This is a genomic window from Mucilaginibacter glaciei, assembly GCF_014773245.1.
GTDB lineage: Bacteria > Bacteroidota > Bacteroidia > Sphingobacteriales > Sphingobacteriaceae > Mucilaginibacter > Mucilaginibacter glaciei.
This window is the reverse complement of record NZ_JACWMX010000001.1, coordinates 57672-115342: the sequence shown is the minus strand read 5'-3', so window position 1 is coordinate 115342 and position 57671 is coordinate 57672. Positions and strand designations below refer to the sequence as shown.

Below are 57671 nucleotides of genomic sequence, written 5' to 3'. Positions count from 1 at the left end.
GATAGCACTGCCGCAAAAGTTCACCTTTCCGTTTTTTTACGAGCCACACCCTTTAACAATATTAGCGGCCAGCCAACTGCAGAAATACCTGGAAACCCAAACAGAACTTGATCATAACTTTGGCCTAAGCGATGACTTACCCGGGCCACCCATAGGTAAGATGTTTGGCGTGTTGGTCGTTCAGGACGATGAGGGAAAACTGGGGTATCTTTCAGCCTTTTCGGGCAAGTTGGCCGGATCTAATAATCACCCTAATTTTGTACCCCCGGTTTTTGATATGCTTGTTGAGGATAGTTTCTTCGTGAAGGAACAGGAGGTGATCAACTCCATTAACACACAAGTAAAGGCTATAACGGGGAATGAAAGTTATCAAACACTCAAACAGCAACTAGCAAAGCGTACGGAACAATTTGCTGAAGAAATAGCCGCAGCAAAAAAACAATTAAAGATAAATAAGGATAACCGTAAAATACTCCGTGCCCAACAAAAAGAATTGCTAAACGATGTTGATTATGCAATATTTGAAGCCGATCTGATTAAACAGAGCCTGCACGACAAGCACCAGTTTAACGTGCTTTTAAACAACCGCGCACAGCAATTAGAAGATATAAAGGCAGGTATAGCGCAATTTGAAGTAGAAATTGAAGCGTTAAAAAACGAGCGCCGGGAACGGTCTGCCACGTTGCAGCAGCAACTTTTTGAACAGTATGTATTCCTGAACAAATACGGGCAAGAGAAAAATTTAGAGGCCATTTTTAAAGATACCATTTTTGGCAAACCACCCGCCGCTGCCGGCGAATGCGCCACGCCAAAACTTTTACAATATGCATTTTTAAACCAATACAAACCGCTGGCAATGGCCGAATTTTGGTGGGGAGCTGCACCAAAATCAGAAGTAAGGCAGCACAAACAATATTATCCCGCCTGCACCGGCAAATGCAAACCCATTTTAGGGCACATGCTGCACGAAATGGTACTGGACGATAACCCACTTTTGAACAATCCCGGCGAGCATGTACAGATCGAGATTCTTTATGAGGATGATGAATTTGTTGTAGTCAATAAGCCCTACGATGTATTGTCCGTTCCGGGGGCAAATATTCATGATTCGGTTTACACCCGCCTTAAAGCAGCCTTTGTTAATATCGAACCGCTTATTATCCACCGGCTGGATATGGCTACATCAGGTTTAATAGTCGTAGCCAAAACCAAAGATGCCCACAAGCGCATCCAGGCACAGTTTTTAAAACGCACGGTTGTTAAACGCTACACGGCATTACTTTCTAAAAAAATAGTAGATGACGGGGGTGAAATAACGCTGCCACTGCGTGGCGATCTGGAAAACAGGCCACGGCAATTGGTTTGTTTTGAAAGCGGCAAAAAAGCAGTTACCCGCTGGCAGGTCATCGGCAGGGACGAAACAACTACCAAAGTACATTTTTGGCCGCTAACCGGCCGCACCCATCAATTGCGGATGCATGCCGCGCACGAACTGGGCCTAAACGCACCAATTGTTGGCGATGATCTTTACGGCTCAGCTGCGGGCAGGCTGTACTTACAGGCAACTTACCTGGAGTTTATACATCCCGTAACCAAACTCACACTAACCTTTGAAGTGGCCGAAGAGTTTTAACTTTAAAACGCCACAGGGCTTTTATTAAACAGCATTGTTTCCGAAAGTCGATGTTAGTTTGTAGGTTTATGATCTAAATTATTACCATGAGAAGAATAGCAATTTTAGCAAACCTTAACCTGTCGCGGTCTATTGCCTTGCAGGTCATCATTTTATTATTTGCTTTTTCAGGCATTAAAGCGGCATCGCTTGGCGCAGAACCCAAAGACCCGGCAGTAATTGGCCGATGGGACCTGACTGTTAGCCAGGGCGGCAAAAACCTGCCTTCGTGGTTGGAAGTTCAAAAATCGGGCACACATACACTTATCGGCCGTTACGTATATGCATTTGGCAGCGCAAGGCCCATCTCTGAAGTTAAGGTGGCCGATGGCAAATACAGCTTTTCTATTCCACCGCAGTGGGAACCGGGCAACCGCAATATGGATTTTGAATTTGAAGTAAATGGTGACCAGCTAAAGGGCACCATGGTATATACCGACGGGCAATCCTATTCATTCACCGGTGTGCGTGCACCCGCGCTGATCAGATCGTCAGAACCTGTTTGGGGCAAGCCCATCCGTTTGTTTAACGGCAAAGACACTAAGGGCTGGCATACCGAAGGTAAAAACCAATGGACCGTTGAAAATGGCGTTTTACGGAGCTTGAAATCAGGATCGAACCTAATCACCGATAAAACCTTTACTGATTTTAAATTGCATATCGAATTCAGATACAAACAAGGCAGTAACAGCGGCGTATACTTGCGCGGCCGTTACGAGATCCAGGTAATAGACACCAAAAGCGGCGAACCGGAGCCGATAAATAACCAATTCAGTTCTGTATACGGTTTTTTACCGCCAAACAAAATGATGGCTAAAAACCCCGGCGAGTGGCAATCTTATGATATTACTTTGAAAGGCCGGATGATCACACTTGTTGCTAACGGCAAAATGGTTATTTGCGATCAGATTATTCCGGGCATTACAGGCGGTGCTATAAATAGTGCGGAAGGTGAGCCGGGGCCACTTTTGATCCAGGGCGATCATGGCCCTATCGACTACAGGAATATTATTATAACACCCGTTAAATAATTAAATACTACTTAACAAAACAACAACAAACGCCCCGACCATTTGATCGGGGCGTTTGTTATTACCGTAGTTTCAATTATTTTTTTTCGCCAAGTTTTAAACAGAATTCCGTCGTAAATTCAACCCGTTAACATAGCTGTTAAAGTATTTAACCCGCGGTCATTTAATTTTATGGGTTACCCTATTGATCCTTTATGAAACAACTATTCTGTTTTTTATTTCTTCTAACCACGTTAACCGCCGGGTTTGCGCAGCAAAAGTCACTACCCGATTTTTTAGACCAGGCCATAAAAAACAGTCCGCTTATTAAAGACCTTAACAACCAAATTCTATCGGCACAATTGGATAGCGTAAGAATAAGGGCAGGGTTTAAACCACAGGTTACCGCAAGCAGTGCCGCGCTATATGCGCCGGTTATTAACGGTTACGGTTATGCCAATGCTATTACCAACGGGCAATCGGTAAATGGTTTGGTAACGGTAAGTAAGGCATTCATCGGCAAAAGTTATTTAAACAGCCAGTTCGCTTCCATCGGTCTGCAGCGCGATTCATTACGCAACTCCGTCAAATTATCAGAGCAGGATTTAAAACGCACTATCATAGGGCAGTACATCACCGCCTACGGCAGCCTGCAGCAGCGAGCCTTTAATCAGGAAATTGTAACCTTACTGAGTAAAGAAGAGGATCTTTTAAAACGGCTTACCCGCAGTAACGTTTACAGGCAAAGTGATTATCTTACCTTTCTGGTTACGCTTAAACAGGCACGTTTGCAACTATCACAGGCACGCTTACAATATAAAACAGAATATGCCACACTCAACTATTTATCGGGCATTGCAGACACGACTATTGTACCAATTACCAGGCCTGATATTGAAAGTTATATGGTACATGACAGGACCACCAGCATTTTTTTTAAGCAGTTTAAACTCGATAGCATCCGCCTCATCAACAATAAAAAACTTATCGATTACAGTTACCGGCCTAAATTGAACGCTTTTTTAGATGGCGGTTATAACTCCGACCTAACCGGGCAGTATTATAAAAACTTTGGCAGTAGTGCGGGGCTTACGCTAAGCGTACCTTTATATGATGGCGGCCAGCGTAAGATCCTTTACAAAAAACTGGCATTAGAGCGCGAAACCCAACAAAACTACAAAGCGTTCTTTAACACCCAATATACGCAACAGATCAACCAGCTAAACCAGCAAATAAGCGAATATGACAAGGTGATTGCCGAGATAAACGACCAGTTTAAATATTCAGAAAGCCTGATCAAAGTTGATACCCAACTCTTACAAACCGGCGACTTAAGAATTGCTGATCTAATACTGGCGATAAACAGTTACCTGAGCACAAAAAATTTACTTACCCAAAACATCGTCAGCCGGTTACAGCTCATAAACCAATTAAACTATTGGAACAGATAAGATGAAACATAAAATACTTCCCTTGATTTTTGCCTGTTTGGCTTTGCTGATACTTTCATCATCGTGCGGGCAGGGTGCTGCAGATACAGCCGAAGAAGACGCGCAGGTTACCGCACAAACACCTGTTACCGTTACCACGATAAGCAACAGCTCATTGGCTGATACCATTGTGCTGAACGCCACATCAACGTTTTTGCAAAAAAACTATGTGAGCGCCAATGCCATAGGTTACATCAAACAGGTTAATATATCACCAGGGCATTACGTTGAAAAAGGCCAGCTCATGTTTACTATAAAAACCAAGGAGGCGCAAAGCATTGGCAATACCATTAACGTTTTAGATACCACCTTTAAATTCTCGGGTATTAACTATATCCGCGCATCCCGAAGCGGTTATGTGAGCCAACTACTACACCAGGTGGGCGATTACGTGCAGGATGGCGCGCAACTGGCCATCATAAGTGACAGGGAAAGCTTTGCCTTTGTATTACAGTTACCGTATGAATTGCGCAGCGTGATTGCTAACAACCAAAACCTTACCCTCACCTTGCCCGACGGCGAAAAACTGGCCGGTCATATCGCATCGCAAATGCCATCAGTCGATACCCTTTCGCAAACGCAGGGAGTGGTTATAAAGGTGAATAGCCCCCACCCTATCCCGGAAAACCTGGTTGCCAAAGCATTGATCATAAAAACAGCCAAAAGCAATGTACCCTCAATGCCCAAATCTGCAGTGTTATCAAACGAAACTCAAAACCAGTTTTGGGTAATGAAACTTATCAACGATTCTACTGCGGTTAAAACGCCTGTAAAAACGGGTATCAGCTCGGGCGGACGAATAGAAATCTTAGCGCCTGTATTTAAACCTACCGACCGCGTAGCTGTAACTGGTAATTATGGTTTGGCCGATACCGCAAAAATTAAGATCGTAGCAAATGAATAATATCAACAGTTTTTTTATCAACTATAAAAAGCCGGTAAGCCTGTTGCTGTTTATTATGCTGCTTGGCGGTGCCTTTTCTTATTCGCGCCTGCAAACGTCCCTTTTCCCCGAGATAACCTTCCCCAAGATCAAGATCATTGCCGACGCAGGTTTACAGCCGGTAAATAAAATGATGGTTACGGTAACCAAACCTCTGGAGAACGCGGTAAAGCAAGTGCCCGATCTGCATTATGTGCGCAGCACCACCAGCCGCGGCAGCTGCGAAATATCTGCCTATATGAACTGGGATGCCGATGTAGACCTGAGCCAGCAACGCATTGAATCGCGCATTGCACAGATCAAAAACGCGCTCCCGCCAGAGGTGAATGTAACGGTCGAAAAAATGAACCCGTCTATACTACCTGTAAGTGGCTACACGCTCGAAAGTCACAGTCTATCGCCTATCGAACTAAAGCAACTCGCTACTTACACAGTAAAACCATTCCTGTCGCAGGTGGAGGGGGTGTCAGACATACGCGTTATCGGCGGTAAAACAAAAGAGTACTGGCTGGTTTTAAACCGCCAAAAAATGAGTTCGCTAGGCCTCACGCCGGATATGATCGCCAACACACTTACACAAACGGCTTTTATCAAATCGAACGGGTACCTGTCAGATTATAAGCTACTCTACCTTACCGTCACCGATGCGAGTGTCAACACCAGCGAGCAATTGGATAACCTGATTATCAGCAATAACCGCAAGCGAATTATATTTTTAAAGGATGTAGCCGATATACAGGTAAACCCGGCTATAGAATACACCAAGATAAACGCCAACGGGCATGACGGGGTATTGATAGCCGTAATTAAACAGCCTAACGCCAACCTGGTGTCGCTCTCTGCAGCGATGACAGCCAAAATAGCCTCGCTGCAAAAGATCCTGCCTAAAAATGTAACCATAAAACCTTACTATGTGCAAGCCGACTTTGTAAACGAATCGGTAAAAAGCGTGAGCGATAGTTTGTGGATAGGTTTGGCGCTCGCCATTATTGTAGCTATTATCTTCCTCCGGTCGCTTAAGGCCAGTGCTACCATCCTCATTACTATCCCCGTAACGCTGGGCCTTACGCTTATTGTGGTATACGCAATAGGTTATACCTTAAATATTATGACGCTGGGGGCTATAGCCGCCGCTATAGGTCTAATTATCGATGATGCCATTGTAGTGGTAGAGCAAATTCACCGCACGCATGAGGAGCACCCGGAAGAGCCTACATTAACCCTGCTGCAAAAAGCTATTAACTACCTGTTGCCAGCTATGGTCGGCTCGTCGGTGAGTACCATAGTTATTTTTATTCCCTTTTTACTGATGACAGGCGTAGCAGGTGCCTATTTCAAAGTAATGACCAATACCATGATCATTACGCTGGTGTGTTCATTTTTTGTAACCTGGATAGGCCTGCCGGTCATTTATCTGCTGCTCACCAAAAATTCGGCAATCAATACCCTGCAGAAAAAAAAGGAGGCCCATGAAGTAAAACGGCAGGCATGGGTATCGTACTTTATTATGCGCCCGGTTTTAAGCATCATTATTATGCTGGCATTGGTGGTTGTTGTGGTTTTTATACCGGGTAAACTGGCCACAGGTTTCCTGCCGGATATGGACGAGGGGAGCATTGTGCTTGATTATACATCGCCCCCGGGCACCTCTCTTGAAGAAACAGACCGCATGCTGCGCGAAATTGAAAAACTAATTATCAAAGAACCGGATGTAGCCGCATATTCGAGGCGCACAGGTACCCAAATGGGGTTTTTTATCACCGAGCCTAATACCGGCGATTACCTGATCCAGCTTAAGAAAAAGCATGGTAAAACTTCTGAAGAGGTTATAAGCGACCTGCGCACCCAGATAGAGGCCTCGCAACCGGCATTGCGGGTAGATTTTGGGCAGGTAATTGGCGATATGCTGGGCGACCTGATGACATCCACCCAGCCTATAGAAATTAAGATCTTTGGCGATAACCAGCTAAAGCTCCAGGAGCTATCAAAGCAAATGGCTGCTATTGTTACCGCAACAAAGGGTACCGCCGATGTTTTTGACGGCATTGTAATAGCGGGCCCATCGGTAAACATATTGCCCGATTATACTAAACTGGCCCAATTTAATTTAACACCCGCCGCCTTACAAACCCAGGTGCAGGCTGCCTTAGATGGCACCGTCGTCGGCAATTTATTTGAGAAAGAACAGCAATCGGCTATCCGGATGGTTTATCCGGGCAACCGCACCCAAAATGTAAACGGTATTAAAAATTTAAACCTGTTTTTACCCGATGGGAAATTAGTACCCATAACCCAACTGGCCAATGTGGAGATCAAAACAGGCGATGCCGAAATACAGCGCGAAAACTTACAGGCCATGGGTGTAGTGAGCGCCCGGCTGGACAACGGTGACCTGGGCAGCGTAATCCCTGCCATTCAGAAAACGGTAGCACAGAAAATGAACCTGCCTGCCGGCTACCATATAGAATACGGCGGTGCTTATGCCGAGCAGCAGCAATCATTTAAAGAGTTGTTAATGATCCTCATTACATCAAGCTTATTGGTGTTCGGCGTTATGCTCTTTCTATTCAGGCAATTTAGGATAGCACTTTTGATATTAGTGGTTGCGGTATTAGGTATTGGCGGCAGTTTACTGGCTTTATTTATTACCAATACGCCCTTAAACGTCGGTAGCTATACCGGCTTGATCATGATAGTGGGCATCATCGGCGAAAATGCCATCTTCACTTTTTGGCAGTTTAAGGAGAGCGCACGCGTAAGTTCTACCGATGATGCTATCGTTTATTCCATATCGACCAGGTTACGCCCTAAGCTGATGACGGCCCTTGGGGCGATAATTGCTTTGATGCCGCTGGCATTGGGCATTGGGGCGGGTGCGCAACTACACCAGCCACTGGCAATTGCAGTTATCGGCGGCTTTTTATCAGCCCTTCCCCTTTTACTGATCGTGCTGCCATCTATGATGCGGTTGCTTTATAAAAATCATTCTTTTAAAGAGGTAAGCGAGTCGCACCACATCATTTAACGTTAATTTATTTTATAAGTTATTGAATCGTAAATATTTGGTTTGCAATGCTTTGAAGCAGATGGTTTTCGGTCTTGAAAACTATTCCACCGCCGGCCCATAAAATGACTAAACTCTTATTGTAAAACAAGCATAGCTTTATATTTTTGCGGCCCCATATAAAGCTATGTATAACGAATTGAACCTGGTTGATATCGCTTCCAAACACGTATTGTTGCAACAAAGCCGCAAAGCCCTTAAAGGCCGCTGCCCCTTTCACACAGATGAAACCACGTCATTAATGATTATCCCGCACAGCAACCAGTTTAAATGCTTTGGTTGCGGTGCTGAGGGCAGCTCTATTGAGTTTTTAATGTTGATAGAGAACAAGAACCGCCAACAGGTTATCGAGGATCTGGCTAAAAAGACTTTTGTCTATTAAAAACTATACCCGTAGCTTTGAGTACACCACCGGTGATAAACTTAATACAAGAGCATGGAACATAAGGCTATATCTATCCGGCCATTTATTGGCGCCAAGGATTTTGACACTTCCCGCCGGTTTTACCACGATATGGGTTTTGATGAAACCACTTTAGGCCCGGGCATGTCGGTTTTTAAAACGGGAAACATCTCGTTTTACCTGCAGGACGCTTATGTAAAAGACTGGGTGGACAATACCATGGTCTTTTTAGAGGTTGACGATGTTGATCGCTACTGGAAGGAACTATCCGAGTTAAATCTCCCTGCTAAATATGATGGAGCAAGGCTCACCCCTGTTAAAACATACGATTGGGGCCGCGAATGTTTTGTGCATGATCCATCAGGCATCCTATGGCACTTTGGCGAGTTTAGCAAATAGAATATCAGCTTTTCAGCGTTAAATCAGTAAGATTCTGATAGAAAAACCTATTTTTAAGGTTAATGAACTACACAGACCTGCTACTGATAGCTATATTATTTTTTTGCGTTTGGGATAGCTGCCGGCATGGATTTGTACTGGCAGCTTTAGGGCTTATAGCATGGTGCGGTACATTATTCTTCGCCTTTACCACTAACAGTTTTTTTAGCGGTTTGCTTACCCGCTTTGCACCGGCTACAGGAATTTGGGCGGCACCACTGTCGGTCCTTTTTGCTATACTGCTGTTTAAACTGTTATTTGATCTGTTAAGTTCAGCAATTTTACGGCAAGTGTCAGAAAGGGTACATGATTCTTTGCTGAACAAGATTGCCGGCATATTGCCAGGGTTAGTGAAGGGTTTGATCTGGATGGCGCTTATTGGTGGATTATTATTGCTGATGCCTTTCAACAACGAACTATCAAAAGAAACCCGCGACAGCGAAATAGCCGAACGGTTAAAACCCAAAATAGGCTGGCTGGAGGATAAGCTCTCGCCCATTTTAAGTAAACCGTTAACGAGGCTACTGCCTAAAACAGATGCAGAAGTTAGTGAAACACCTGCCGAACTTCCCTTTAGGGTATTGAACCCAAAGGTGCGTACCGACCTGGAAGCTGAAATGCTGGTGAAGGTGAACAGGGAGCGCACTAAAAGAGAGCTAAAGACACTTAAAGCCGACCCGGAAATAGCCGTAGTTGCGCGCGCCCATTCGGTAGATATGTTTGCAAGGAGCTACTTTTCGCACTACACGCCTGAAGGGATAGACCCTTTTGAACGAATAAGAACTGGGGGCATCCACTTTTTTACTGCAGGCGAAAACCTGGCACTGGCGCAAACACTTAATATAGCCCATAGAGGCCTCATGGAATCGCCGGGGCATAGGGCAAATATTCTCAATCCTGCATTTGGCAGGCTGGGCATAGGTATTGTTGACGGCGGCATTTATGGGCTGATGATTACACAAAACTTTCGGGACTGATAGCTTATGGCTCTCAATTTTAACTTCATAAAATGGCAGTATTAGGTTATCTTGCCAATCATTTAATCCATCCAATTATGAAACGCAGAAAATTTGTTCAAAGCTGGGCATTTGCAGGCGCATCGTTACTTACAGGTAGTATGCTAAAGGCACGCGCGGCTGAAACTTCTTTATCTGCCGCAGGCAAACCTTTTAACCTCAACTATGGCGTACACGATGGTATGTTTAAAAACCATGCCGGCGACGACTTTGTAGAGCAGATCAAATTTGCTTACGACCAGGGTTTCCGTGCTATTGAGGATAACGGGATGGCTTCCCGAACTTCTGATCAACAAAAAAAGATTGCTGATACACTTGCCAAATTGGGTATGGCAATGGGCGTATTTGTACAGCCTGGTCTAAGCAATGACGGCAACATGCTGGCATCGGGCAAGGCCGATATTGTTGAAAAATTTATAGCATCGTGCCAGCAGGCTGTCGAGGTGGCTAAACGCATTAACAGCAAACTGGTAACTGTTGTACCTGGCGATTTTGACCGTAAGCTTCCTATAGGTGTACAAACCGGTAATGTAATTGAGGCGATTAAAAAAGGGACAGCCGTCTTAGAGCCCCATGGTATTGTGATGGTTTTAGAGCCGCTAAGTGATAACCCCGACCTGTTCCTGCGAACGCCTGACCAGGCTTACTCGATCTGTAAAGCGGTAGGCAGCCCCTCCTGCAAAATACTATATGATATGTATCACGTGCAGCGCAACCAGGGTAATATTATCCCTACACTAAACCTGGTGATTGATGAAATAGGTTACTACCAGATAGGCGACAACCCCGGCCGCAACGAACCCGGCACCGGCGAAGTCAATTATAAAAACATCTTTAAACACATTTACGCTAAAGGTTACAAAGGCGTAATAGGCATGGAGCATGGCAACGCCGGCAAAGGCAAAGAGGGCGAACTGGCCCTGATAAAGGCTTATCACGAAGCAGATAGTTTTATGTAAAATTAGAGCTGATCGGTAGAAGAATGGCAAATTTAGATATCAGCTAAACAAAGTATCTTTGTGTTAGTTAATGCAGTATTAAACAGGAAATTAACATTTCTTAAAATTGCCCCAACATTATTTATACATGAAGCTCCTAACTGCCCTGTTTATCCTGACACTGATTTTAACCGGGGTACGTGCTACAGCGCAAACTGTTAAAAACGACAGTATTACAATAGCTATTGAACCGCAATACAATAAGGTAAGTAAGCTGCACCGCACCCTCTTTGGCGAAAATTACCGTAAGCTTTGGGCTGTACCTGTTAAGTTGCGCGTTTTTCATTTGCAAAAGGAAAAGGGAGGCTTAACCATTTTACAAACCGGGGGCGGCATGCAAACCAGGTCTTTACGGCTGCGCGATCCCTCGGGCCAGGAATGGGTATTGCGTACTGTACAAAAATATCCCGAACGGAAACTCCCGGCCAACCTGCGCAAAACAGTAGCCAAAGATATTTTGCAGGACCAGGTATCAACAGCCAATCCTTTTGCCTCATTAACGGTACCGCCGCTGGCCGATGCGGTAGGTATCCTGCACTCAAACCCCGAGATCGTTTACATTCCGGACGACCCTGCTTTGGGTGAATACCGGAAGGATTACGCAAACAATGTTTTTCTTTTTGAAGAACGCGAACCTCTGGAATCTGACAAAACTGATAACACCAAAAAAGTACAGGAGAAGCTGCGCGGTGATAACGATGTTAAGGTTGATGAAAAGGTAATTCTACGCGCCCGGCTGCTGGATATGATATTAGGCGACTGGGACCGCCACGACGATCAGTGGCGTTGGGATAAGGATAAGGACAAAAAGAACAAGAGCACTTTGTATTCCCCCATCCCCCGCGACCGCGACCAGGTTTACTACAAAACATCCGGGATTTTTCCTTATATCGTTTCGCATCAGTGGTTAAAAGCCCGCTTCCAGCCCTATGAAGCTAAAATACGTGACATAAACGCATGGAATATTGGCGGCCAGTATTTTGACCGTTACTTCTTGAATAGGTTGGATGAGAATGACTGGAAAGAGCAGATTGTTTATGTACAGGCTCACCTGACAAACCAGGTTATCGAAGATGCCTTTAAGCGCCTGCCGGTAGATATTTACGAGCTTTCGGCCAGGAAACTTATCCAAACCATGGAGGCCCGCCGGGACAATATGACTACCCAGGCCATTGAATATTACCGCTTCCTGGCGCAGATTGTAGAGGTACCCATGACTGATAAGAAGGAAAATTTTGATATTAAAGAAGATGAGGGCGGACATATAGCCATCACGATCAATAAGATCTCAAAAAATGACAGTCTGGAACAGGTGCTCTACCATCGCGTGTTTGACCCTGCTGTTACGCAGGAAGTGAGGCTATACGGTTTTGACGGCAAGGATATTTTTAAGGTTTATGGCGATGGAAAATCAAAAATAAAAGTGCGGATGATCGGCGGCGACGGCGTAGATTCGTTTTCAGTAGCACCAACCGTAAACAATAAAGCAAATCTTTACATCTACGACCGATCTGATAAAAAGAACATCCTGCCGGCACGCTCCGAAGCGAAATTGAGGTTATCAACAGATACAACTGTTAACGATTACGATAAGAACAGTTACCGTTTTGACCGCTTCGAACCAATTGTATCGGGCGGGTATAACAATGATTACGGCGTATCGGTCATCGGCGGGTTTTCATACACCAAACACGGTTTCCGCAAAGAACCGTTTGATTACCGCCACGAATTTTTGGTTGATTATTCACTGGCCCGCCACTCGTTCCTGATCACCTATGCCGGTGAGTATAAAAAAGCCGTTGGTAATAACGATCTGAAGATAAACCTGCTTTCGCGCGGGCCTAACAACGTGATTAACTTTTTCGGCCTCGGTAACGAAAGTGAATTTATAGACAAGGGTAACCGCGAAATAGAATATTACCGGAACCGGTATGACCTTGTAACAGCCGACGTAAGGATATCGCATACGTACAGCAACCTTAAATTAAATGCGGGTATAGTGGCCCAGTATTATCACAGCAGCCAGGGTAATAACGATACTAAATTTTTGAACGCTTACAATATTGCCAACCCACAACAAGATGTATTTTCGACCAATGGATTTGCAGGGATAGTGGCCGGGGCAGATTATGACACTCGTAACCATTCGGCCCGAACCGTTAAAGGTGTTTATTGGCATACCACCTTAACAACGCTGCAGCAACTAAACAAAGGCGATGACCGTTTTGGGCAATTACTATCTGAATTCACCTTTTACCTGAACCCCGATCGCGATTCGGTATTCACCATTGCTAATCGTACCGGCCTGGCTACCACCGTTGGCGGTGCGGCTTACTACCAGCAATTAAAATTAGGCGGTATTAATAACTTGCGCGGTTTTCATACAGGCCGGTTTACCGGTAAAACAATGGCCTATAACGACATCGAACTGCGTTTAAAGATACTCGATTTTAACTCCTACCTTTTCCCGGGATCTTTCGGTGTTTTGGGCTTTAACGATATCGGCCGCGTTTGGGTGCCCAATGAGTCGTCGTCCCAATGGCATGATGGCTATGGTTTTGGTGTGTATCTCATCCCCGCTAACCTGGTTTCTATCCAGTTTTCTAAAGGTTACTCCAAAGAAGGATCAATCAGCTACCTATCATTAGGTTATAAATTCTAATAGGTTTATTGGCATCTGTTTTTAACATTTATTGTGCATAACAATGCGTCTGCTACGTAAGTTATTCAGGCCGACGTGTCTCTGTTCCCCGACAACCGATAGTCGTTTTGCCTACATTTTAGAATACATAAAAATATATCTGACCGAAAAACTGAACATCGACGCGCTTTGCTGCATGGGCTTTATGAGCAATGCCAGTTTTTCCGTGCCTTTAAACAAGAGTAAGGGATCTCGCCTGTTGATTATTTTACTAAAGAGCGGATCGCTCTGGCTAAACGGCTGATAAACAACCCATACTACAGCATTTACGAAACTTATTTTAAAGCTGGTTTTAACAACTTAAATTAATTTAGCCGTGCGTTTAAAAGGATAGAAGAGATGACTCCGAGCCTTTATAAACACAGCGTTAACGTCAGATCAAAAAACTAAGCTAACAAATCCTTTGGCACGGTATTGGTAATAACGTTAATATGAAAATAGTACACATCAACATCAACCAGCCAATCAAAAAGATCGAAACATCTATCAAAGCGATGTTGCGTGTAGAGTACAATAATTTGAAAGCTAATGTGCGCTTTTTAAGCAATCATCCGGCAAATCAGCAATTTCCAGGCTTCATCGCCTGATCTATATATACCATTTACCTATGGGAAAAAGCTTCTTTTTTTAAAGAAGCTTTTTTTTTGCCCAAGTTTTTGAATAAACAAAAAAATCACGCGCTTTACGCGCGCGATCTTTTTAATTTTTCCTTATTAAACTAACGGACTTGCGTAGTCCATTACCTTATCCATAGTGATGGGTAAATCGTTCACCCTTTTGCCTGTCGCGTGGAAAACGGCGTTAGCAATAGCAGGCGGAACAGCCACTAATCCAATTTCACCCAGCCCCTTGATGCCTAAATCATTCACTATTTTATCGTCCTCCTCTACAAATATCACTTCCAGATCGTTAATGTCTGCATTTACAGGCAGGTGATATTCGGCAAGGCTGTCGTTCATAAACTTGCCGAAACGATGATCCATTACCGATTCTTCACGCAAGGCTTTGCTGATACCCCAAACCATTCCGCCTAAGATCTGGCTGCGGGCGGTCTTCGGGTTCAAGATCTTACCTGCGGCTACAGCGGTAACCATACGGGTTACCTTTACTATGCCAAAATCTTCATCCACCTCCACTTCAACAAATACGGCGCTATGCGTGGCACGGGTGAATTTGCGTTGCTTCATGGCATTAGGCCAGCCCATATTTTTGCTCTTCAGTGTCTTTTCTTTGGTAGCTGCTACTATTTCCCGGTAAGATAAGGGCGGTCCGCTATTGTTTTTGAGATGTAGACCGCTATCTGTAAAATCAATATCGTCAAATTCGGCTTCGGTAAAGGCTGCGACCATCTTTTGGGCCTTTTTAAGCAGCTTTTTGCGTAAGCCCAAACATGCGGCCTGTACCGCAGTGCCAGTGCTTGCAGCGGTGAATGACCCCCCGGATATGGGCGCGAAGGGCATATCAGAATCACCCAATTTAAAGCTCACATCGGCCAGGTCCATACCCATACAATCGGCCGCAATTTGCGCCATTACGGTGTAAGTACCCGTACCAAAATCAGATGTGGCACTGCTTACGGTAAGTTTGCCGTCGGCAGTTAAAACAGCCTCGGCACGGGTGGGTAACTGCATAGCCTCCCAAATGCCTGTTGCGATACCCCAGCCTATTAATTTATGATTCCGGCGCATGGAGCGCGGCTCGGGGTTGCGGTTTTTCCAGCCAAATTTGTCGGCCGCCTGCTTAAAGCATTCCTTCAGCTCTTTACTGGAATAAGGCTTTTCGGTAGTTTGATCCATGTCGGTATAATTCAGCAATCTGAAATCTACCGGGTCCATTTTAGCCTGATAGGCCAGCTCATCTATGGTAACCTCGACAGCATGTAAGCCGGTTGCGCCCCCGGGTGCGCGCATATCCATCGGACTCGCTACATCAAGCGGCTTTAATTTATATTGCAGTTTGGTATTGGGCGATGGATAAAGCATGTTCGCCCAATTCACCACTATCTCTGTATAATCTTCAAACTGCGATGTTTCGCCGATGCTTTCATGATTAATGGCCTGGATCTTACCGACATCGTTAGCACCGAATTTCGTTTTTTGTACCGTAGCTGGCCGATGACCGAACGTGAACATTTGGTGCCTGTTCATGCTTAAACGTACCGATTTTTTCAAGTCGAGCGATGCCATTACCGCTAAAAAAAGCTGGTATTGCGGCCTCAGCCCCGAGCCGAAAGCACCGCCTACATAATGCGATATCACCCTTACATTTTTAAATGGTAGGCCAAAAACATTGGCTACATATAGCTGACAGTTAATTGTGCCCTGTGTCTTGTCAAAAATGGTCAGCTTTTTTTCGCCTTCATACACTACGGTAGATGCAAACATTTCCATCGGGTTATGGTGCTCTATGCCATGTACAAACGTACCTGCCGCCTTTACAGGCGATGCTTCGTAGATCTTTTCCGCTTCCCCCTTTGGTTTAGGCGGGCCAGGTTTAAGCAGTGTTGCTAAACCCTTTTTTGGCAAACGCGCTTCGGTAAGGTGTGCGTGCAGATCGCTTTCATGCTCCTCTTTATCGTACTCAACGGTTACTAACGATGCCGCATACCGTGCCTGTTCAAACGTTTCTGCTACGATCATGGCAATAGGCTGCCCGTTATAAACTATTTTATTGTTGTGCATGGGCACAAACGGCTTGCCGGGCGGGGCATCCATATCCGCGTAATTGAAGCTTAACCACGCCGTCGAAGGCCTGTTTTCATGCGTATAGATCTTAATAACCCCCTGTACCGCCATTGCACGTTCCAGGTTGATCTTAATTATTTTGCCTTTGGCGATGGTGCTGTTCACGACATAGCCGTAACGAAGCTTGGGTACATTAAACTCTGCCGCATATTTTGCACTGCCGGTAACCTTAGCCTCTCCATCTACCCTGCTAACGGGCTGCCCTATATATTTTTGTTGCATGATATTAATTATTGAGGTTTGCCGCGGTTAAACAATTGCGTACAATGGCCCGTTTGGCCAACTCTATTTTAAAAGCATTATCCTTATAACCCATCGCGCCGTTCAAGATAATATCGGCAGCAGCTTCAAAGTTCTCTTTTATGGGGACTTTATCTATCAGATAATCTTCAGCCTCTGGTTTGCGCCAGGGTTTGTGTGCCAAACCACCGCAGGCAATACGCGCATTTTTTATTAAGCCATCTTGTAACTCCAAACCTGTCGCTATGGCTACCAAAGCAAATGCATATGATGTACGGTCGCGCAGTTTCAAATACGCATAGTTCTTTTCAAACCCGTTTTTAGGCAGGTCAATTGAAGTTATAAGTTCGCCGTGCTTTAGTATATTATCCAACTGTGGCTCATCGCCTGGCAGGCGATGAAAATCCGTAAACGCAATTACCCTGTCACCCTCCGGGCCGGTCACGTTTATTGTAGCATCCAAAGCTGCCAGTGCATTACACATATCACTCGGGAATGTTGCGATACAGCTGTCGCTCGCGCCCAATATGGCGTGGATACGGTTATACCCGCCAATTGCCGAGCAGCCGGTACCTGGTTCGCGTTTATTGCAGGGGGTGCTGGTGTCATAAAAATAATAACAGCGGGTGCGCTGCATCATGTTACCACCATTAGTAGCCATATTACGCAGTTGTGCAGATGCCCCGGATAAAATAGCCTTAGCTAATAAAGGATATTTCTGTTCAACCAACGGGTGGTAGGCAGTATCAGCATTGTGGGCCAGTGCGCCTAAACGCAACCCACCATTATCCAGTGTTGTGATGCCGTCCAAGCCGTCAATATTATTTATATCAATCAGTGCAGCGGGTTGGGCAACATTCTCTTTCATCAGATCGAGCAGGTTGGTGCCGCCTGCAATTAACTGCGCATGCTTATCGGCTGTTAACAGCGCGGCTGCTGTATTTGCATCAGGCGCTGCGGTGTAGGTAAAGCTATTCATATTGCCCACCCTCCTTTACATCCATTATAGCTTCAACAATATTTGAATAGGCCCCACAACGGCAAATATTACCGCTCATCAGTTCTTTAACTTCTTCGCGATTGGTAGCATGCCCTTCCTGCAGCATCCCAATGGCCGAGCAGATCTGCCCCGGCGTACAATACCCGCACTGGAAAGCATCGTATTTAATAAATGCCTGCTGCATAGGGTGCATCTCGCCGTTAGCGATACCCTCAATTGTGGTTATCTCTTTACCGTTTTGCATCACCGCAAGGGTAAGGCAGCTATTAATACGTTTGCCATTCACCAACACAGTGCAGGCACCACACTGACCATGGTCACAACCTTTTTTGGTACCCGTCAGGTCCAGCTTTTCGCGCAGCGCATCAAGCAGCGTAACCCACGGTTGTACCAGCAACTGATGCTGCTGGCCATTTATGTTTATGGTTACGGGATGGCTTTTCGGCTCAGCAACCGGCGCATCTTTTACAGCCGTAATATTTTCATCCATAATGGTAAAATTTTCCTAATAAGAAAATAACCCAAAGGCTGTAGAGATGTTTTACTAAACAGATAATATTAAAAAAACGGCAAAAAACCCGGCTCCTAAAAGGAAACCGGGTCGCGTTATATAGTTAATTATTTTGGAAAGACTTAATGAATGGCCTGCGACTTTACAAAAATGCCCGCCGCCGTAAACTTAACCACATAGCGTGTGCTATTGGCGGTGATGAACACATCGTACGAGTCTACCACCGTGCCGGTAGTATGTGCAAAGGCCTTATCAAACACATAACCAGGATAGGTAGTTGTCAAATAATTGGTAGCAACAGCCGGCAAGTTAGCGGCCAGTACTACAGTATGTTTAGCGCCTTTTTCAAGCTGTACACGATTAAGAAATATGCCTGCCTTTGTGAATGTTGTTGCAAACAAACCTGCATTTTTACTGATCACCAAATAGGCCGAATCGCGGGTTACGGCGGCGTGCAATAATGTATCGGTTTTATAATTAGCAGCATAATAGCTTTTAATTGCTGCCGGCAACCCTGTTACAGCTATGGTATCGGCATGCTTTCCGTCGCGGTTGTTAAAAGGGCCACCATCATGAAAGCCGGGGCCTCCGTGCAGGTCACGTGCCCCGCGTTGTTCCAATACCTTAACAAAGGTACCGTCGGCAGCAAATTTTAAACCAATAGGGCTATTGTTATATTTTATAGCTACCACATAACCAGTTAACACCTTTACGCTATCAGTAATTTTGTAAGCCTTCAAAAAGGTATAGCCCGAATAGTTGGTGGTTAAATAGATGCCAACAGCCGAAGGCAGTGTACTAAACGTTACAGAATCTTTGCGGCTATTTTTACTGAAACAACCTACCAGGTAAAGGCTGTCTGTTGTAGTGCCTAAAGAGGTGGAAGCCAGTGTGCCGATGGCAATTGTGCCAGAAAGATCTGAACTGGCTATTTTGGTTACCGATGCCGAGTCTTTTTTACAAGACGAGAACAGCGTTAAGGCCAAAACAATAACAAGAGCGGGGTAATAGATGAAATTTCTCATTTTGTTTGATTGTTAAATTGATAACTATTAGTAATCTATGTTGGTACTAAAGTATCGCCCTTGCGGCTTGTTGTTACAACAGTGCCGATGAATAGCAGAATTGTATCGACTAACAAAATGAGAAACTTATAAGGCGTTATTAATTATTTTTAAGGCCTATCTGGTGGTTGGTATAGTCCATCATGTATTGGTTATTGATAAAGAAATCAATACTGATGATGCTGCGGTAATCGTTGGTATTGTTGGGGTTTTGAACAGTGGTTAAGTTAGTTGTACTGGTGGTTACATAGCTATATTTGAAGCCCCTGTTTGTTGTTATGGTGACGGTAGAATTTGCCGGAAGTGCCCCAATGGCGTTAGTTTCCTTCGTATTTTCAATAATAGTTTGGGTGGGGTTACCCGTATCAAATAAAAACTGGGCGGCTGTGCTGGTACCGTTATAAACCACAGTGCCCGGTATATTGCCCGAATAACCGCCAGAGCTTGAAAAAGTAAGCGGATGCAAAATAAACCCGGTTGAGGTGGCCAGATCCGTCGGTGTTAAACCTATTGATACCAAACCGGCCACATAATTGCCGGCTGTTGTGAAATTGGCGGCGTTAAAAGCAGCCAGTCTGTAACCCTGCTTCAGATCGGTGCCCACATCAAAATAACTCAGTGGACTTTGTATCAGAGTACTTGCAAAACTGTAGCCGGGGCCAACGCCCATTATATCTACCGAGTGCGCAGGCAATTGTGTATTGGTTACCGAGTTCATGACCTTATAGTACAAAAAGAAAGGTATGCGTTTAGTGGCGATATTGCCGTTTGCATCGCCTAAAGTAAAGGTGGCGTAAGCTACATTACCGTACTCTTTGGTCAGATTGGTGGCATCACCGTAACTCATGATGGATGTTTTTGAGGTGATGGTGATACCGTTAACTACCACAGAATCGCCCGTAAACTGGAATCCGTTAGTCGTGATCATTGAAGCGGGGATAATGCCACTGGCATCTAACGTCAGCCCTGATGAACCTGTATCAAAAACAGTGTAATAATTAACCGTTTGCGTCCCCACTTTTGTTACCGGCATAAAAACACGTTTTGAAGTGCCTGATGTATACTCATACAAACCCAACGTTGCCAGGCTTTTTATAACAGGTGCGGTTGTAGTACCCGACGATTCCTTTTTACATGAGGCAATAACCATTATCATGGCCACACCGCATAATATGGTGGAGAGTTTTTTCATTTATTGTTTATTATACCTCATATACGTTAAAAAGTAAAGTTAGGTAACCTGCAGATGAATAAACTGAAGTATCGACAAAATACGGTTATGTCCCGACAATGGTAAAAGACGTTGAATTTATTTTTATTTGCTGCGACTTAGTCCATCTGTACTTGACTCATCTGCAGGTTTTATAAGCAGCGCCTTTTCAAAATAAACCTTTGCTTCGGCCTTTTTACCGGCCATTAAATTAGCCCATGCCAGCATGTGATTGCCGTCATAATCAAATGGATACAGGGTAACAACTGCTTTAAAACGGGCAATGGCAGGTGTGAATTGTTTACGGTTATAATAAATTATCCCTGCCCAATAATTAGCTTGGGGGTTTTGCGGGTCTAATTTTAAGATCTCCTGGTACTGATCTAAAACCTTGTCCCAGCTTTGAAGAAATGATAATGGTTTAATATAGCCAAACTTAGCCTCGACGGCACCCGGCCTTAACGCAGCGGCCTTGCTATAATAGCTCTGTGACGATGGATAGTTTTTATTGAGATAGTAGAGCCAGCCTAAGCGCAGATTCATTTCGTAGCTGTTATCAGAATAGTATGGGTTAATATCACTAATAGCAGCCGAATAGCTTTTCGCAGCCTCATTAACGTAACTGTTATGAAAAGCCTTTTGCAGTACGGTATTACTTTGCGCAAAAGCGGTGCCCGCGCAAAGGATTATGCCTAAAACAAAAAATATCTTTCTCAAAACTTCCATAATAATCCGGCGGTGAGTGAATGTTGATTATAATTTACAGCTCGCAAAGCTTCTTCCTTTCTTTCATATATGAAATTGAACTGCAATTGCACGTGGCTGTTTAACTGGTAAAAAAAAGTTTGGCCTAACTTTAATTTTGAGTTATCTACGGCGTTATAAATATACAACCCGTCGGCCTCAATATAGTTATTTAAGTCGCCAAATGTAGCAAATGATTCCATCCACAATTTATTGGAAACCTTGTAACCGATCGTTTGATGAAATACAAAATTATCTGTACTGCCCCTGTCCATCCACGAACCACGCTCTACAAAGTAAAGGTTCAGGTTTCCCAACGGATATATGCTTAGTTTGGTATTGTATTGCGACAAATGTTCGTCAATAATATTACCAACGTTAACGTCGGCCTGCAAGTCAAACCCCTTCCCATTATAAAGGATGCCGCCTATACCCACATTGCTATGATAGGTGTTACCCAGATATTTTGTATTTAGATAATGGTAACCACCTATTAAAGTCAAGTCGTTAAACAAGGCAAAACTCAGCTTGCCAAAGTATTCGGTCTGCACGTCCTTATTCTCGAACCGGTAGTAGCCATATCTGCTGTAAATATATTGCCCAAAATAAAACACCGACTGATCTAACTGCAACTTGTTGCCAAGCCTGTTACTCAGCCCAACGCGGGTAAAGGATGCGTTGCCCCTGTCCCTGTTCTGCGCTATTTTATATCCGCTCTCTATCCCGGCGCTGATCAAACTGAAGGGAGCTCGCTTTATTTGCCGGTAGGTAACAGCATCAAGGTGGCGCTCCTGCCCGGCTGCCATTAAATCATTATTCAAATACCGGTAGCAAAGACAGCTGTAATACCTGGCGGTTTGGTTAAAGGAATCGTGCTCCAGCACCTTCTCATATTCGGTAATGGCACCGGTGTAGTTTTTTGTAAGATAATAGGCAAACCCCATCCGCAGGTGCAGGTTAGGAAAACTGAGCCCCGCTCCTTCGGCTTGTTTACCGGCAGTAATTAGCTGTTTCCAATCCGAAGAAAGGTACAAAGCCATCGTCGTGCTATCTGCCGACAGGAAAGTAGCCGTTTGCGCATTAGCTGCAAAGGCACACCAAACCAGCAACAGGCTTAGTAGATATTTCCTGTGGTCCATTGTGCCGATGTTGTTGACTTGTTATTATTAACCATAAAACCACAAATTCCCTGTGCATCAATAGTGATAACCGCTTCCATCAATTGCTTACCGCTATTAGGTAAGTTTTTACGTTGTATACCCGTAATCTTTATTTTGCTGCCATCGGCTGTGTTATTGCTTTGATAACTTAATTTAATGTACCTGTAAAATGGGGCGATTAAATCTTGCAGCCAACCCGCCAGGTTAAACCCGTTACCTGGCAAGGGGTAAGTGTCGTTGGCAGAACCATTGTCTGTAAAAACCACTTTGTAAGCAGCCAGGTAAAACGCATAAAGTAACGAAGTTTCGTCGCCGTAAAACCCGGTAAAGTAAAAGGTGGTACCATCATTAACAAAATAAGCTATGGCACCTGTTTGCTTACTGTAAAGGTAGCTTTGTTTAAAACTGTCGGTATACACTTCAAACGTTTCGGCCGCTCCGCTTTCAGTGGCCACATTAACTACATAACCCGGCCTAAAATCAAAGGCATTCTTTAACATGGGATTGATAGCGACTGGTTTGATTAAACTACCCTCGGCAGGTGTATCATAGTTTTTTAACGAAACCCGCCCCCCATCCTGTGCTGTGTAATAAGAAAAAGGATAGGCGATGGTTTTCGATCCGATGTACGGCGTGGCCTGCAACTGAAAATGTAAATGAGGCTCGGGCGACCGGCCCGAATTACCGCAGAGTGCAATTATATCACCTTGTTTTACATGATGGCCAATGCTTACTTTGGTCGATCCCTTTTTTAAATGCGATACCTTTGAGTACAAACCATCTGTGTGTTTTATCACAATGGTGTTGCCCCAGTTTTCTTTGATATTGATTGCGCCTATTTCGTTATCCTCTATATGATCCACCAGCTCTACTACAACGCCGTCGCCACAGGCTAAAACCGGCTTGTTATAACAATAAAAATTCTCGGGCAGGGTACCGGGCAGCAGGTAGGTTTTATTATCCTCATCGGCAATAACAAAATCAAGCGCCTGGCCCCATTCGTGTTTATGAGTAATATCCCCATTGTAGCCTTGCGATACCAGCCAGCTCCCCATAAATGGTAGTTTGATGTCGAAGTATTTAAAATTACAAAGTCGCTCATCGCAATTTAAAGATTGGTAAAGGTTTTTCTCCGGCGAGTAATGCTGTAAAACAACCAACTTGGTTTTGCCCTTTTGAGATCTAAAAAGTACAAGAAGCAAGATGGATATAACGCAGAACGGTAACGATAATACCGGTAAATCAAACACCCCTATCAGCCTGGTGAAGGCATTGACAAACAAAAATGTAAACAACACTGCTACTACCGACCATACATATGATCGCCACGACGGCACCAGAAAGAAACTACCTATGGCCATGGCCGTTATCATAAAATTACTCCCAAGGTGATAATGGCTGATACCTTCGGGATAAATACCGGTGAGCTGGTTAAATACAAGTACTGCTGTAAAGCAAAGTATTAAAACACTCATGGCAATACGCGACCAAACCAAAATTCCGATAGCGATCAGTAAACCTGCTATGGCACTGTTTTGGAAAAATACGGCACTTAATGCCTTAAAAAAAAGATCGGGGTAATAATAAAAGTGAACATATCCGGATAACCCGAACAGCCCCGTGTTATGCATATTATTTGCATCATTCAGTTCGTTTAAAATGGCACTGCTGTTTTGGTGAAGCCCCATCTGGAAAATGCTGTTAGCGGCCGATAGCATCACCCAAAAAGTAATGATAAACGGTAGCGATAAAAACGGAAGCTTGAATTTACCCAACAACGCCCAAAGGTTGATGGTTACAAATGTACAGAGCAAGCAACCTACTACAAGCCATATTAAAAAGGCGGGGTTAACATGATAAAAAGTGCCGAACCCAATCCCAAACAACAGGCTGTTAAAGCAAAAAAAGCCCTTTTCGACGTCCTGTCTGTCATATTTGGCAAAACCTACATAAGCTAAAGATACCAATACACAAAATAGTCCTGACGCGCCCGCTGCCGGGTTAAAGAATGATACTAAAATCAGCAGCAAACCAAGCACCCTGTTCTGCGAAAAGAACACAATGGCATAGCTGTTCACAATGGCCTTTAGATAATATGTGTAATTATTGCTCAAGCGATAGGTTTATTTTGAATACTGCACCTGGTTCTCCATGGCCTCTACATATTCCAGCGTTTCGGGCGAGCGTATAAGCTCAACCCGGCCTGTCTCTGCTATCATGACAACCCCGGGCCGGTATGTAATAAATTGCATCCACTGGGTCATGTTATAGGCTCCAACTTTATGCACAACTACCTGGTCGCCTGCGTTTAATAAGGGCAGGTTTACATTCTCGCGAATGGTATCTATATTCATGCAAAGCGGCCCATACAAGGTCATCGGTTCCAGGTGGGGGTTAAATTCCTGTGCCGGGCTCACCTGGTGGTCGTACCAAAACGAGGTAAACAATGTATTCACCCCAAAATCCATCACCAGCGCGCGGCGGCCATCACTTAAACGTTTATTGGCTATAACGGTGCCTAAAAGGTAGCCTGCATCATCTATCAGCAGGCGGCCGCTTTCCAATATCAGCAAGGGCAGTTCAGTTTGTTTAAAACCAAAATTTAAAATGGTGGTGGTAATCGCTTCTGCAAAGTCGTCAATAGATGGTACAGTATCTATCCCCGGCAAATAAGCGCCTTTTAAAGTATTGGTAGACGGGAAGCCTCCGCCCATGTCGAGATATTGAATGGGATTATTTAAATCCGTTTTACAGCGCATCGCCAAATCGCACATTTTGGTGGTTGCCTTTTCGTAAGCCGACACATTTAAAATAAACGTGCCGATATGGCAATGTAAGCCAACCAACTGCAGTTTACCCGAGGCGATGATCTTGCCGATAGCGCTCCAGGCCTCGCCGTTCTCGTAATTAAAGCCAAACCTGTCCCACAGCGGGTAGGTTCCGGTATCCATATTTACGCGGATAGCGACACGGGGCTTTTGGCTAAGTCCTGCACAAATGGCTATCAGCGTATATAACTCGTTAAAATGATCTATGTGGATAAGCGAATCGTTTTGTACGGCCAATAGCAATTCCTCCGGCTTTTTACCGGGGCCGTTAAAGATGATCTGATTGCCCGGCACCCCGTTTTTGATGGCCTTTTGATATTCAAAGCCCGATACTACTTCGCCCCAGCTACCCTCCTGGTGAAAAACATTGCAAACCGCATTCAGATAATTGGTTTTGTAACTCCAGGCAAACTGTACTTTGGGGTAGCGGGTGTCAAAGGCGCGCAAAGCCGCCCGGTAATTGCGGCGGATCTTTTTCTCGGACAATACAAATAACGGTGAACCGTGCTCTGTAATCAGCTTTTTAACCGGCACACCATCAATCTCTGTAACCGGGTTGCTTTGGTTGCCGGTGGCAAACTTGTTCATCACACCTGCATTAAGTTTTTTGATAAACGGCCGTTCGTATTTTAATTTTTGCATTACGCCTGTCCCTTATTATTATTTGTATTTGCCATCCGGCCAAATGCCGAAAATTGCTGAAAACTGCCGATATCAACCACCTCGTCCCACGAGTAGCGGATAAACATTTTACCCGCCTGGTAATTTTTAAACGGCTTAACCTCGTTGCCCAAAGCCAGCTGTACTAAAGCTGCGGGTTGGTTTTGCCCGGCAGCAACAGTTAAATAAACCCATGCCGGGAACCTGGGGTTTACCTCTAAAACATACAGATCGCCATTAGCATCCTTCATTATTTCTAATTCAAAGCCGCCTTTCCATTGCGAGGCAGCGGCAAATTGCCTGCCCAGTGCTATCAAGTCGTTATCTTCTATAGTGATGCCTGCCCAGGCCTTGCCTTTATCTGTAATATACAGCTTGCGCATGGGCACCACACTTACGGCATTACCTTTACCATCGCCAAGGCCGGCAACGTTAATTTCGGTACCGCTAATGTATTGCTGTGCAATTACGGGCAGCCCCCATTTAGCACTCAGATCGTAAAAAGCCTTTTGAGCAGTTTCGCGATTGTTAACTATTTGCGCCTCATAAAATTTGCCTTTTATCACCAGAGGGTAATTCAACCCCTCGGCAGCGGTATCAATATCGTGTACACTATTCAACATATAAAAGGCGGGCACTTTAAAATGATACCTGGTGCCAAAATCGCCCAAGTTTATCTTATCCCGCGCTGCCAGTTGCGCATGTGTAGGCAAACATGTTTTGATACCCATTTTAGCCATCTGCGCAGATATTTTTATAAAATTAAACAGCTCCGAATCAAAGTTTGGGATGATCACGTCCAGCTGCTCCTGCCCGTTAATCTCGGCCAAACGCTCCAATAAAGCCGCAGACCCGGTAGAGGGGTATGGCACCTGGTAAGCTACATCAACCATGTCGCCCATGTAAATACCGGGCTCTAACGACTCATAAGCCAGGCCAACTATCCGCAGTCCATCTCTATAAAATTCCCTTAACGACCTGATAACTGCGACACCGGGGCCGGGGTTATCGTGGGCGTTTAAACCCGTTACACCAATTGTTAAAAGCTTGGGTGGCGCACTCATAAAAATCAGGCTTCCAGTAAATTTGCGGCCCGTAGCTGTACCAGCCAGTCCTCCCAATCCTGCTCCAACTGGTCGGGCCTAACATCATACTTGTCCAGGATATCCGCTTTGATGTGTTCGTCTGTCTCGCCTCTGTTCATGGCAGCCAGGATCTCTGAAGCTATCGCATTGCCTGAGAAGGAATCACCGGTGGCCGGGTTAAAAATAAACCCGTTGCCACTGGTTGCTATATTACTTTTAATTTTCATTGGGTGCTGAAAATGTATTGGTTTAAACTAAAGGTATTAAATATCAGGTTTAATTATGATGCCAGCAAATAATCCATTCGGCCGGCCAGCACCTGCATATCTAAAGGCTTCACAAACAAGGCATCGCAGTTGTAAGATTGTGCGCTCACCTTTTTAGATTTATAGGCCGTAACAATAATAATGGGTACCGAACGCAGCGCAGGGTCGTTCTTAAAATCCTCGCAAATCATCTGGCAATCTGTATCAACCAATACATAATCCAGTATCACCAGGTCGGGTTTGTAAGTTTTAGCCTTATCGTAAACCGCGTTAGGGTCAAATAAAATAGATACATCCCAGTTACCTGTGGTCAGTATTTCGTCAACGGCGTTCAATACGCGGGTATCTTTGTCTAAAACAAGGATGCGTTTTTTTAAGATCAGTGTTTCCATAATGTGCTGTTTAATATTGCTATATTAAAGATGAGCACATTACAAGCGCGATGTATTGAAGTATCGGTTAATGAGGTTTATGTGTCGATAAAATGAGGGGGGGGGGGGCAGACAACTCACCCCGCGACACCACGTGCGCGACCCTCTCTTCGCCTGCGGCGGAAAGAGAGTGTGGCTGCTTTCATTTTTTAATTCCATACCCTCTTTCGCTTTAGCGAAGAGAGGGTCGGATAGCGGCAGCGAATCTGGGGTGAGTTGAATTTACCAGCAGACAACACAGCTCGCAGCTATTTAGACCACTGCCCAATTACCTCGCTGTAACTGTTACCCACCGGTATCTCGGCATTTTTTAGCTGGATCTTTTTATTGTGGATAGATTTGATCTTGCCCAATGCCACTATATAACTGCGGTGTACCCGCTTAAACTTATCTTCGGGCAGTTTTTCTAAGATTTTTTTAAGCGGCATCAGGGTAAGTACCGGTTTGGGCTGGCTTTGCAGGTGGATCTTGATATAGTCTTCCATACTCTCTATATATTCCACTTCGTTAAATTCTATCTTGATCATCCGGTACTCGGAGTATACATACATACTGCCCTGCTCCTGCTCTTTATGAATGGCATTTTTGTACCGGTAATAATCTACAGCTTTTTCTATTGCCTTGTTAAAGCGATCAAAGTCTATGGGTTTCAACAAATAATCTAAGGCCTGTAGCTCATAACCCTCATAAGCAAAATTCTTGTAAGCTGTGGTAAAAATCACCATCGGCTTCTTCTCTAACGAGCGTACCAGCTCTATCCCGGTAATATCGGGCATATTGATATCCACAAACAGTATATCTACCGGGTTAGCCTTAATATACTCCGACCCGGAAACGGCATCGTCAAAGGTTTTCAATAGTTTTAAAGATGGCAGCCTTGATATATACTCTTCTATCAGGTTAAGCGCCAAGGGCTCGTCGTCTATCGCTACACAGGTTAATTGTTTCATTTTATCCATCTTTTAAAACCAGGTCTACCCTGAAAAACTCATCGGCTTCGCGGATGTTCAGCATATATTTACCGGCGTAAAGGTGTTGCAGGCGCTGCTTGGTATTGGCTATACCTATTCCCGACCGCTCGGTTATCTGGCGGTTAAAGATCTTATTTTGGCAAAAGAAAATGATACTCCCCACCTCTGCTTTTATATCTATCACTATCTCGCTTTGCTCTTTCTTGCTAATGCCGTATTTAAACGTATTCTCTACAAACGACATCAGGATAAGCGGCACTATCTGGCGGCCCGCGGTATCACCGGTAATATTAAAGGTGACTATGGTTTTAGGACCAAGGCGTAGTTTCTGCAGGTCGATGTAATCTTTAATACATTTCAGATCGTCGTTCAGCGGTACAAAATCGCGGGTAACATCGTCTGTTACGTATCGCATAATATTGCTCAGTTTCATGATACTTTCAGACGTGTGCTTGCTGTTCATGACCGATAACGTGTAGATATTATTAAGTGTATTGAACAAAAAATGCGGGTTGATCTGCGCTTTTAAGAAAGACAGTTCGGCGGTTACTTTTTCAGACTCTGTTTTGATCACCTTCTGCTCGGTAGTACGCCACTGCTCAACGGTCCGGACCGACAAGGCTAACGCCGTAATTATAAAGAACAGCACCAGGCTCACTATATCTACCGGTTTAGAATGTTCCCACAAGGGGTTAAGCTTAAACTGCTTTTTTATAGGCTCCTGCATCCGTAGGTCCTGGTTTGGCAACGGGCCAAAGGGTAATGATACGGTATCAAAACCCTTTAAGGCAATTCTGGGTCTTGACTGTGCAGCTGCCTGCATCACAGAATCTTGCCGGGTTGCTGCGGCCTCCATTTGCTGCTGAAAGCGCGGGTTATGCACCAACAATTTATCAAAGGGTTGCAAAAAGAATACACCGCCAAACGTTATCAAAACCAGCACACCATAGATCAAATACCTGCCTTTAAGAAAGAAAGCCGGTATGGCATACCAGATATTAAAGTAAAACAGCGCCAGATAGGTGATAGCGAACAGCCAGTAAAACGGCGATGAGAACAGCAGCAACGCACTGCCCGACTTGTTGCCACTATTTAAAAATAACACAGGCAACAGCAAAAAAAGCAGCCAGCCGGTAATATGGATTATAGTGGTACTTAATTTAAATTTGAACATTTTGCGTGCTAAACGCCTTTTGCATAATGCAACAACCGGCTGTATAATATCGAGTAAATATAATATACGCTGCCGTAAATCTATTTAGCACCACAAATTTATTTGGCTACGGCGCGCAGCATAGAAATGTATCGGTAGATAACGGCTTTGTGTCGATGAATAGCCAATGCCAAGAAGAGCCGTTATTTTTTTGCAGATCAAGAGAAACTAAAAAAGGCCCGGCTTATATAGCCGGACCTTTAGATTAGCAGGGCTTAACACTTATTGAAAAATAAAAAAGGATTTTTTTCCATCCTCGTTATAAACATGGATCTGCTTTTTAACAACCTGATTTTTTGTAGCTACCTCAATTGTGTAGTTACCGTCTTCCAGATCTTTTAATATGTACGCTTTTGCAGCCGTGCCTTTTTTGGCCAGCTGATCAATAAATTGAATTGTGTTATCGGCGTTATAAATCCTAACGACAGAGCGGCTCGCATCGTTGGCATTTACGCTGATACCTACACCCAGTGCAGTACGCAAAGGGTTGATGGTGATCAGTTCATCAGCAGGTGTTGTTTTAGCGAATAATGCTGAACTTAATGTTAAAATTAAGGCTAATAGAGTGATTGACTTTTTCATGATTGTAATTCTTTATTTGTTAATTATTATTTCCGTTTGATTTGTTAAACAAAAGAACAACAATCGTTTACACCCTTAAAATGCGATAGACGGAGCGCGCAAACAAATAGACCGCGGGCTCTTTAAACCCGACGAGCCCCCTTTTCGCATCCGGTCGGTTGTTTTTAAATGCCCATCGGTTACAGGTGGCTATTCGTCGGGCGGTTATAGCTGTTGGTGTTTTTTGATGACCGGGCTTGGTTAAGTTTAAACCGGTAATATTGCACGGATATTAGTTTTCTTTATTATCTTTAAAAGTGGCCACTAAACCTGCTGCATAAATTATTGGAACCCGAGTTTTACAGGCAACTGCACGAGCAAGGCATCATTAGCGATGCTTCTTTTGAAAAGGTTAAGCACAAACATCAAAATGTATTATTTTCCCTGCATTGGGAACTTAAAACTATCCTGTACCTGGGGGTTACGCTCCTGTCTGGCGGGTTGGGTACGCTCATCTATAAAAATATCGACACCATTGGCCACCAGGTAATTTTAGCTTTGATAGCCTTGGTGAGTGCAAGCAGCTTTTTTTATTGCAGTAAACATGTGTTGCCATTTAGTAAAGACAAGGTCGCATCGCCAAACACTTCATTTGATTACGTATTGCTGCTGGGCGCTATTACCATGGTATCTTTTGCGGGCTACATTCAATATCAATACAATATCTTCGGCAATAACTATGGGTTAGCAACGCTGTTCCCTATGCTGGCGTTGTTTTATATCGCTCATCGGTTTGATCATCTGGGCATTTTGAGCATGGCAATAGTAAGCCTTGGCTTATGGATGGGGCTTACCGTTACCCCAAAAAAGCTATTGAGTTATGGCACCTTTAACAGCCAAACCATTATAGGCACTTACCTTACCTTTGGTGTATTATTATTAATAGCTGGCTTTTTAACCCAGCGGTACGACTTTAAAAAGCATTTTAAGTTCAGCTACCACCATTATGGTGTGCATGTGACCTACATCGCGCTTTACGCAGGTTATTTTTATAACTACCAAAAGGGCACCGACCTGCTGTTTTTGGCCGGGGTAATTGCCTTAACGGCTTATTTATACTTCGACAGCCTTAAAACACTTTCTTACTATTTTATGGTAATCACCGTTTTGTATGGTTATTTTGGCGTTTGCTGCCTGATTGTAAGGCTTTGTATGTTATTCCAAAGTGGCGAAGCCTTTTCCGTCGGTATACTGGCATTCCTGCTCTCGGGAGTTGGACTGATACTTCTGTTAATAGAATTAAGTAAAAAAATGCGGGGACATGATCGTTTTTAACAAAGAATGGATTGACAACCTACGGATTGTCAAGCAAGCAGAAAAAGACCAACGCTCCGGTTGTATCACTGTCGATGAATTGTGGCTGATCCGGCGACAATATCCCGTTGGCCTTTATACGCCCGGTGTTTTCACAACCATTGGCTTGTTCATCCTTACGTTGTTTACCATAAGTATGGGTGCGGGTTTTGTTACACTATTGATCGCGGGCGCGGGTGTGCTTGATACTTTTGTGTGGCCACTTGTATTGGGCATTCTGGTATACATCGGCCTGGAGTTGTTAATGCGCGAGAAAAGCCTGTTCCACTCTGGTTCTGATAATGCGTTGCTTTACACCTCCGGAGGTTTAGTGGCAGGCGGTTTAATTTGGTTAGTTGAAGATTTAAACGGCCATCAATCCGCTTTGATGGCCGACGCGACTATCCTATTCCTAATAGGTGGTTTTTTAACGCTTCGCTTTGCAGATATGCTTACCGGAGTAATTACCTGCTTATCTTTTTTCGCGGTAGTATTTTTTGGGTGGCAAAAAGTTGGTTCTTTTGGTTTGGCTACCATGCCTTTTATGATGATGCTGGCCGCCGGTGCGGCTTATGCCCTGCTGCTTAAACTGGCCAAAAAAACGGATGCTGTTTATTATGAAAACTGCCTACTCATTATGAAGATCACCTGCCTGGTGGTGCTTTACGCCGCCGGTAACTATTTAGTGGTAAACAGGTTGAATAATAAATTAAACAATCTGGATGATGCTACGAACACCAGCATACCTTTCGGCTTTATTTTCTGGATCTGGACGTTTGTTGTACCGATTGTTTACCTTTATTTAGGGATCATCAAAAAGCAAACGATGCCGGTAAGGCTGGGCATGCTTTTAATAGTTGCGGCCATCTACTCCTTCCGCAGCTATTACCACCTGCTCCCGCTGGAAGTGATGCTAACGATTGGGGGCGCGTTACTTTTGACAGTATCATTCGGCATCATCCGATATTTAAAAACACCAAAACACGGCATTACCTACCAGGAACCAGATGATATTAATAAATGGGATAACTTAAGGATCGAGTCGCTGATCATCGGCGAAACGGCGGCACACGCCCATGGTAGCCCACCTGCTGATGATGGTTATCACTTTGGCGGTGGCAGTGCGGGCGGCGGCGGATCGAGCGGCGGGTTTTAAAAAATCCCCAGGAATTTCTTTCGTTTTCTTTTAACCGGGTTAGCCCTTGCTTTAGCCGCAGCAATCGAATCAGCAACCACGCGTCGTCTTTTGGCAGCAACCCGCTTTATTTCGGCGGCAGTAATGGCATCTACCGCAAGGTTATCCTGGGTATAGGGCATTGCTATATAGGGTGGGTGCAAATAACCTTTACCCGATGTATAAATTGGGCGGTTATCAATTACATTAGGTGCTTTGGTAACAAAGGCGTAAACTGCTAAAGCCATAAAAAAAACGGCTGCTACTACCACACCGGTAAACACGTTTTTAGGCACAACCTTTAAAGTCCGGTTCTGCTCATACCTGCCCTCTGCTTTGTTGTACGTGGCCCCTGCCGCTATAGCGATAGATTCTACCGACCGGATCAATTTATCTTTTTCACCATCGCTTTGCTGCAGCTGCGCGAGTTCATCTTTCAAGCGTTCGTTTTCTGTTAACAGGATGCTTTGCTGGCCCTGCTTATCGCCCGATAAGCTACCGCTAACAATAGCTTCCTTCAATTCAACGGCACTATTAAACCTGTCGCCGGGTTTTTTCTCCAGGCATTTGCTTACCACTTGTAATAACCATTGGGGCACATGCAGTTCAACAGCTTGCTTGGCATCGTCCCAGCTTTGCGGCAAGGCGGCCCTGCGGGCAGTTACCAGATCGGGCACGGGGGTTTCCAGATGGGCAATCATTACCGTGTTACGGCCGGTTTCATTGTTGCCCTGTAATGGAAACGGCACACAACCGGTGAGCAACTCATACATCACTATGCCGTAACTGTAAACATCCGTTTGCAGCAGCATTTCACCCTCCTGCTGTTCCGGGGCCATAAATTCTATTGCGCCCGCGTTGCGGATACTGGTACGGCGCTGCTCTTCGCTCATAATGGCCAGGCCAAAATCAAGCAGTACATAGTTGCCGGTTTGTACGTTATATTTTACGTTATTGCTTTTGATGTCGCCATGCTTAATACCTACCTGGTGGCAGTGCGCCAAAGCGTTGGCTAATTGGTAAGCCACCCGGATCACCTCCTGCAGCATAAAGATCTTTTCGTGAGGAGGCTGCAGCAGTTCGCAAAGATCGGGGCCCTCAATATACTCCATCTCAATGTAGGGCAAAGATCCGCTCTCGGTAATGCCCGAGCTCAAGAACTTAACTACGTTGGGATTAGCTACCTCGTTTACCTTTTGAAGTTTAGCTACTTCGTTTTTAAAATTTCGGTAATTTTTATCTTCGTCGCTTTCGGTATAGATGGGAGTAGGCAGCAGCTTCACAGCAGTGAGTATAGGCCCCATGCGACGCCCCTTATATACCGAACCCTGACCACCGGTGCGCAGGGCACCCAGGTTCTCTAAACCTTCTGTTATTGTAAAAACTTTACTCATTCGTGGCGGGTTGATAGCTAAATTCTAAAACGGCCGATTCGCCCAGAATGATCTGATCGCCCTCTAACAGTTGGTGACCGATACTGGTTGAACTTAGTTTGATCACGCCCTCAATTTTTTCACTGCGGATCTTGATCTTGTTGCGGGGCGGTACGCCACCCTCGTCGGCAAAGATCATAAACTTGCCCATATCGTTGTTCCACTCCAAATGGGCATGCTGACGACTCACATATTTATTAGCCGGGTCGTTACTATCCGACGGGAAGGCAATGACATTGGTGCGGAAAAAACCGTCATCGCCCTGCGCCTTTTTATCGCGGCCAATGTTTAGTTTGTCGATATCTGATGTGATATGATATTCCGGCTTATCCGTTTCGCCACTTAGCGCACGAATGTAGCCGGATGCACTTTGCTTGATGAAGTTTTTATTGGTTTTAATAAAGAACGCAGCATCCAGTTTAGTGGATTTAACCGCCTCATCAGGAAATTCCTCGTTAAGCACTACTTCCATCGTCCAGCTTTCGGGCAGGGCAACGGCGTAATCGTCGGCAATGCGCTGCACTTCGTCCTTAAAAACCTCCGGCTCATCGGCATAAACAGCGGCTTCATAAAGCGCACAGTCTGACGCCGCGCAGGTGATATACAGGTTCAAGCCTTTAATATTCCCGCCTTCGCCACCTTCAGCTTTCTGCAATTCCTGCTTTACAAACTGTAGCAGTTCATAACGGATGCCTTTTACATCTGCCGGGCGATCTTCGTTATCGCTTTTAAATAAATTAAACATTATTCCGATAAGTAGTATTTATTGAACCTATAAACCTGTTAATATATTGCATAACCCTGCCACTATTTAGTTGTTTGCAACGATGCTTTTAATATAGCCTTTTTTAAGCAAATAAGGTATCACGTGTTTTCCCGCAAGCCGTACCGCGTCCGACGACCCCTGGGTCGATTCGATTCTTACACACACCACCATATTGCCCGCACCATTTGCCTTCGGCGCAAAGAAAACGTACCAGCCATCATTGATCTGCTGTTTTTTCCAGATCCGCTCTGGCGTACCGGTCTTACCCGCTACGGCAAGGCCTAACGTGTAGGCCTTTGGCGCGCTTTGCTCTATCATATATTCCCGCATCAACCGGGCGTAAGCAGGGTCGTTAGCTATTTTAACACCCGCCTTTACGGCTACGGTCGAGTCGCTTACTTTTAGCACGTAACGGTTATTGAGCAGGGTACCATTATTAGCTATTCCCGATGCCACCCTTGCCACCGACGCTGGTGTCGCGATCAACTCGCCCTGGCCCCAAGCCATACCCGAAATACCCTTTGCCCGCGTTTTGCGGATATTATTAGGGTTGTACTTAGGCTTTGTATTAAATTCCGTTTTGCGCCATAATTCGCGCCATTTTTCTTCCTGGGCAGCGTTTTCCTTGTCGCGACCGTAATAATACCCACCTACGCCATGCAAAAACATACCTGTCTTCAAATACAGGGTAGCCATATCTTCCTGCAAATGCTCCTGGTTGGCCAGCTTGATAAAGTAAACATTATTTGATTTGGCAACGGCGCGTTCCAGGGTGATCAATCCGGTCTCATCCGGCTCCAGCCCTTTGGTACGGATACGCTCCCATGGTTCTACGTTGAATTTTTTATCAGCAGCTGCGATCCCTAATTTATTAAATGATGCCAAAGATGTAACCAATTTGGCGGTCGACCCCGGCTGCGTAGCAACGGTAAAACCTAAATCGCTGGTGGTCATCCAGCCTGCCAGTTGGTTTTGTTCCTGGTAGCTCATGGTCAGTTTTTCCCAGTTACGCACAGGTGGTAAAGGGTATACTGCCGATGTTAACACATCGCCCGTACCCGACTCCATAATGACCACCGATACGCGGTTATCCAACAACGATGTATCTGCCGCTATAGAATTCTGGATACTGGTTTGCAGGCCTGCATCCATTGTCAGTTTAACATCGCGGTTGCGGTTCTTAAATGCTTCTACCTCGGGGCTGTTGATCCCTGCAAGCAATAACGGCGATAATGCGCTGTAATCCTTCTGCACTACAGTCATCTCCTTTACACCACGTGCCAGGAACCTATCCTCGCGGTAGCGGTTAGCAGTAATATTAAAGTTTTTGGTGGGCAGTTTAAAGCCCCGCAGTTCGGCGGCATGCTCATATTCGGCAAAGTATCCGTTACTGCTGCCATTAAATACGCCTGTGTTGGCGTCGCCCGTCCAGAAGAACATTTGCTCTTCAAAAGGATAATATCTATCTAAGCGCTTATGCATGGCCGAATCGATATTGTAGCCCTGTGCGCCTGCATTAGCCAGCTTAGCGCGTTGCTTGCGTACCATATCGGGTTTGCTGGTGGCCAGTAGTACGCCATCGCGGTCATACAGATTTCCCGCCTGTAAGCGGTTCATCAATATGGCTATACGTGGGTTATAGCTAAACATCCTCGCGCCGCTTTTATCAGCCACCAAGGATGGTTTCACTACCCATTTTTTGTTGTCAAACGAGTAACGGGATACATTCACCGCCAGTAAGACAATGCCCATACAGGCGGCGATGAGTGCAGGTACCAGGTTTTTATCCTGCTGCTTAGCAATATAATTCATTTGCACCGGCGTACCCCTTACTAATGATGCCGAAAGCAAAAATCCCGATGCCAGCAAGTTGGCTACTAATGACGACCCGCCATAACTTTGGAACGGCAAGGAAACCCCCGAAAGCGGCAATGCCCCTGTTGAACCACCCGCTATGAGCAGGAACTGCACAAAGGTGGAGATGCCTATCCCCGCACAGAGGTAAAACAGAAATGGTGTACCCGTTCGGCGGCCAATGATGATGGAACGGTGCAGGTACAGCAAAAATAAGATAAAGATACAAGCGATCCCCGTCCACCCAAATTCCTCGCCCATAGAGGGCAATATCATATCGGTATGTGCTTCAGGAATAGTTTTAGCAAAGCCTTCGCCTACGCCCTGGCCGGATACGCCGCCGCTGCTCATGGCCCAAAGGCCGTTGGCTACCTGGTCGCCGCCATAAACTTCGTTATTCCAGGCATCCTGCCAGATGGCTTTCCTATCAACTAAACGCTGTACCGGACCCGGGAATACTTTACCTAAATACGGGATCTGATCGATAGTTAGGAAAGCCGCCATAATGATTAGCACCATAATAGCCGATTCGCTCAGGGAGCGGCGTTTAAAGAACATCACGAAACCTGCAATACCGCCGGTTATCAGCGCCGATAGCCAAACATTTTTAATAAACCACGATACGATGACGTATAAAACCACCGCCCCCGCCATAAACATGAAATCGCCGCGGGAAAAGGAGAACAGCGCGATAAACGTAAAACAAACCACCATTGCCGGGCCCAGATCGCCTAGTAAAAGGAAGAGCAATAGAGTTACCAAAATGGCTATCAGCGCAAAGGAGAAAAACGACCAGCGCTTTGTCCAGCTGGTGTATTCGCTGATGAGCTTTTCGTTGGCCGCAAAAAAGCCGGCAAGGAAAAGTATGATCAGGTATTTAACAATCTCGCTTGGTTGAAAACCAAACAGGTTCACCTTTACCCCGCTACCTTCGGGCCCGGTACCGAAGCGAATAGTCAAGGCCAGCAACGTTGCCGCCAGTGCCACCCAGGGCCAACCGTTAGCTGCATTGCGGTTATTACGAAACACCAACATCCGGTAGATCCATGAATCGGGCGTAAAGCGGCGCAGGTTAAACTGTAAGATCACGATTATCGCAAACAGGCCGATGCCTAAATAAACCAGGGTATCTTTAGCAAAGAACCTGTCGCGCAAGGGGTCCTGCAAACTCAACAGCGTTAAAAACGACATACCCGCCAACAGCATTACTACCGGCAAAATTAACTGATCGGCCGTGCTGAATTTCCATGACAGGATGATGTGAACCAGTAAGAACATCCCTACAAAACAGCCGGCAATGATCCAGAAGGATTGATTAAATTCTGCCGGTGTGCGAATGATGAATGATTTTTCCTTTTTCAGGATATTAAAATCGCGGGTGGAAAAAAGCTTGATGGTGTGCGGCGACTGGCTGAACGTGAAGCTTACATCCTCGTCCAGGTTCTCTACCCCTTGCGATGTACCAAACTGGTAGCCCGGCTGTAAGGGCAATACTTTGAATGCTTTACCGGTTGGCAAATTTTTAAAGCTATAATTGCCCGCAGCATCGGTTCGCGCGTAAGCCGTTAACTCCTGTAAATGGCGTTTACCCGCACTATCCGGCAAGAAAACTTTTTTGATACCATTGCTTTGCTCGGTAATCAACTTTACATCCTGCACCTCCTCGTCGTTATAGATACTATCCTGCGGTAATATCATATCCATACGGATCAACACGCCCGATACCGGCTGCTTTTTATTGACAATGCTGCCGCTGATGCTGTAATTGCCCATCGCCAGGTCGGCAGAGGCGGACAAACTCGGCGGGCTTTTCTTTTCCTGTTCAAAGCGTACGGAGTCATCGCCGGTGTAACCCAGTAAAGACCGCGATGCTGCCACCCTGCTTTTAAACGATTCACCACCATTAGCAAAAGCGTCATCGGCAACAAGGTAATATTTACGTTTATTGAGTTCGCCTATATTATCTATTTTTTGCCCGGTACCTATGTTATTGGCGATGGTAGTGGTGATCAGGTCGATGTCGCGCTTATCATCCAGGTAGTAACCCCTGGTCAGCATGGCCTTGGTTTGCCCTGCGGGGTCTTTGGCGTTCAGGTTTACCATGGTGCCGTCCTGCAAACGTTTGTCCACATCGGCAAAGCGCAATTGCAAAACAGTAAATAACCTGAAAAATAAAAACAGAAATAAGGCAGCGATCAGCAGCAGGAATAGCCGCTCCTTTAGCCGGCTTACAGTGAGGGGCTTATCGGGTTCCATGTGGTTTTGGGGTAGCTTTGGCGGCGGTATCTGCCTTTATTTTTGAGCCGGGCATATCGGCAATGATAAACATTTTGTTAGCTAAAAACACTTGCCGCTGCACAGCTACACGACAATCAATAAACTGGGCACCGCGTAAAAGCAAAGTGGTATTGAATAGCGACACGCCTACATCAAAGCCTTCAAATTTAATGTTATCCAGTGCAACCAATTTACAAGCCGCAGCAATATCTATGGCCGGGCCGTGGTAAGCGGTATCGCGTTTTAAAACGATGTTGCCTTTGCCCCTTATGTAAATGGTATCGCGCTGTAAGTGGAGCGTATCGCTGATAATAATGGCTTGTTTAAAGGAGGTGTCAGAGATATTCAGCGTATCCTTTTTCAGGCTGTTCAGCATATTTTGCAGCTTGATCTCGTCGGGGTTGCGGATGGGTGCATCCCTTTCTAAAGGTTTAACCCCAGCAACCGTTACCGGTGCGATTCCTTTTTGCCATTGCAGGTAAAGCCAGACGGTGCTGGCGGCAAAGGCCAGGCATAAAATGGCCAGCAAGATGGTTAACCCATTACTTTTCTTTTCGGCCATAGGTGGTGTTGATTGCGGTTGAATTTTTTGAGGGGCAGCTACCGGCCGGTTCGGGATCATCTCTGCATCTGCTGCGTCTGTATTCTTTTTGATAACCGGGGCTGGCTTTATAGCTTGAGGGCGTTCTTTAGTTTTATCATTCCTTACCAACACCGCGGTAACATTATCCTTACCCCCATTGGTGTTGGCAGCATCAATTAGTTGGGTTGCCTTTTCCTTTAAAGAGATTTCCTGTGTGATGATAAATGTGATGCCTGTTTTATCCACCAGGTCGGTTAACCCATCACTGCAAAGCAACAACATATCGCCGGGTAAAAAAGGCGAGGAGCCCGTTTCGATAAAACTCTCGTCGGTATCTATCTGGGTAGTAAAGCCAAGCGCCTTGTTGATCTCATTGCGTTTAGGATGATTCATTGCGGCCGTTTCGGTCAGCCTGCCCGAGTCTTCGAGGAAGCCTACAAATGAGTGATCCTTAGAGATCTTTACCAACGATTCATCGCGCAGCAGGTATAAACGGGTATCGCCCACGTGGGCGTAATAAAAAATATTATTCGGGACATCTACCAGTGTTACGGTAACCACACAGGCCATGCTTTCCAACCCGGCATCAGTCTGTTTTTTTTGATAGATAGCTGCGCTGGCCTGCTTCAAAGCCTCGATCATCGCCGGGATATAGTCGCCCTTTAAATTGCTCAGATTGTCGGTCAGCACATCTTTGGCAATAGCGGCAGCCACTTCGCCACCATTATACCCGCCTACGCCATCAATAACCGATGCCAGGATCAGGTTGCCTGAAACGGTTTCGGCAATAAAGGTATCTTCGTTATTATCGCGGACTTTGCCCACATCCGTTAACCCAAAGTAGTTTTCAGCCATTGCGTTTACCTGATTGTTTAATATCAGCAAAGTGGGTAACCAACAGGCACACCCCAATTACTAATAATGCTATAGATAATATTTGCGACATGCCTATGATTTAAAAAGGTTTAAGCCGATAATGCCGTTGAGTAACATGCGCGAGTTAACCGGCAGTTCTACCCATTTGGGTGAATTGACATCGCTGCGCTCAACCGTTACCTCGTTCAATGTGGTGATCTCGCCAAATGATGCCAGGTAAAACTTACCATCGGCCTGGTTATGCTTTATTTGCAGGTGCGGCGCGTTCACCCATTCGGACGGGATGGTAAATATGTTTGAGTCCTCGCGTGTTTCGTCGCTGCCGGACACGATCAGCTCATTCTCCTTCATCAGATACTCCACCTTTTTACCGGCAAATTGCTGATCGGGAATAATGGTTTCTAAACGGGCCACGGTAGTATTACCTGGTTTTTGTTCGGCCTGCGCATCCGTTTCCAGTTCCTCGTGATACGGGATCTCGAAATAGCCCTCGCTGTAATAAGTAAAGCCTTTCAGGATATCCTGATCCACATCAAAGGTTTGGGCAATTCCAGTTTGGCGGGGAATAAAGGTTACCCGCAGGTTCTCCTCCTTTTTGTTATTATCGGGCAGTAGCTTGCCTATAAAACCTTTATCGCCACGGGCATAATCGGGGTGCGATACCAGGCGGAACACCCATTTTGAACCAGATGGCTTTACGGTTTTACCGGCTGCACGGTATTCTTTTAAGATCTCATAAAACTTCTCGACAGTTTCCTGTACGATAAGTCCGAAAATACCTTGTTTATTGGCTACAAATTCCTTGTAATCATCGGCGTTAAAGCTGATGATGAATTCATGATAAAACACTACCCTATCTGCAAATGAAAGCTCGGTTATCGACTCTTTGAATTTATCTACAATATAACTGTAAACGGTATCTGGCGTAAGGGCTTTTGCTTTCGCTTTCTCGCTGGTTTCGTTTGTCAAAAACCAGTCCTGAATGCCTATGCGCTGCCAAAAGTTGGGGGTTGAAGCCATTTAATTAAATTGGAAAAGATTAAGGTTGTTTATCTTGTTGAACATCAATTTATGCTTGTTGTTTTTGCCGACCAAGAAATACTACTGATCGGGCTTTACGGTGGTATCCGGTATCGTGTTCTCGGTGCTATCTGGTTTGACCACAGGCTTTTTCTCGGCACGTATACTATCCCTTTTAGGTTTAATGGTATCCATTTCTGCCGCGTTATCGCCCAGGCCTTGCGCCGACCCGTAATTTGGCGGCACGGCTGATGTATCCCGCACGCTTTGTAAACTATCCTGGTTAACTTTGTTAGGGTTTGCCTGCCTTTTATAAAAGGTTGAGTAAACCGCCATCCCCATAAACAATACCAATAAGGTGAGCACCGTGTAATAAAATGGTTTGGATAACGACACCCTCGATTCATCTTCTAAAGGTGCGGAAACTATAGACTGGGCGGGCGCTTGCTGATATTTAAGCAGTTCGGTTTTCAGCTTTTCATTCTCGCTTTGTAAAGCGATAGCGTTCAAGCCTGCTTCCTGGCTTTTACTATCTGATGATGATAAGCTACCATTAATAATGGCAGCATCCAATTCCATACCGCTTGCATACCTGTCTTCGGGTTTTTTTTGCAGGCATTTGGCAATTACCTGAAGTAGCCATTGGGGCACCTGCATTTCCTGCTTTATTTTTTTAGCTTCCCAGGTTTCGGGCAGGGCTAGTTTACGGGCACGGACCAGGTCGGGCACTTCATTTTCTATATGTGCCAGCATTACGCTGTTGCGCCCGGCATCGCCGCCATTCTTCAGTGGGAAGGGCACCTCGCCGGTTAGCAGTTCATATAAAATAACGCCGTAGCTGTAAATATCTGTTTGCAGCAGCATTTTGCCTTCGTGCTGCTCGGGAGCCATAAATTCGATAGCGCCTGCATGGCGGATGCTGGTACGGCGCTGCTCCTCGGTCATTATTGCCAGCCCAAAATCGAGCAGTACATAGTTACCTGTATGGATATTATATTTGACGTTATTGCTTTTGATATCGCCATGCTTAATGCCTACGTTGTGGCAATGGGCCAATGCGCCGGCCAACTGATCGGCAACGCGAATCACTTCTTTTAGCGTAAAAATCTTATCGTGAGGTGCATGCAGCAATTCGCACAGATCGGGCCCATCAATATATTCCATTTCTATGAAAGGGAATGAGCCGCTATCGGTAATACCCCAGCTCAAGATCTTAACTACATTGGGGTTGGGTTGCTCGTTAACTTTTTGCAGCTTGGTTACCTCGTTACGGAAACTGCGGAAATTCTTATCCTCTTCACTTTCGGTATGGATGGGTGTGGGCAGTAGTTTGATGGCCGTGAGGATTGGGCCCATTCGCCTGCCCTTATATACAGATCCCTGCCCCCCGGTGCGCAACGCACCCAGGTTTTCGAGGCCTTCTGTGATGGTAAATACTTTGCTCATTAATTTTTATATAGCCGTAAATATACTTAACAGCATTACGCAGACTAAATTACATTTAATACGCGCAATTGTTGTAAAGATGTGGTGCTTTTGATTTCGTCTGAACCTAAATTTATAGAATTTTTAAATTGACAGAATATCGAGTGCCTCCGATAATTGTTTAAATTCCATACAATTCGAGTTTAGACCAATTAACCCACGGGTCACGCTGCGCTAAACTTGAGGGAGCGTGCTATTCAATCCGTTACTTTAATATTAGGATTTATTGTTTTTAACGCTTTAATGAATTGGTCAATTTTTTTAGGTGAAATAAAGATATCATCGTATTTATTATAATTTATAATAATTCCTTTAGTTGACAACGACGGCTTTTTACCTGAAAATAGTTTTTTATTCTTAACTATTTCTACGATAGCGTTAATTTCAATAGATCCTTTCAACAAAGCTGATTTGTAAAATAATTGATTGCCACGAATAATGTAATAGGTGTCATACCACATCCAAGCTAAATACATTAATGCGGTAATAAGTACGTAAGAAGCCGCATAAACTTTAGCAAAAAAGCAGATGATAGTCATTATTACGACAAAAACAATTATCGCAATCACTATGGATCCTTTTCTCGAATAATATTTCATGGCGGGTTGTTTTGTAAAATACTTAATAAGAACAAACTAAGATACTATTATTCAATATGAAAAGATTTTATAAACTGTTCTTGTCAGCGTCAGCTAACAAATGTTGCAGACTCATAAATGCAACCCACCAGTTACGCTGCGCAAACCCCGCTGGGGCTAAAGCTTTTAGACCTTGAATATATAAGTAGTATCCAACCACTATTTTGTTTATTAACATAAATGCCGGTTGTGATTTTTTATATATTTGTTATAGTGTTTTCGACTCCTTTCACTACCACTGTATCGTTTAATTAAGACAGTAAAGGTTGCTTTCGCTAAATATTTTATTAGTGCAATAGGATTCAAATGATGCTTACAGATTTTTCAAGTATGGAAAGAAGTTAGGTAAAGTGATATTACATAGATGATTCAAACCCCTGACCCGAAAACCCCAACCCTTTCTCAAGTTCTAAACGAAAGTTATTATCCTTCATTAAATGGCTTAAGAGGTGTTGCGATTGTTCTCGTGGTGGCTTCTCATTTAAACATTTCCGGAAATGTTTTAATTAACGGTCAATTAGGGGTGGATTTGTTTTTTGTGTTAAGCGGTTTTTTGATTACAACCCTCTGTTTAAAAGAACTCAATAACACAGGTAGTTTATCGCTTAAAAGTTTTTACGCCCGCCGCTCACTTCGTATTTTTCCTGTAGCGTATTTGTATCTTATTGTATTACTTGTACTCAATATCAGCTTTTCCCTTGCTATACCAGGGTTTCAGTTCGCGGGAGCAGCTTTATACCTGATGAATTTTAACTATTTCAGAGCACACAATTTTACCTGGCTGGTCGCTCATTTTTGGTCACTGTCTGTGGAAGAACAGTTTTACGTAATATTTCCGTTCTTGTTAAAAATTAACAGAAGGTTTTTTTTCATTGCCATAGCATTTATTGTATTGGGGTTACCTATACTGTGTTCTTTACAATTTTTTTTTAAACCACTTAATCAAGGAATTTTTTACGCATTTACCCACTATTTGATCAAGTTTCAGGGAATTGCAATTGGTTGTTTATTTTCTGTACTTACTATGCGTAAAGTTTTTGACCACCAAATGTTAATAAAAACAAAAACTCTTGGCAATCTAGCTGCGATAATTCTTATTGTTTACCTTAAATTCGATGATTTCTATTCTATAAAAGCTGTATTCATCAATGGAATTATATCGTTTTTGATTGGTTATTTGATAATTAGTAACCTTAATAGCTCCAGCAATGTAATTTATAAAATTTTGAACTTTAAACCCTTGGCATTTATTGGTATCATATCGTACAGTATCTATATATGGCAACAGATATTTACTTCTAGCAACCCTAATTTATCTAAATATGTAATTAGTTATCCCTATAATTTGATCTGGATTGCTATAGTTCCGTGCCTTTCTTATTTCTTTTACGAACGTTATTTTTTAAAATTAAAACGCAAATTGAAAAAAATTAATTGATCCCAAAACAAAGGGCCTACGCTTTCAACCAACAAGAGACCGCGAAAGCGATTTCATCACTTCGCCAAATAGCTTGTAAGAATATAACCTGGATGAATGTTCAAAGATGTGGGAGGTAGCCATCACCTCGTCAACACCAGTTTGCTCCAGGAAGGCGTTCATTTCGGCTTTGATTTTTTCGGGGCCACCAACAAATGCGTAGGCAAGCATTTGCATAACGGCTTCTTCTTCAAACACATTCCAGATATCGTCCATACTGCTTACCGGTGGGGGCAGCAACTGCCTTTTCCCGGTTACGATACCCATAAACAATTGCTTTAGGGAGGTTGCCAAACGCTCCGCCTCTTTATCAGTATCCGCCGCAACTACGTTTACGCAAGCCATTACGTAAGGGCTTTGCAAATACTCAGACGGTTGGAAGTTATCACGATAGATATTAATGGCCTCCATAAAATAAGTTGGCGCAAAATGGCTGGCAAAGGCATAAGGCAAGCCCATTGCAGCAGCTACTTTGGCGCTATCTGTGCTTGAGCCTAAAACCCAAATAGGGATGTCTAATCCTTCACCGGGGATAGCCCGTACTTTGGCGGTCGCGTTCTCTTCCGAGAAAAAAGTTTGCAGTTTTACAATGTCCCGAGGAAAGTTATGCGCCGCGTTAAAGTTTTCGCCGCGGATGGCATAAGCAGTTGTTTGATCTGTACCCGGTGCACGGCCCAAACCTAAGTCTATCCGGCCGGGATAAAGGGAGGCGAGGGTGCCGAATTGCTCGGCTACAATTAAGGGTGCATGGTTTGGCAACATCACACCTCCCGAACCCACCCGGATGGTTTTTGTACCCCCTGCTATGTAGCCAATTAAAATTGGTGGCGCAGAACTGGCTACACTGATCATGTTATGGTGCTCAGCAAACCAATAACGGGTATAACCTAATTTCTCTGCCTGCTGGGCCACATCCAGGCTTTTTTTGAAGCTTTGTCCGGGGGTGCTGCCCTGGGTTACGGTTGCCAGGTCTAATACGGAATATTTTATATCGAGGGATCTTTCTGTACTCATTGTTCTGTCTTTCTGCGGCGAATAATGCCTTTGGTATTGATGTAACCAAATTTAGTGCTAATAATACGGCCAAATATTCAAACGGGTTTTAAATGACTTTAGGCTCACAAAACGGCCCTATTATTACATCAAATTAATATCTTAGCGAATCGAATAAGTTAACCCTGTTCCATACACACCTATCCAGCAAAGATGACTGACACCAATGCTATCAAAATTTCTATTACCGATACTATCTATACTATTATCGGTATCCTCTTTTGCGGATTCGCCCTTAAAAGTTTCCTTGTTCCAAATGCTTTTTTTGATGGCGGGGTAACAGGTATTTCGTTGCTGATCCATGAAATCTATCACGTTAATATTGCCTATGTGATCATCATTGCCAACATCCCGTTCATTATTATGGGCGGGTTCCAGGTCAATAAAACCTTCGCGGTAAAAACCTTTCTGGCTATAGTGGGTGTTGCCCTTTGCCTTTTATACATCCCCTATCCGGAAAAGATCACTTCAGATAAATTACTGGTCTCTATCTTCGGCGGGGTATTTATGGGTACGGGTATAGGCCTGGCTATCCGGGGTGGCTGCGCGCTGGATGGTATTGAAGTATTAGCCCTTTACACCGGTAAACGAATCAGCTTTACCATCAGCGAGATCATCCTGGGCATTAATATCGTTATCTTCCTGATAGCGGCTGTAAAGGTGGGTTTGCCTACTTCACTCTATTCTATAATTACCTATTACACGGCTTCCCGTACCATTAATTTTGTGATAGAGGGTTTAGAAGAATACACCGGTGTAACCATCATCTCCGGCCAAAACGTATTGATCAAAGAGATGCTGGTGAAACAACTCAGCCGCGGCATTACCATTTACAAAGGCGAGCGCGGTTTCCTGAAAGAGAGCTTTGACGTGAGCCACCCGGTGGACATTGTATTTACCGTAGTTACCCGGCTTGAACTGCGCCGTTTACGTAACGCGGTGCATGAGATAGACCCTAAGGCCTTCATCTTTACCAGCATTATTAAAGAGGCCGCAGGTGGGGTGCTCAAGCGCCGGGCAAGGCACTAACCGGCAAAAATATTCTTGATCCAGCTTCTATAAAAAATGATAAATGGGTTTACAAAGGTTTACATATTTTCCTTTTAAAACACCTATATCATTAATAATCAATACCTTAAAAAAAATGGTGGGTTGACATAATTTTGATGAAAAAGTACCGGTTTAAAATTAGCCGTTGTTAATATGGTCACCAACAACTATCAGGACAAGTAATAAACAAGTCCGATATTTTAGCCGTTGTTGGTGTTGTCACCAACAACTATTAGGACAAGTAATAAACAAGTCCGATATTAGTTTTACATGGCGAACATCAATTTTGACTATCACCCTCAATTCTTTACCGCTACTATCTTAGAATGGAAACCACTTTTAAAAGAGGATGCTTATAAAGATATAATTATAAAGAGCCTTCAATTTTATCTGCAGAAAAAAGCATTATAGTTTATGGCTTTGTAATTATGCCAAATCATATTCATTTAATTTGGCAGATACAGGACGGTTATAAACAAGGGTTGATACAGATGCGGTTTTTGAAATTTACCGCACAACAAATGAAATTCAGGTTAATAGACACAAAAGACGAAAGGCTTTCATGGTTTTTGACCAATGCTAAAGACAGGAAATATCAATTTTGGGAAAGAAACGCGTTAAGCGTTGATTTATGGACTCCAGAAGTATTTATGCAAAAGCTGGACTATATTCATAATAATCCATTGCAGGATAAATGGCAATTAGCGAAACTACCGGATAAATATAGATATTCTTCGGCCAGGTTCTATGAAACCGAAACTGATGAATTCGGCTTTGTTAAACATCATAGCGGTGGTTGATATGCGTGCGGTTTGTTGGTGACAACACCAACAAAGGCGAAGCGGCATTAGCGAACCTTCCGGATGAATATAGATATTCTTCGGCCAAGTTCTATGAAACCGAAACTGATGAATTCGGCTTTGTTAAACATCATAGCGGTGGTTGATTTGCATGCGGTTTGTTGGTGACAACACCAACAAAGGCGAAGTGGTTGATTTGAGTGCAATTTGTTGGTGACAACACCAACAAAGGCGAAAGGTGAGCGCGGTTTCCTGAAAGAAAGCTTTGATGTGAGCCACCCGGTTGACATTGTGTTTACTGTATTTACCAGGCTCGAACTGCGCCGTTTACGCAACTCGCTACACGAGATAGACCCTAAGGCCTTTATCTTTACCAGCATTATTAAAGAGGCCGCAGGTGGGGTGCTGAAGCGGAGAGCAAGACATTAATTATTCAATAACCTCGTAAGTATTTACCGGTTTTATTTTGTTTTTAAGCACAAACTCGCCGTTAGCCTTGCATTTAAAAGATTCTTTTATCTGCCCGTAAACGTCCTCTGTGATTACGATCTGCCCGGCGGTTGATATGGATTGCAGGCGTTGTGCTACGTTAACGGTATCGCCAATAACGGTGTAATCTAACCGGCGTAACGAGGCGGAACCAATATTACCCGACACCATTTCGCCGGAATTGATGCCGATGGAAATTTGCGGTTTAAAATTCTTTTCGCCAACCGAGAATTCTTCTTCATCAGCCAACTGAGCCCTTAGAGCCAACGCAGTATCTATGGCCCTGTCAAGGTGAAAATCGCCACGGAATACGGCCATTACGGCATCGCCCATAAACTTATCAACGTGCCCGCCCTGGGCTATTATTTCTTTAACTATTTTATCAAAAAGGCCGTTCAGTATCTTGACTACAGTGTTAGCGGGGATATGCTCGGTAATAGAAGTAAAGCCGCAAACATCAACAAACATTACGGTTGCATGCAAGGCTTCATTTTTCATCAGGCTGCCTTCAAACTCTTTTTGCGACATGAATTTAAGCACGTTTTCGTCCACATACATCTTCAGGATGTTGTTCTCTTTGATGGCCCGCAGGGTGGCCTGCATCTCGCGGACATGGCTAATGGTTTTTTCCATGGTCAGATCCAGGTCTTCAAAGTCGACAGGCTTGCATACAAAATCAAAGGCCCCGCGGTTCATGGCGGTACGGATGTTTTGCATATCGCCGTAGGCTGATACCACCACCGCTTTTAGCATAGCGTTGGCTTCGGGCAGGTGGCTTAACAGGGTAAGCCCATCCATTACGGGCATGTTAATGTCAGACAGGATGATGTCCAGATCGGGGTGCTCCTTTACCATCTGCAAAGCTTCCTCGCCGTTTTGCGCAAAAATAAACTCGTATACGTTCTCCCTGATCTTTTTGCGGAACTTCTGTTTAACCAGTATTTCCAGATCTGCTTCATCATCCACTACCAGTATCTTGGCCATTATGCACTAATTGTTTTGAGTTTTTCTTTCAATAAATTAAAATCGAGCGGCTTTGTTAAAAAGTCGTCAGCCCCTTTATCCATTGCCTGGCGGTAATTTTCGTCGTCGCCATAAGCGGTTATCATCATCACCACAGGTGGCGGCGGCATATTATAATCATGGCGGATATGATCCAACAATTCTATCCCGCTCATGCCCGGCATGTTGATATCCGACAGGATCAGCACTACTTCCGAATGTTTTTCTTCCAGGTATTGCAAGGCTTCCTCACCCGATTGGGCAAAGCTGAATTCAATTTCATGATTTTTGATCTCCTTGCGGAAACGCTGTAAAAAAAGCGGCTGTACGTCGGCTTCGTCGTCTACAACTAATATTTTCATATGGTGGCTAAAGATAAAAAAATGAATTTACACCGGCAGGGTTATCACAAATTCGGTACCCTCTCCCTCTTTGCTATCGATATCTATTTTGCCTTTATGGGCCTTTACAATAATATCGTAACTTAAAGAGAGCCCCAATCCGGTACCCTCGCCCGCGGGTTTTGTGGTAAAAAAGGGCTGCATGATTTTGTCCTTTATCGCATCTGGGATGCCGCTGCCGTTATCCTTAACCACTATCCGGATGCTATGCACCCCGCCCGATACGGTTTGTATCATGCTGGTGCTCACCTCAACGCGGGGTTTAAAATCGGGCCCGGCGGTTTTCTTTTTATCATGCACGGCATAAAACGCATTAGTGAACATGTTGAGCAATACCCGCCCAACATCCTGCGATACAATATTGATCACCGGCAAATTAGGGTCGAGGTTGGCTACCAGCTCGGCGTTGAAAGATTTATCTTTGGCGCGCAGCCCGTGATAGGCCAGGCGGAAGTATTCGTCAGCTATAGTATTGATATTGGTGGGTTCCTTCACGTTGCTGCTGGCGCGGCTATGTTGCAGCATGCCCTTAACAATGCCGTCGGCGCGTTTCCCATGATGGCGGATCTTCTCCATGTTATTCTTGATATCTGTTGCAATCGCGATAGCTTCGTCCGTATCGCCTTTGGCCAGTTCCTCGGCCATCTCGTCTATCAGTTCCATACTTACTTCAGAGAAATTATTGACAAAGTTAAGCGGGTTTTGGATCTCATGCGCGATGCCCGCCGTCAGTTCACCCAGCGATGCCAGCTTTTCCTGCTGGATCAGTTGCGCCTGCGTGGCCTGTAGTTCTTTTAAGGTTCCCTGTAGTTCGTTCTTTTGCCTGGTGAGTTCCGCAGTCCGTTCTGCTACCAGTTCTTCTAATTCGGACCGGCGTTCATTGATGCGCCTTATTTCTTCGCGCTGCTTTTTAGAAGTAGCTACGCGGGCAAAGATCCAGCCGAAGGCTACTAACTGGGCGCTTTCTAAAAAGTTATCGTACTTATTATATACTTTAGGAATAACCAGCTCCAATATTCCATTTAAAATGGCTGTAAAAACCAATGGATAATGTGCGAATATCAGTACGTCGAACGATTTAAAATCGGGCTGCTTTTGCATGTAGGCCATCGTAGCCAGTAGCAAAGCACCACCCAATAAATTGCTCACCTCATCTTCTAAATAAATGGCGCACAGGAGCCAAAGACCAGCCACCGCGAAACTCGCTAGTTGAAGGGGCCTGTCCCACTTAGGATAAACAGGCGAAAATTTTAGCGACTTCCTAACCCTTGTGATTAATAAAAAAGTGGCCAGAAAAACAAAAATATGCATGTGTGATGAGTTTGGGAATAATAAAAACTAAGGTAATTATTTATCCGGAACAGTTGGTGCAGGTTGGACAGAGAAAAAAACGGCACAAAAAAGCCGGGGCTTAAAAACCCCGGCTTGTAATTATCATTGATCTGTGTATTATTTACTTGGTACACGCCCTGGCGTAACAGGTACTGATGGTGCTGTCGGCGATGTCGGTGTCATTGGGCTTGGTGTTGTTTGCGGTACCGGCGTTGGTGTTGGGCTGGTAGGCATTGTTGGCACCGGTGTAGTTGGGCTTGTAGGTGATGTTGGCACCGTAGGCATGGTTGGTGACGTTGGCGTAGTAGGCGTTGTACGAGGCACATTCGGATTAGTCGGATCTGCCGGGTAATTTGGGTTCGTTGGTGTAGTTGGGTACGCCGAAGGGTTAGTTGCCGGTGTTGTTCTTACCGGCTTTGTACGCGTGCTCTTGGTACGCGATTTTGGTACCGTATCCTGTTGAATGGTTGCAACACCATTTGCCAATATCACCTTATCTGTTGTGTGGGTTGTTTTTGCTGTGGCATATCCTAATGCACAGGTGGCAACAGCCGCCATCATCAAACTTATCTTTTTCATAATGTTATTTATATAATGGTTTATAATAATTAACTTATAAATACAACTATTAACCATAGATAAGGTTTTGATTATTTTTAATTCTCCCCTAATCGAACCTAAAACCGCTGATAAAAACGGTTAAAATCAGAAAACCCGACAGCTTCGCCGGGTTTTCCGATTAAAAGATAGTAGTTGGCTACTGTTTAGGGTTATCTGCCCAAACGGTAGTTTCCTCCCAGGCGTCAAAGTCGCGCTGTAGTTCAGTTATTTTATTGCGGCCACCTTTTAAGGCAGCTGCACCTAATAATAAACGCAAAGGCGGGTTTTCAGACTCAACAGCCTTAACAATCGCTTTTGCTGCGCGCACCGGGTCGCCGGGTTGGTTACCGCTGTAACCGCGGATGTTCTCTTTGTTAGCACCTGCTGTAGTTTTATAGTCTTCTATTACTGTCTTACTTTCATTTGCCGACCGGCCTGCCCAATCTGTACGGAAACCGCTTGGTGCAATCACGGTCACTTTAATGCCCAGTGGCTTTGTTTCTTTCGCTAACGATTCCGAAAAGCCATCTACCGCGAATTTGGTAGCGTTATAGAATCCCACAGTAGGGAAACCAACCAGGCCACCTATTGAGGCTATGTTGACGATATGCCCGCTTTTTTGGGAGCGCATATTTGGCAACACTGCCTTAGTCACATTGGCCAACCCGAAGAAGTTGATCTCGAACATCCGGCGGATCTCGTCTTCTTCACTCTCTTCTATCGCTCCAAAATAACCTATCCCGGCATTGTTCACCAATACATCTATCTGCCCGAATTTCTGTTTGATCTGCTCAACTGCCGCCGAGATCTCGTCGGCTTTGGTTACATCTAATTTAACGGCAATGGCCGTTTCGGGGTAGTCGGTAATGATATCCTTTACATCATCGGTATTACGTGATGCTACTGCGGCTTTATAGCCCTGTGCTAAAACCTCTTTGGCTAATTCCCTGCCGAAACCGGTAGAGCAGCCTGTTATAAACCATACTTTACTCATTGTTGCTATTTTATTTACTTTTAAATAGCCACGACCGCCGTTTTGTTTGTCAGGACAATTTCATGATAAGGCCGATCTCAAGCTTACCAAGCAATTGTATTTATTGTTAAATAATTTAATAATAAATTAAACAATGCGCGGATTTATTCGTTTTATCTCTAACAATCCTCAACTCCCATCAATCATTAACTTATGAAAAAAGAAACAGGTACCGAACCAAAGTTCAGTACAAAAACATCGCCCGAAGCAGAGCCTGCTTTGCTGGAACTATTTAAAGATAGTATAATGGATATTTATTGGGCCGAAAACCACCTGGTAAAAAACCTGCCTAAGATGATAGAAGCCGCTACATCCGACAAATTAAAAAGCACCATTACCGATCACCTCGAGCAAACTAAGGGCCACGTAAGCCGCCTGGAGCAGGTTTTCAGTTTATTGGGCGAAGAACCGATAGCTAAAAAATGTGACGCAATGGAAGGCCTGACCAAAGAAGGCGAAGGCATTGTAGAAAGCACAGAACAGGGCACCGCCACACGCGATGTAGGTATCATACTGGCATCGCAAAAGGTGGAGCATTATGAGATAGCCACTTACGGCGGTTTAACGCAACTGGCCAAAACGCTTGGTTTAGATGATGTTGCCGATTTGCTTTATCAAACCCTTACCGAAGAAAAAACTGCAGATGAACTGCTTACAGACGTAGCAGAGAACGATATTAATTACCAGGCAGCAAACGAAGCCTAAATCAATTTTTTAAAATTATGGCAGAAAATAAAAAGGCAGAAAAACCTGCAGCAGAGCCCGGCAACAAAAAGAGCGAACAACTTGGCCAGTTCAGGGACGATGCAACCGGTCAATTGATGACCACCAATACCGGCACCAAAATAAACGACGATAATAACTCTTTGAAAGCAGGCGACCGCGGTCCTTCCCTGCTGGAAGATTTTATCCTGCGTGAAAAGATCACACACTTTGACCACGAACGCATCCCCGAACGCGTGGTGCATGCACGTGGTTCTGGCGCGCATGGTGTATTTAAATTATACGAATCACAATCGGCAGTAACTAAAGCGCTGTTCCTGAACGATACAGAAACCGAAACACCTGTGTTTGTACGTTTCTCGACTGTGGCCGGCTCTAAGGGCTCATCAGACCTTGCGAGGGATGTACGTGGTTTCGCGGTACGCTTTTACACTCAGGAAGGTAACTTTGACCTGGTGGGCAACAACATGCCCGTATTTTTTATCCAGGATGCGATCAAGTTTCCTGATCTGATCCACGCGGTTAAACCCGAGCCGGATAACGAAATGCCGCAGGCAGCATCGGCACATGATACCTTCTGGGATTTTATTTCTTTAACGCCCGAATCTGCGCACATGGTGATGTGGGCCATGAGCGACCGCGCATTGCCCCGTAGTTTACGGATGATGGAAGGGTTTGGTGTACACACGTTTAGATTTGTAAATGCCGAAGGCGTGGCGAGCTTTGTAAAATTCCACTGGAAACCTTTATTAGGTGTGCATTCTGTAGCATGGGACGAAGCACAAAACATCTCCGGTAAAGACCCTGATTTTCACCGTCGCGACCTTTGGGATGCGATTGAAAGCGGCGCCTTCCCCGAGTGGGAACTGGGTGTACAGATCATTCCCGAAGAGGATGAATTTAAATTTGAATTCGACCTGCTGGATTCGACCAAATTAGTGCCCGAAGAATTAGTGCCCGTACAGCGCATTGGTAAAATGACGCTTAACCGCAACCCAGATAACTTTTTTGCAGAAACCGAGCAGGTAGCCTTTCACTTAGGCCACATCGTTCCCGGGATTGATTTTACTAATGATCCGCTGTTACAAGGCAGATTGTTCTCTTATACTGATACGCAGCTGTTACGTTTAGGCGGCCCGAATTTCCAGGAGATCCCTATTAACAGGCCTATAGTACCGGTTTACAACAACCAGCGCGACGGCCACATGCGCCAGGCTATCAATAGCGGTAAAACAAGCTACAGTCCAAACACGTTAGGCGGCAATTCTCCTGCACAGGCTAAAGCTGCCGAAGGTGGTTTTGTAAGTTACAACGAGCGCATTGATGCGCGCAAGATAAGGGCGAGAAGCAAAAGCTTTTTAGATCACTTTAGCCAAGCAAAGCTATTTTTCAACAGCCAGTCTACCCCGGAGCAGAACCATATTGTTGATGCCTTAAGCTTTGAACTCGGCAAAGTAAAAACCGTTGCCATTCGTGAACGGATGTTAGGCATCCTGTCGCTGATTGACAAAGGCTTAGCCGGTGGCGTGGCGTATGCTTTAGGTTTGCATGTGCCCACGCCGGAAACCCCGATCAATAAAAACGTCCCCGCTGATGCAGACATCGCCGATTATGAATCGGTGATATTTGAAGGTTCTTTGAAAAAATCGGAGCCGTTAAGCATGGCCAACACCATTAAAGATAGCATCCAAACCCGTAAGGTAGCGATACTGGCGGCAGATGGTGTTGATGAAAAAGCTTTGTTAGCAGTTAAAAAAGCCATTGAAGCCGAAGGGGGCTCGGTAAATGTGATCGCGCCGCGATTAGGCTTTATCACGTCCAAAAATGATGAGCAGATCCAGGCAGACGAAAGCTTCCTGACAGCGGCTTCGGTATTATTCGATGCGGTATATGTACCAGGTGGTACAAACAGCGTGGCATCAATAGAAGCTGAACCGGATGCAATACATTTCCTGAATGAAGCATTCAAGCATTGTAAGCCCATAGCGGCTGATGCCGGGGCGATGCAGGTGATAGAAGCTACCTATTTCAGCAAGAAGATCGAATCTGACGAGGGTGTGATTGTTAGCGACAACGCAAATGACCTGGCTAAGCAATTTATTGCCGACATTAAACAACACCGTTTTTGGGAAAGAGAAAAGCCGAGAAAGATCCCGGCTTAATATAAAAAAACGCCCCTTGTTTAAGGGGCGTTTTTTGTTTTATACTATTTGAGTAGCTCGATAGCGCCTTCGTTATTTTGCTGAACAGCAATATCATAAACAGTAAGTCCCTTGCTATCTAACAGCGTTTTATCAGCGCCGTTATCCAGTAACAACTTGATTATATCGTTCCTGCCAAACATGGCGGCAAACATCAATGCCGAGCCGCCATTACCGTGCTGGCGGTTCAGATCTGCACCCTTATCAATCAATAACTGGGCAATGTTGGTGTAACCTTTAAAACAAACCCCCATTAAGGCGGTGTTGCCACCGAAGTCGGCACCGTTTATATCCGCACCTGCATCGATCAGCATCTCTGCAGCCTCGTATTGGTTGTTATAACAGGCAATGATCAGGGGTGTAAAACCCTTCTCATCCTTAAAGTTAAAATCGGTGTTTTGCGATGCCAGTTCCTTTAAAACCGGGATCTCGCCAATCCGGGCGGCGTGTATAATGGCAGTTTGATTTATATCCATATTTTATCAACAGCTGTAAACAGCAATAGTTTATCAAGACAGCTATAAATTTACCACCATTTGCTTGCCGGTATACGTCACGCTTTTATCAATTGTGGCTGATGCCGACGTGTTTGAACCGTGCGCGCCGTTAACCATCACAATATCAAAAACGCGCTGTTTCAGCATGCCCGCAAAACTGCCTTTGGTGGCCGATATGGTTAGCTGGCGTAGTTTGTCGTTATAGTTGAATTCAAAAGTTGCCTTCGCCCCTTTTTCGTAATTATAGTTATCATTCTCATCCTCGTAAAACTTAAACTCGCCGTTGGCGCCAGGGTAAATACGCAGTTCAATTTTATCGGCAGGTTTTTCGGTAGCGTATTCCATTACCGGCCCCATCGGGATAATTGAGCCTGCCTTTACGTAAAGAGGCATCATATCCATAGGTACATTAACGTTTAGGGTTTGGCCGCCGTTGCTTATTTCGCCCGTCCAGAAGTTATACCATTTGGTTGCCTTCGGCAAGTAAACGTTGCGGGTTTTTGCTTTACTGCCGGCATCTTTACCGGTATACAATTGCGCCGTAACCGGGTTTACCAAAAACGCCGGGCCAAACATGTACTGGTCTGGTATGCCGTAAACCTTGGCATCATCCTTAAAATCAAAGGCTAATGAACGCATCATGGTATAGTTATCCGTATTTACGCGGCCTGCTAACGAGTAGATGTAAGGCAGCAGGCGATAGCGCAGGTTATCAAAGTTCAGCAGGGTTTTGCGGGTATCTTCGTCCCAGTTTTTAGAGAAAATTGCCCGCTCGCCCTTTCCGTGGATGCGGAATATAGGGCTGAATGCCCCAAATTGGAACCAACGGGTGAACAATTCCCTAAACTCGGGTTTAGACCAATCGGGCGCCGACCATTTGTAGTGGTAACCGCCGATATCAGACGTCCAATACGGGATGCCCGATACACAGGCATTGATACCCTGCGGCACCTGGTTTTTGAAATTGGCAAACGTACATTCAATATCCGACGACCATAAGGTGGCCGCGTTGCGCTGCTCGCCGGCAAACGACTGGCGCACCAAAAAGAACGCCCTTTTGTTGGGGATATCCCTGCGCCAGCCTTCGTAAACACCCTTTGTATGCTGTAACGAATAAGTGTTAAAATAATC

The 57671-nt window shown here is 44.7% G+C and carries 49 protein-coding genes (2 of these 49 cut by a window edge); 19 read left to right on the top strand and 30 right to left on the bottom strand.

Annotated elements, in window-relative coordinates:
- The 11 genes from IDJ76_RS00525 to IDJ76_RS00475 form a co-directional block, all read left to right on the top strand.
- Nucleotides 1-1633, top strand: partial view of an RluA family pseudouridine synthase gene (locus tag IDJ76_RS00525; RefSeq protein ID WP_191159624.1) — the 3' portion only. The gene continues 56 nt to the left of window position 1, outside the view; only the last 1633 of its 1689 coding nucleotides appear in the window; its start codon lies off the left edge, out of view; the stop codon is at nucleotides 1631-1633.
- An 86-nt stretch (nucleotides 1634-1719) separates the two neighbouring features.
- Nucleotides 1720-2703 carry a 3-keto-disaccharide hydrolase gene (locus tag IDJ76_RS00520; protein WP_191159622.1) on the top strand — a complete coding sequence of 328 codons (984 nt, stop codon included), beginning with the start codon at nucleotides 1720-1722 and terminating at the stop codon, nucleotides 2701-2703.
- Nucleotides 2704-2897: 194 nt separating this feature from the next.
- A complete protein-coding gene (locus IDJ76_RS00515) occupies nucleotides 2898-4133 on the top strand; it encodes a TolC family protein (RefSeq protein ID WP_191159620.1) in 1236 nt (411 codons plus the stop codon).
- A gap of 1 nt (nucleotide 4134) precedes the next feature.
- Nucleotides 4135-5076: an efflux RND transporter periplasmic adaptor subunit gene (locus IDJ76_RS00510; RefSeq protein WP_191159618.1), complete on the top strand. Its 942-nt coding sequence runs from the start codon at nucleotides 4135-4137 to the stop codon at nucleotides 5074-5076.
- Nucleotides 5069-8140: an efflux RND transporter permease subunit gene (locus IDJ76_RS00505; RefSeq protein WP_224746145.1), complete on the top strand. Its 3072-nt coding sequence runs from the start codon at nucleotides 5069-5071 to the stop codon at nucleotides 8138-8140. The genes IDJ76_RS00510 and IDJ76_RS00505 overlap by 8 nt, the downstream gene beginning before the upstream one ends.
- A gap of 166 nt (nucleotides 8141-8306) precedes the next feature.
- Nucleotides 8307-8561, top strand: a complete 255-nt coding sequence (locus tag IDJ76_RS00500; RefSeq protein ID WP_191159616.1) for a CHC2 zinc finger domain-containing protein — start codon at nucleotides 8307-8309, stop codon at nucleotides 8559-8561.
- A 54-nt stretch (nucleotides 8562-8615) separates the two neighbouring features.
- Nucleotides 8616-8981 (top strand): VOC family protein, encoded by a 366-nt coding sequence (locus tag IDJ76_RS00495; protein WP_191159614.1) that lies wholly within the window; start codon nucleotides 8616-8618, stop codon nucleotides 8979-8981.
- Nucleotides 8982-9043: 62 nt separating this feature from the next.
- Nucleotides 9044-9997, top strand: a complete 954-nt coding sequence (locus IDJ76_RS20715) for a CvpA family protein (RefSeq protein WP_224746144.1) — start codon at nucleotides 9044-9046, stop codon at nucleotides 9995-9997.
- Nucleotides 9998-10074: 77 nt separating this feature from the next.
- Nucleotides 10075-10995 carry a hydroxypyruvate isomerase family protein gene (locus tag IDJ76_RS00485; protein WP_191159613.1) on the top strand — a complete coding sequence of 307 codons (921 nt, stop codon included), beginning with the start codon at nucleotides 10075-10077 and terminating at the stop codon, nucleotides 10993-10995.
- A gap of 127 nt (nucleotides 10996-11122) precedes the next feature.
- Complete coding sequence (locus tag IDJ76_RS00480) at nucleotides 11123-13696, top strand: BamA/TamA family outer membrane protein (RefSeq protein ID WP_191159611.1); 2574 nt, start codon at nucleotides 11123-11125, stop codon at nucleotides 13694-13696.
- Nucleotides 13697-14166: 470 nt separating this feature from the next.
- Complete coding sequence (locus tag IDJ76_RS00475; protein ID WP_191159609.1) at nucleotides 14167-14322, top strand: hypothetical protein; 156 nt, start codon at nucleotides 14167-14169, stop codon at nucleotides 14320-14322.
- Nucleotides 14323-14448: 126 nt separating this feature from the next.
- On the opposite strand, the gene IDJ76_RS00470 is transcribed toward IDJ76_RS00475, so the two are convergent.
- The 15 genes from IDJ76_RS00470 to IDJ76_RS00400 all read right to left on the bottom strand — a co-directional run bounded on the left by IDJ76_RS00470 (nucleotide 14449) and on the right by IDJ76_RS00400 (nucleotide 30444).
- Nucleotides 14449-16701, bottom strand: a complete 2253-nt coding sequence (locus IDJ76_RS00470) for a xanthine dehydrogenase family protein molybdopterin-binding subunit (protein ID WP_191159607.1) — start codon at nucleotides 16699-16701, stop codon at nucleotides 14449-14451.
- A gap of 4 nt (nucleotides 16702-16705) precedes the next feature.
- On the bottom strand, nucleotides 16706-17698 hold the full coding sequence (locus IDJ76_RS00465; RefSeq protein ID WP_191159605.1) for an FAD binding domain-containing protein: 993 nt from the start codon (nucleotides 17696-17698) through the stop codon (nucleotides 16706-16708).
- A complete protein-coding gene (locus tag IDJ76_RS00460) occupies nucleotides 17691-18209 on the bottom strand; it encodes a (2Fe-2S)-binding protein (RefSeq protein ID WP_191159603.1) in 519 nt (172 codons plus the stop codon). The genes IDJ76_RS00465 and IDJ76_RS00460 overlap by 8 nt, the downstream gene beginning before the upstream one ends.
- A 143-nt stretch (nucleotides 18210-18352) precedes the next feature.
- Nucleotides 18353-19255, bottom strand: coding sequence for a PepSY-like domain-containing protein (locus IDJ76_RS00455; protein ID WP_191159601.1), 903 nt, complete (start codon nucleotides 19253-19255; stop codon nucleotides 18353-18355).
- 139 nt (nucleotides 19256-19394) lie between these two features.
- The gene (locus IDJ76_RS00450; protein ID WP_191159600.1) at nucleotides 19395-20486 is read right to left on the bottom strand and encodes a hypothetical protein; all 1092 of its coding nucleotides are present in this window, start codon (nucleotides 20484-20486) and stop codon (nucleotides 19395-19397) included.
- 123 nt (nucleotides 20487-20609) lie between these two features.
- On the bottom strand, nucleotides 20610-21230 hold the full coding sequence (locus IDJ76_RS00445; protein WP_191159598.1) for a tetratricopeptide repeat protein: 621 nt from the start codon (nucleotides 21228-21230) through the stop codon (nucleotides 20610-20612).
- Entirely contained in the window at nucleotides 21218-22387 is a 1170-nt protein-coding gene (locus tag IDJ76_RS00440; RefSeq protein ID WP_191159596.1) for a tetratricopeptide repeat protein, read from the bottom strand. The genes IDJ76_RS00445 and IDJ76_RS00440 overlap by 13 nt, the downstream gene beginning before the upstream one ends.
- On the bottom strand, nucleotides 22363-24522 hold the full coding sequence (locus tag IDJ76_RS00435) for an urea transporter (RefSeq protein ID WP_191159594.1): 2160 nt from the start codon (nucleotides 24520-24522) through the stop codon (nucleotides 22363-22365). The genes IDJ76_RS00440 and IDJ76_RS00435 overlap by 25 nt, the downstream gene beginning before the upstream one ends.
- A 9-nt stretch (nucleotides 24523-24531) precedes the next feature.
- Nucleotides 24532-25878 (bottom strand): type III PLP-dependent enzyme domain-containing protein, encoded by a 1347-nt coding sequence (locus tag IDJ76_RS00430; RefSeq protein ID WP_191159592.1) that lies wholly within the window; start codon nucleotides 25876-25878, stop codon nucleotides 24532-24534.
- Nucleotides 25878-26960 carry an ATP-grasp domain-containing protein gene (locus tag IDJ76_RS00425; protein ID WP_191159590.1) on the bottom strand — a complete coding sequence of 361 codons (1083 nt, stop codon included), beginning with the start codon at nucleotides 26958-26960 and terminating at the stop codon, nucleotides 25878-25880. Before IDJ76_RS00425 ends, IDJ76_RS00430 begins: the two co-directional genes overlap by 1 nt.
- 5 nt (nucleotides 26961-26965) lie before the next feature.
- Complete coding sequence (locus tag IDJ76_RS00420; protein WP_191159588.1) at nucleotides 26966-27208, bottom strand: PqqD family protein; 243 nt, start codon at nucleotides 27206-27208, stop codon at nucleotides 26966-26968.
- Nucleotides 27209-27261: 53 nt separating this feature from the next.
- A complete protein-coding gene (locus IDJ76_RS00415) occupies nucleotides 27262-27639 on the bottom strand; it encodes a response regulator (protein ID WP_191159586.1) in 378 nt (125 codons plus the stop codon).
- 287 nt (nucleotides 27640-27926) lie between these two features.
- On the bottom strand, nucleotides 27927-28628 hold the full coding sequence (locus tag IDJ76_RS00410; RefSeq protein WP_191159585.1) for a LytR/AlgR family response regulator transcription factor: 702 nt from the start codon (nucleotides 28626-28628) through the stop codon (nucleotides 27927-27929).
- Nucleotide 28629: 1 nt separating this feature from the next.
- Complete coding sequence (locus IDJ76_RS00405) at nucleotides 28630-29823, bottom strand: sensor histidine kinase (protein WP_191159583.1); 1194 nt, start codon at nucleotides 29821-29823, stop codon at nucleotides 28630-28632.
- A gap of 261 nt (nucleotides 29824-30084) precedes the next feature.
- Nucleotides 30085-30444, bottom strand: a complete 360-nt coding sequence (locus IDJ76_RS00400; protein ID WP_191159581.1) for a hypothetical protein — start codon at nucleotides 30442-30444, stop codon at nucleotides 30085-30087.
- 324 nt (nucleotides 30445-30768) lie between these two features.
- Here IDJ76_RS00400 and IDJ76_RS00395 point away from each other — a divergent pair, with 324 nt between their 5' ends.
- Nucleotides 30769-31758, top strand: coding sequence for a DUF2157 domain-containing protein (locus IDJ76_RS00395; protein ID WP_191159579.1), 990 nt, complete (start codon nucleotides 30769-30771; stop codon nucleotides 31756-31758).
- Nucleotides 31745-32932 (top strand): hypothetical protein, encoded by a 1188-nt coding sequence (locus IDJ76_RS00390; protein WP_191159577.1) that lies wholly within the window; start codon nucleotides 31745-31747, stop codon nucleotides 32930-32932. The genes IDJ76_RS00395 and IDJ76_RS00390 overlap by 14 nt, the downstream gene beginning before the upstream one ends.
- Here the strand turns inward: IDJ76_RS00390 and IDJ76_RS00385 are convergent.
- From IDJ76_RS00385 to IDJ76_RS00355, 7 genes are all read right to left on the bottom strand, one after another.
- A complete protein-coding gene (locus tag IDJ76_RS00385) occupies nucleotides 32929-34344 on the bottom strand; it encodes a serine/threonine protein kinase (RefSeq protein WP_191159575.1) in 1416 nt (471 codons plus the stop codon). The two genes, IDJ76_RS00390 and IDJ76_RS00385, sit on opposite strands and share 4 nt — an antisense overlap.
- Entirely contained in the window at nucleotides 34337-35128 is a 792-nt protein-coding gene (locus tag IDJ76_RS00380; protein WP_191159572.1) for an FHA domain-containing protein, read from the bottom strand. Before IDJ76_RS00380 ends, IDJ76_RS00385 begins: the two co-directional genes overlap by 8 nt.
- Nucleotides 35129-35194: 66 nt before the next feature.
- A complete protein-coding gene (locus tag IDJ76_RS00375; protein WP_191159570.1) occupies nucleotides 35195-39259 on the bottom strand; it encodes an FtsW/RodA/SpoVE family cell cycle protein in 4065 nt (1354 codons plus the stop codon).
- On the bottom strand, nucleotides 39246-40718 hold the full coding sequence (locus IDJ76_RS00370) for a PP2C family protein-serine/threonine phosphatase (protein ID WP_191159568.1): 1473 nt from the start codon (nucleotides 40716-40718) through the stop codon (nucleotides 39246-39248). The genes IDJ76_RS00375 and IDJ76_RS00370 overlap by 14 nt, the downstream gene beginning before the upstream one ends.
- A 93-nt stretch (nucleotides 40719-40811) precedes the next feature.
- The gene (locus IDJ76_RS00365; protein ID WP_191159566.1) at nucleotides 40812-41759 is read right to left on the bottom strand and encodes a hypothetical protein; all 948 of its coding nucleotides are present in this window, start codon (nucleotides 41757-41759) and stop codon (nucleotides 40812-40814) included.
- Nucleotides 41760-41840: 81 nt separating this feature from the next.
- A complete protein-coding gene (locus IDJ76_RS00360) occupies nucleotides 41841-43205 on the bottom strand; it encodes a serine/threonine protein kinase (RefSeq protein ID WP_191159563.1) in 1365 nt (454 codons plus the stop codon).
- A 236-nt stretch (nucleotides 43206-43441) separates the two neighbouring features.
- Nucleotides 43442-43843 (bottom strand): PH domain-containing protein, encoded by a 402-nt coding sequence (locus tag IDJ76_RS00355; protein ID WP_191159561.1) that lies wholly within the window; start codon nucleotides 43841-43843, stop codon nucleotides 43442-43444.
- 403 nt (nucleotides 43844-44246) lie between these two features.
- Between IDJ76_RS00355 and IDJ76_RS00350 the strand changes: the two genes are divergently transcribed.
- Complete coding sequence (locus tag IDJ76_RS00350; protein ID WP_191159559.1) at nucleotides 44247-45320, top strand: acyltransferase family protein; 1074 nt, start codon at nucleotides 44247-44249, stop codon at nucleotides 45318-45320.
- Between the two features lie 24 nt (nucleotides 45321-45344).
- On the opposite strand, the gene IDJ76_RS00345 is transcribed toward IDJ76_RS00350, so the two are convergent.
- Nucleotides 45345-46373, bottom strand: coding sequence for an LLM class flavin-dependent oxidoreductase (locus IDJ76_RS00345; RefSeq protein ID WP_191159557.1), 1029 nt, complete (start codon nucleotides 46371-46373; stop codon nucleotides 45345-45347).
- Between the two features lie 192 nt (nucleotides 46374-46565).
- On the opposite strand from IDJ76_RS00345, the gene IDJ76_RS00340 reads away from it, so the two are divergent.
- The 3 genes from IDJ76_RS00340 to IDJ76_RS00330 all read left to right on the top strand — a co-directional run bounded on the left by IDJ76_RS00340 (nucleotide 46566) and on the right by IDJ76_RS00330 (nucleotide 48691).
- Complete coding sequence (locus IDJ76_RS00340) at nucleotides 46566-47441, top strand: YitT family protein (protein WP_191159555.1); 876 nt, start codon at nucleotides 46566-46568, stop codon at nucleotides 47439-47441.
- A 449-nt stretch (nucleotides 47442-47890) separates the two neighbouring features.
- Nucleotides 47891-48262 carry a hypothetical protein gene (locus tag IDJ76_RS00335; protein WP_224746143.1) on the top strand — a complete coding sequence of 124 codons (372 nt, stop codon included), beginning with the start codon at nucleotides 47891-47893 and terminating at the stop codon, nucleotides 48260-48262.
- Between the two features lie 213 nt (nucleotides 48263-48475).
- The gene (locus IDJ76_RS00330; protein WP_317173928.1) at nucleotides 48476-48691 is read left to right on the top strand and encodes a DUF2179 domain-containing protein; all 216 of its coding nucleotides are present in this window, start codon (nucleotides 48476-48478) and stop codon (nucleotides 48689-48691) included.
- Here IDJ76_RS00330 and IDJ76_RS00325 read toward each other — a convergent pair whose 3' ends face one another.
- The 5 genes from IDJ76_RS00325 to IDJ76_RS00305 all read right to left on the bottom strand — a co-directional run bounded on the left by IDJ76_RS00325 (nucleotide 48692) and on the right by IDJ76_RS00305 (nucleotide 53080).
- On the bottom strand, nucleotides 48692-49735 hold the full coding sequence (locus IDJ76_RS00325) for an adenylate/guanylate cyclase domain-containing protein (RefSeq protein WP_191159551.1): 1044 nt from the start codon (nucleotides 49733-49735) through the stop codon (nucleotides 48692-48694).
- Nucleotides 49735-50115, bottom strand: a complete 381-nt coding sequence (locus IDJ76_RS00320) for a response regulator (protein WP_191159549.1) — start codon at nucleotides 50113-50115, stop codon at nucleotides 49735-49737. The genes IDJ76_RS00325 and IDJ76_RS00320 overlap by 1 nt, the downstream gene beginning before the upstream one ends.
- A gap of 27 nt (nucleotides 50116-50142) precedes the next feature.
- Entirely contained in the window at nucleotides 50143-51348 is a 1206-nt protein-coding gene (locus tag IDJ76_RS00315; RefSeq protein WP_317173927.1) for a sensor histidine kinase, read from the bottom strand.
- 255 nt (nucleotides 51349-51603) lie between these two features.
- The gene (locus IDJ76_RS00310; protein WP_191159545.1) at nucleotides 51604-52065 is read right to left on the bottom strand and encodes a hypothetical protein; all 462 of its coding nucleotides are present in this window, start codon (nucleotides 52063-52065) and stop codon (nucleotides 51604-51606) included.
- Between the two features lie 178 nt (nucleotides 52066-52243).
- A complete protein-coding gene (locus IDJ76_RS00305) occupies nucleotides 52244-53080 on the bottom strand; it encodes an oxidoreductase (RefSeq protein ID WP_191159543.1) in 837 nt (278 codons plus the stop codon).
- A 192-nt stretch (nucleotides 53081-53272) separates the two neighbouring features.
- On the opposite strand from IDJ76_RS00305, the gene IDJ76_RS00300 reads away from it, so the two are divergent.
- Both IDJ76_RS00300 and IDJ76_RS00295 read left to right on the top strand, forming a co-directional pair.
- Nucleotides 53273-53824: a YciE/YciF ferroxidase family protein gene (locus IDJ76_RS00300; protein WP_191159541.1), complete on the top strand. Its 552-nt coding sequence runs from the start codon at nucleotides 53273-53275 to the stop codon at nucleotides 53822-53824.
- A 17-nt stretch (nucleotides 53825-53841) separates the two neighbouring features.
- Nucleotides 53842-56004 (top strand): catalase, encoded by a 2163-nt coding sequence (locus IDJ76_RS00295; protein ID WP_191159539.1) that lies wholly within the window; start codon nucleotides 53842-53844, stop codon nucleotides 56002-56004.
- Nucleotides 56005-56048: 44 nt separating this feature from the next.
- On the opposite strand, the gene IDJ76_RS00290 is transcribed toward IDJ76_RS00295, so the two are convergent.
- Both IDJ76_RS00290 and IDJ76_RS00285 read right to left on the bottom strand, forming a co-directional pair.
- Entirely contained in the window at nucleotides 56049-56519 is a 471-nt protein-coding gene (locus IDJ76_RS00290; RefSeq protein WP_191159537.1) for an ankyrin repeat domain-containing protein, read from the bottom strand.
- 42 nt (nucleotides 56520-56561) lie between these two features.
- Nucleotides 56562-57671, bottom strand: the 3' end of a protein-coding gene (locus tag IDJ76_RS00285; RefSeq protein WP_191159535.1) for a glycoside hydrolase family 31 protein. It continues 1284 nt past the right edge of the window; the window shows 1110 of its 2394 coding nt (coding positions 1285-2394); its start codon lies beyond the right edge, outside the window; its stop codon occupies nucleotides 56562-56564.

Coding starts and splice junctions, on each gene's coding strand:
- IDJ76_RS00520 (WP_191159622.1), top strand. CDS start 1,720: ATGAGAAGAATAGCAATTTTAGCAAACCTTAACCTGTCGCGGTCTATT.
- IDJ76_RS00515 (WP_191159620.1), top strand. CDS start 2,898: ATGAAACAACTATTCTGTTTTTTATTTCTTCTAACCACGTTAACCGCC.
- IDJ76_RS00510 (WP_191159618.1), top strand. CDS start 4,135: ATGAAACATAAAATACTTCCCTTGATTTTTGCCTGTTTGGCTTTGCTG.
- IDJ76_RS00505 (WP_224746145.1), top strand. CDS start 5,069: ATGAATAATATCAACAGTTTTTTTATCAACTATAAAAAGCCGGTAAGC.
- IDJ76_RS00500 (WP_191159616.1), top strand. CDS start 8,307: ATGTATAACGAATTGAACCTGGTTGATATCGCTTCCAAACACGTATTG.
- IDJ76_RS00495 (WP_191159614.1), top strand. CDS start 8,616: ATGGAACATAAGGCTATATCTATCCGGCCATTTATTGGCGCCAAGGAT.
- IDJ76_RS20715 (WP_224746144.1), top strand. CDS start 9,044: ATGAACTACACAGACCTGCTACTGATAGCTATATTATTTTTTTGCGTT.
- IDJ76_RS00485 (WP_191159613.1), top strand. CDS start 10,075: ATGAAACGCAGAAAATTTGTTCAAAGCTGGGCATTTGCAGGCGCATCG.
- IDJ76_RS00480 (WP_191159611.1), top strand. CDS start 11,123: ATGAAGCTCCTAACTGCCCTGTTTATCCTGACACTGATTTTAACCGGG.
- IDJ76_RS00475 (WP_191159609.1), top strand. CDS start 14,167: ATGAAAATAGTACACATCAACATCAACCAGCCAATCAAAAAGATCGAA.
- IDJ76_RS00470 (WP_191159607.1), bottom strand. CDS start 16,701: ATGCAACAAAAATATATAGGGCAGCCCGTTAGCAGGGTAGATGGAGAG.
- IDJ76_RS00465 (WP_191159605.1), bottom strand. CDS start 17,698: ATGAATAGCTTTACCTACACCGCAGCGCCTGATGCAAATACAGCAGCC.
- IDJ76_RS00460 (WP_191159603.1), bottom strand. CDS start 18,209: ATGGATGAAAATATTACGGCTGTAAAAGATGCGCCGGTTGCTGAGCCG.
- IDJ76_RS00455 (WP_191159601.1), bottom strand. CDS start 19,255: ATGAGAAATTTCATCTATTACCCCGCTCTTGTTATTGTTTTGGCCTTA.
- IDJ76_RS00450 (WP_191159600.1), bottom strand. CDS start 20,486: ATGAAAAAACTCTCCACCATATTATGCGGTGTGGCCATGATAATGGTT.
- IDJ76_RS00445 (WP_191159598.1), bottom strand. CDS start 21,230: ATGGAAGTTTTGAGAAAGATATTTTTTGTTTTAGGCATAATCCTTTGC.
- IDJ76_RS00440 (WP_191159596.1), bottom strand. CDS start 22,387: ATGGACCACAGGAAATATCTACTAAGCCTGTTGCTGGTTTGGTGTGCC.
- IDJ76_RS00430 (WP_191159592.1), bottom strand. CDS start 25,878: ATGCAAAAATTAAAATACGAACGGCCGTTTATCAAAAAACTTAATGCA.
- IDJ76_RS00425 (WP_191159590.1), bottom strand. CDS start 26,960: ATGAGTGCGCCACCCAAGCTTTTAACAATTGGTGTAACGGGTTTAAAC.
- IDJ76_RS00420 (WP_191159588.1), bottom strand. CDS start 27,208: ATGAAAATTAAAAGTAATATAGCAACCAGTGGCAACGGGTTTATTTTT.
- IDJ76_RS00415 (WP_191159586.1), bottom strand. CDS start 27,639: ATGGAAACACTGATCTTAAAAAAACGCATCCTTGTTTTAGACAAAGAT.
- IDJ76_RS00410 (WP_191159585.1), bottom strand. CDS start 28,628: ATGAAACAATTAACCTGTGTAGCGATAGACGACGAGCCCTTGGCGCTT.
- IDJ76_RS00405 (WP_191159583.1), bottom strand. CDS start 29,823: ATGTTCAAATTTAAATTAAGTACCACTATAATCCATATTACCGGCTGG.
- IDJ76_RS00400 (WP_191159581.1), bottom strand. CDS start 30,444: ATGAAAAAGTCAATCACTCTATTAGCCTTAATTTTAACATTAAGTTCA.
- IDJ76_RS00390 (WP_191159577.1), top strand. CDS start 31,745: ATGATCGTTTTTAACAAAGAATGGATTGACAACCTACGGATTGTCAAG.
- IDJ76_RS00385 (WP_191159575.1), bottom strand. CDS start 34,344: ATGAGTAAAGTTTTTACAATAACAGAAGGTTTAGAGAACCTGGGTGCC.
- IDJ76_RS00380 (WP_191159572.1), bottom strand. CDS start 35,128: ATGTTTAATTTATTTAAAAGCGATAACGAAGATCGCCCGGCAGATGTA.
- IDJ76_RS00375 (WP_191159570.1), bottom strand. CDS start 39,259: ATGGAACCCGATAAGCCCCTCACTGTAAGCCGGCTAAAGGAGCGGCTA.
- IDJ76_RS00370 (WP_191159568.1), bottom strand. CDS start 40,718: ATGGCTGAAAACTACTTTGGGTTAACGGATGTGGGCAAAGTCCGCGAT.
- IDJ76_RS00365 (WP_191159566.1), bottom strand. CDS start 41,759: ATGGCTTCAACCCCCAACTTTTGGCAGCGCATAGGCATTCAGGACTGG.
- IDJ76_RS00360 (WP_191159563.1), bottom strand. CDS start 43,205: ATGAGCAAAGTATTTACCATCACAGAAGGCCTCGAAAACCTGGGTGCG.
- IDJ76_RS00355 (WP_191159561.1), bottom strand. CDS start 43,843: ATGAAATATTATTCGAGAAAAGGATCCATAGTGATTGCGATAATTGTT.
- IDJ76_RS00350 (WP_191159559.1), top strand. CDS start 44,247: ATGATTCAAACCCCTGACCCGAAAACCCCAACCCTTTCTCAAGTTCTA.
- IDJ76_RS00345 (WP_191159557.1), bottom strand. CDS start 46,373: ATGAGTACAGAAAGATCCCTCGATATAAAATATTCCGTATTAGACCTG.
- IDJ76_RS00340 (WP_191159555.1), top strand. CDS start 46,566: ATGACTGACACCAATGCTATCAAAATTTCTATTACCGATACTATCTAT.
- IDJ76_RS00335 (WP_224746143.1), top strand. CDS start 47,891: ATGCCAAATCATATTCATTTAATTTGGCAGATACAGGACGGTTATAAA.
- IDJ76_RS00325 (WP_191159551.1), bottom strand. CDS start 49,735: ATGGCCAAGATACTGGTAGTGGATGATGAAGCAGATCTGGAAATACTG.
- IDJ76_RS00320 (WP_191159549.1), bottom strand. CDS start 50,115: ATGAAAATATTAGTTGTAGACGACGAAGCCGACGTACAGCCGCTTTTT.
- IDJ76_RS00310 (WP_191159545.1), bottom strand. CDS start 52,065: ATGAAAAAGATAAGTTTGATGATGGCGGCTGTTGCCACCTGTGCATTA.
- IDJ76_RS00305 (WP_191159543.1), bottom strand. CDS start 53,080: ATGAGTAAAGTATGGTTTATAACAGGCTGCTCTACCGGTTTCGGCAGG.
- IDJ76_RS00300 (WP_191159541.1), top strand. CDS start 53,273: ATGAAAAAAGAAACAGGTACCGAACCAAAGTTCAGTACAAAAACATCG.
- IDJ76_RS00295 (WP_191159539.1), top strand. CDS start 53,842: ATGGCAGAAAATAAAAAGGCAGAAAAACCTGCAGCAGAGCCCGGCAAC.
- IDJ76_RS00290 (WP_191159537.1), bottom strand. CDS start 56,519: ATGGATATAAATCAAACTGCCATTATACACGCCGCCCGGATTGGCGAG.